General features: G+C 60.3%; 58 protein-coding genes, 1 tRNA gene and 2 pseudogenes (2 of these 61 cut by a window edge). 17 read left to right on the forward strand and 44 right to left on the reverse strand.

Annotation, left to right across the window (positions count from 1 at the left end; genetic code table 11):
* A protein-coding gene (locus tag ACFOFO_RS21920) for a PQQ-dependent sugar dehydrogenase (protein WP_390332856.1) crosses the window boundary here: on the reverse strand, positions 1-755 show its 5' portion. 322 nt of this gene lie to the left of the window's left edge; only the first 755 of its 1,077 coding nucleotides appear in the window; the start codon lies at positions 753-755; its stop codon lies off the left edge, out of view.
* 549 nt (positions 756-1,304) lie between these two features.
* Here ACFOFO_RS21920 and ACFOFO_RS21925 point away from each other — a divergent pair.
* From ACFOFO_RS21925 to ACFOFO_RS21950, 6 genes and pseudogenes are all read left to right on the forward strand, one after another.
* Positions 1,305-1,415 (forward strand): annotated as a pseudogene (locus ACFOFO_RS21925) (peptide chain release factor N(5)-glutamine methyltransferase); the annotation flags it as partial.
* A 350-nt stretch (positions 1,416-1,765) separates the two neighbouring features.
* Positions 1,766-2,401 (forward strand): class I SAM-dependent methyltransferase, encoded by a 636-nt coding sequence (locus tag ACFOFO_RS21930; RefSeq protein ID WP_390327261.1) that lies wholly within the window; start codon positions 1,766-1,768, stop codon positions 2,399-2,401.
* Between the two features lie 343 nt (positions 2,402-2,744).
* Positions 2,745-4,367 carry a glutamate--cysteine ligase gene (gene gshA / locus ACFOFO_RS21935; RefSeq protein WP_390327263.1) on the forward strand — a complete coding sequence of 541 codons (1,623 nt, stop codon included), beginning with the start codon at positions 2,745-2,747 and terminating at the stop codon, positions 4,365-4,367.
* A 729-nt stretch (positions 4,368-5,096) separates the two neighbouring features.
* Entirely contained in the window at positions 5,097-5,444 is a 348-nt protein-coding gene (locus ACFOFO_RS21940; RefSeq protein WP_390327264.1) for a four-helix bundle copper-binding protein, read from the forward strand.
* 39 nt (positions 5,445-5,483) lie between these two features.
* Positions 5,484-7,601, forward strand: coding sequence for a catalase (locus ACFOFO_RS21945; protein WP_390327266.1), 2,118 nt, complete (start codon positions 5,484-5,486; stop codon positions 7,599-7,601).
* 61 nt (positions 7,602-7,662) lie between these two features.
* Positions 7,663-7,974 carry a hypothetical protein gene (locus ACFOFO_RS21950; protein ID WP_390327268.1) on the forward strand — a complete coding sequence of 104 codons (312 nt, stop codon included), beginning with the start codon at positions 7,663-7,665 and terminating at the stop codon, positions 7,972-7,974.
* 603 nt (positions 7,975-8,577) lie between these two features.
* On the opposite strand, the gene phaP is transcribed toward ACFOFO_RS21950, so the two are convergent.
* The 3 genes from phaP to ACFOFO_RS21965 form a co-directional block, all read right to left on the reverse strand.
* Positions 8,578-9,150, reverse strand: a complete 573-nt coding sequence (phaP, locus tag ACFOFO_RS21955; RefSeq protein WP_390332883.1) for a TIGR01841 family phasin — start codon at positions 9,148-9,150, stop codon at positions 8,578-8,580.
* A gap of 177 nt (positions 9,151-9,327) precedes the next feature.
* Positions 9,328-10,068, reverse strand: a complete 741-nt coding sequence (phbB, locus tag ACFOFO_RS21960; protein WP_390332857.1) for an acetoacetyl-CoA reductase — start codon at positions 10,066-10,068, stop codon at positions 9,328-9,330.
* A 108-nt stretch (positions 10,069-10,176) separates the two neighbouring features.
* The gene (locus tag ACFOFO_RS21965) at positions 10,177-10,764 is read right to left on the reverse strand and encodes a hypothetical protein (RefSeq protein WP_390332859.1); all 588 of its coding nucleotides are present in this window, start codon (positions 10,762-10,764) and stop codon (positions 10,177-10,179) included.
* A 667-nt stretch (positions 10,765-11,431) separates the two neighbouring features.
* Between ACFOFO_RS21965 and ACFOFO_RS21970 the strand changes: the two genes are divergently transcribed.
* The 3 genes from ACFOFO_RS21970 to ACFOFO_RS21980 all read left to right on the forward strand — a co-directional run bounded on the left by ACFOFO_RS21970 (position 11,432) and on the right by ACFOFO_RS21980 (position 14,983).
* Entirely contained in the window at positions 11,432-13,777 is a 2,346-nt protein-coding gene (locus ACFOFO_RS21970) for a Tex family protein (RefSeq protein WP_390327271.1), read from the forward strand.
* Between the two features lie 252 nt (positions 13,778-14,029).
* Positions 14,030-14,341: a Grx4 family monothiol glutaredoxin gene (grxD, locus tag ACFOFO_RS21975; protein ID WP_390327272.1), complete on the forward strand. Its 312-nt coding sequence runs from the start codon at positions 14,030-14,032 to the stop codon at positions 14,339-14,341.
* A 42-nt stretch (positions 14,342-14,383) separates the two neighbouring features.
* A complete protein-coding gene (locus tag ACFOFO_RS21980; protein ID WP_390327274.1) occupies positions 14,384-14,983 on the forward strand; it encodes a UbiX family flavin prenyltransferase in 600 nt (199 codons plus the stop codon).
* Between the two features lie 295 nt (positions 14,984-15,278).
* Here the strand turns inward: ACFOFO_RS21980 and ACFOFO_RS21985 are convergent, their stop codons facing one another.
* The 7 genes from ACFOFO_RS21985 to petA all read right to left on the reverse strand — a co-directional run bounded on the left by ACFOFO_RS21985 (position 15,279) and on the right by petA (position 19,950).
* Positions 15,279-15,434, reverse strand: a complete 156-nt coding sequence (locus tag ACFOFO_RS21985; RefSeq protein WP_390328258.1) for a DUF3096 domain-containing protein — start codon at positions 15,432-15,434, stop codon at positions 15,279-15,281.
* A 143-nt stretch (positions 15,435-15,577) separates the two neighbouring features.
* Positions 15,578-15,653: transfer RNA gene (locus ACFOFO_RS21990), tRNA-Thr, on the reverse strand.
* 26 nt (positions 15,654-15,679) lie between these two features.
* The gene (locus ACFOFO_RS21995; protein WP_390327275.1) at positions 15,680-16,225 is read right to left on the reverse strand and encodes a ClpXP protease specificity-enhancing factor; all 546 of its coding nucleotides are present in this window, start codon (positions 16,223-16,225) and stop codon (positions 15,680-15,682) included.
* 148 nt (positions 16,226-16,373) lie between these two features.
* Positions 16,374-16,985, reverse strand: a complete 612-nt coding sequence (locus ACFOFO_RS22000) for a glutathione S-transferase N-terminal domain-containing protein (RefSeq protein WP_390327276.1) — start codon at positions 16,983-16,985, stop codon at positions 16,374-16,376.
* A gap of 152 nt (positions 16,986-17,137) precedes the next feature.
* The gene (locus ACFOFO_RS22005) at positions 17,138-17,902 is read right to left on the reverse strand and encodes a cytochrome c1 (RefSeq protein WP_390327278.1); all 765 of its coding nucleotides are present in this window, start codon (positions 17,900-17,902) and stop codon (positions 17,138-17,140) included.
* Positions 17,903-17,923: 21 nt separating this feature from the next.
* On the reverse strand, positions 17,924-19,330 hold the full coding sequence (locus ACFOFO_RS22010; protein WP_390328260.1) for a cytochrome b: 1,407 nt from the start codon (positions 19,328-19,330) through the stop codon (positions 17,924-17,926).
* The gene (petA, locus tag ACFOFO_RS22015; protein ID WP_390332862.1) at positions 19,330-19,950 is read right to left on the reverse strand and encodes a ubiquinol-cytochrome c reductase iron-sulfur subunit; all 621 of its coding nucleotides are present in this window, start codon (positions 19,948-19,950) and stop codon (positions 19,330-19,332) included. Before petA ends, ACFOFO_RS22010 begins: the two co-directional genes overlap by 1 nt.
* Positions 19,951-20,239: 289 nt before the next feature.
* On the opposite strand from petA, the gene mscL reads away from it, so the two are divergent.
* Positions 20,240-20,656 (forward strand): large conductance mechanosensitive channel protein MscL, encoded by a 417-nt coding sequence (mscL, locus tag ACFOFO_RS22020; protein WP_390332865.1) that lies wholly within the window; start codon positions 20,240-20,242, stop codon positions 20,654-20,656.
* Between the two features lie 102 nt (positions 20,657-20,758).
* Here mscL and ACFOFO_RS22025 read toward each other — a convergent pair whose 3' ends face one another.
* Positions 20,759-20,965, reverse strand: coding sequence for a hypothetical protein (locus ACFOFO_RS22025; protein WP_390327281.1), 207 nt, complete (start codon positions 20,963-20,965; stop codon positions 20,759-20,761).
* 22 nt (positions 20,966-20,987) lie between these two features.
* On the opposite strand from ACFOFO_RS22025, the gene ACFOFO_RS22030 reads away from it, so the two are divergent.
* Together ACFOFO_RS22030 and ACFOFO_RS22035 are read left to right on the forward strand one after the other, a co-directional pair.
* A complete protein-coding gene (locus ACFOFO_RS22030) occupies positions 20,988-22,163 on the forward strand; it encodes a Do family serine endopeptidase (RefSeq protein ID WP_390327282.1) in 1,176 nt (391 codons plus the stop codon).
* 25 nt (positions 22,164-22,188) lie between these two features.
* A complete protein-coding gene (locus tag ACFOFO_RS22035) occupies positions 22,189-22,860 on the forward strand; it encodes a DUF2461 domain-containing protein (protein WP_390327283.1) in 672 nt (223 codons plus the stop codon).
* Positions 22,861-22,868: 8 nt separating this feature from the next.
* Here ACFOFO_RS22035 and tatC read toward each other — a convergent pair whose 3' ends face one another.
* The 28 genes and pseudogenes from tatC to ACFOFO_RS22175 form a co-directional block, all read right to left on the reverse strand.
* Positions 22,869-23,630: a twin-arginine translocase subunit TatC gene (gene tatC / locus ACFOFO_RS22040; protein ID WP_390327284.1), complete on the reverse strand. Its 762-nt coding sequence runs from the start codon at positions 23,628-23,630 to the stop codon at positions 22,869-22,871.
* Positions 23,631-23,757: 127 nt separating this feature from the next.
* Positions 23,758-24,234: a Sec-independent protein translocase protein TatB gene (gene tatB / locus ACFOFO_RS22045; protein ID WP_390327286.1), complete on the reverse strand. Its 477-nt coding sequence runs from the start codon at positions 24,232-24,234 to the stop codon at positions 23,758-23,760.
* A 99-nt stretch (positions 24,235-24,333) separates the two neighbouring features.
* Positions 24,334-24,543: a Sec-independent protein translocase subunit TatA gene (gene tatA, locus ACFOFO_RS22050; protein ID WP_390327288.1), complete on the reverse strand. Its 210-nt coding sequence runs from the start codon at positions 24,541-24,543 to the stop codon at positions 24,334-24,336.
* Between the two features lie 69 nt (positions 24,544-24,612).
* Positions 24,613-24,990: a histidine triad nucleotide-binding protein gene (locus ACFOFO_RS22055; protein ID WP_390332867.1), complete on the reverse strand. Its 378-nt coding sequence runs from the start codon at positions 24,988-24,990 to the stop codon at positions 24,613-24,615.
* Positions 24,991-25,065: 75 nt separating this feature from the next.
* Positions 25,066-25,440, reverse strand: a complete 375-nt coding sequence (locus ACFOFO_RS22060) for a phosphoribosyl-ATP diphosphatase (RefSeq protein ID WP_390327290.1) — start codon at positions 25,438-25,440, stop codon at positions 25,066-25,068.
* Positions 25,441-25,462: 22 nt separating this feature from the next.
* Entirely contained in the window at positions 25,463-25,861 is a 399-nt protein-coding gene (hisI, locus tag ACFOFO_RS22065) for a phosphoribosyl-AMP cyclohydrolase (protein WP_390327292.1), read from the reverse strand.
* A gap of 1 nt (position 25,862) precedes the next feature.
* Positions 25,863-26,624, reverse strand: coding sequence for an imidazole glycerol phosphate synthase subunit HisF (gene hisF / locus ACFOFO_RS22070; protein ID WP_390327293.1), 762 nt, complete (start codon positions 26,622-26,624; stop codon positions 25,863-25,865).
* 59 nt (positions 26,625-26,683) lie between these two features.
* Positions 26,684-27,463 carry a 1-(5-phosphoribosyl)-5-[(5-phosphoribosylamino)methylideneamino]imidazole-4-carboxamide isomerase gene (gene hisA / locus ACFOFO_RS22075; RefSeq protein ID WP_390332868.1) on the reverse strand — a complete coding sequence of 260 codons (780 nt, stop codon included), beginning with the start codon at positions 27,461-27,463 and terminating at the stop codon, positions 26,684-26,686.
* Positions 27,464-27,584: 121 nt separating this feature from the next.
* On the reverse strand, positions 27,585-28,235 hold the full coding sequence (gene hisH, locus ACFOFO_RS22080) for an imidazole glycerol phosphate synthase subunit HisH (protein ID WP_390327295.1): 651 nt from the start codon (positions 28,233-28,235) through the stop codon (positions 27,585-27,587).
* A 3-nt stretch (positions 28,236-28,238) separates the two neighbouring features.
* The gene (locus ACFOFO_RS22085; protein ID WP_390327296.1) at positions 28,239-28,862 is read right to left on the reverse strand and encodes a MarC family protein; all 624 of its coding nucleotides are present in this window, start codon (positions 28,860-28,862) and stop codon (positions 28,239-28,241) included.
* Entirely contained in the window at positions 28,862-29,458 is a 597-nt protein-coding gene (gene hisB / locus ACFOFO_RS22090) for an imidazoleglycerol-phosphate dehydratase HisB (protein ID WP_390328263.1), read from the reverse strand. Before hisB ends, ACFOFO_RS22085 begins: the two co-directional genes overlap by 1 nt.
* 54 nt (positions 29,459-29,512) lie before the next feature.
* Entirely contained in the window at positions 29,513-30,586 is a 1,074-nt protein-coding gene (gene hisC / locus ACFOFO_RS22095; protein WP_390327298.1) for a histidinol-phosphate transaminase, read from the reverse strand.
* 177 nt (positions 30,587-30,763) lie between these two features.
* Positions 30,764-31,585 carry a DNA-methyltransferase gene (locus tag ACFOFO_RS22100; RefSeq protein ID WP_390327300.1) on the reverse strand — a complete coding sequence of 274 codons (822 nt, stop codon included), beginning with the start codon at positions 31,583-31,585 and terminating at the stop codon, positions 30,764-30,766.
* 5 nt (positions 31,586-31,590) lie between these two features.
* Positions 31,591-32,922, reverse strand: a complete 1,332-nt coding sequence (gene hisD / locus ACFOFO_RS22105; RefSeq protein ID WP_390327301.1) for a histidinol dehydrogenase — start codon at positions 32,920-32,922, stop codon at positions 31,591-31,593.
* Between the two features lie 150 nt (positions 32,923-33,072).
* A complete protein-coding gene (hisG, locus tag ACFOFO_RS22110; RefSeq protein WP_390332870.1) occupies positions 33,073-33,753 on the reverse strand; it encodes an ATP phosphoribosyltransferase in 681 nt (226 codons plus the stop codon).
* The gene (gene murA / locus ACFOFO_RS22115) at positions 33,750-35,000 is read right to left on the reverse strand and encodes a UDP-N-acetylglucosamine 1-carboxyvinyltransferase (protein ID WP_390327305.1); all 1,251 of its coding nucleotides are present in this window, start codon (positions 34,998-35,000) and stop codon (positions 33,750-33,752) included. The genes hisG and murA overlap by 4 nt, the downstream gene beginning before the upstream one ends.
* On the reverse strand, positions 35,000-35,239 hold the full coding sequence (locus ACFOFO_RS22120; protein ID WP_390327307.1) for a BolA family protein: 240 nt from the start codon (positions 35,237-35,239) through the stop codon (positions 35,000-35,002). Before ACFOFO_RS22120 ends, murA begins: the two co-directional genes overlap by 1 nt.
* 75 nt (positions 35,240-35,314) lie before the next feature.
* Positions 35,315-36,037 carry an ABC transporter permease gene (locus tag ACFOFO_RS22125; RefSeq protein ID WP_390328266.1) on the reverse strand — a complete coding sequence of 241 codons (723 nt, stop codon included), beginning with the start codon at positions 36,035-36,037 and terminating at the stop codon, positions 35,315-35,317.
* 89 nt (positions 36,038-36,126) lie between these two features.
* Positions 36,127-37,041, reverse strand: a complete 915-nt coding sequence (locus tag ACFOFO_RS22130; protein ID WP_390327308.1) for an ABC transporter ATP-binding protein — start codon at positions 37,039-37,041, stop codon at positions 36,127-36,129.
* A gap of 198 nt (positions 37,042-37,239) precedes the next feature.
* The gene (locus ACFOFO_RS22135) at positions 37,240-37,533 is read right to left on the reverse strand and encodes an STAS domain-containing protein (RefSeq protein ID WP_390332871.1); all 294 of its coding nucleotides are present in this window, start codon (positions 37,531-37,533) and stop codon (positions 37,240-37,242) included.
* Between the two features lie 43 nt (positions 37,534-37,576).
* Positions 37,577-38,242, reverse strand: a complete 666-nt coding sequence (locus ACFOFO_RS22140; RefSeq protein WP_390327310.1) for an MlaC/ttg2D family ABC transporter substrate-binding protein — start codon at positions 38,240-38,242, stop codon at positions 37,577-37,579.
* 26 nt (positions 38,243-38,268) lie between these two features.
* Positions 38,269-39,291, reverse strand: coding sequence for an MlaA family lipoprotein (locus ACFOFO_RS22145; RefSeq protein ID WP_390327312.1), 1,023 nt, complete (start codon positions 39,289-39,291; stop codon positions 38,269-38,271).
* Positions 39,288-39,758: an outer membrane lipid asymmetry maintenance protein MlaD gene (gene mlaD, locus ACFOFO_RS22150; protein ID WP_390327314.1), complete on the reverse strand. Its 471-nt coding sequence runs from the start codon at positions 39,756-39,758 to the stop codon at positions 39,288-39,290. The genes ACFOFO_RS22145 and mlaD overlap by 4 nt, the downstream gene beginning before the upstream one ends.
* Before the next feature lie 318 nt (positions 39,759-40,076).
* Positions 40,077-40,859 (reverse strand): lipid asymmetry maintenance ABC transporter permease subunit MlaE, encoded by a 783-nt coding sequence (gene mlaE / locus ACFOFO_RS22155; protein WP_390332873.1) that lies wholly within the window; start codon positions 40,857-40,859, stop codon positions 40,077-40,079.
* On the reverse strand, positions 40,856-41,659 hold the full coding sequence (locus ACFOFO_RS22160) for an ABC transporter ATP-binding protein (protein WP_390327315.1): 804 nt from the start codon (positions 41,657-41,659) through the stop codon (positions 40,856-40,858). The genes mlaE and ACFOFO_RS22160 overlap by 4 nt, the downstream gene beginning before the upstream one ends.
* Positions 41,660-42,164: 505 nt before the next feature.
* A pseudogene (locus ACFOFO_RS22165) lies at positions 42,165-42,236 on the reverse strand (glutamate synthase); the annotation flags it as partial.
* An 84-nt stretch (positions 42,237-42,320) separates the two neighbouring features.
* A complete protein-coding gene (locus tag ACFOFO_RS22170; RefSeq protein ID WP_390327317.1) occupies positions 42,321-43,784 on the reverse strand; it encodes a glutamate synthase subunit beta in 1,464 nt (487 codons plus the stop codon).
* A gap of 344 nt (positions 43,785-44,128) precedes the next feature.
* Entirely contained in the window at positions 44,129-48,814 is a 4,686-nt protein-coding gene (locus tag ACFOFO_RS22175) for a glutamate synthase-related protein (RefSeq protein ID WP_390327318.1), read from the reverse strand.
* A 591-nt stretch (positions 48,815-49,405) separates the two neighbouring features.
* Between ACFOFO_RS22175 and ACFOFO_RS22180 the strand changes: the two genes are divergently transcribed.
* Genes ACFOFO_RS22180 through ACFOFO_RS22190 form a run of 3 tightly spaced genes read left to right on the forward strand, consistent with a single transcriptional unit; the run spans position 49,406 to position 51,801 of the window.
* Positions 49,406-50,344: a hypothetical protein gene (locus ACFOFO_RS22180; RefSeq protein ID WP_390327320.1), complete on the forward strand. Its 939-nt coding sequence runs from the start codon at positions 49,406-49,408 to the stop codon at positions 50,342-50,344.
* A gap of 5 nt (positions 50,345-50,349) precedes the next feature.
* Positions 50,350-50,724 (forward strand): copper resistance CopC family protein, encoded by a 375-nt coding sequence (locus ACFOFO_RS22185; protein WP_390327322.1) that lies wholly within the window; start codon positions 50,350-50,352, stop codon positions 50,722-50,724.
* Between the two features lie 6 nt (positions 50,725-50,730).
* A complete protein-coding gene (locus ACFOFO_RS22190) occupies positions 50,731-51,801 on the forward strand; it encodes a copper resistance D family protein (RefSeq protein WP_390327323.1) in 1,071 nt (356 codons plus the stop codon).
* A 49-nt stretch (positions 51,802-51,850) separates the two neighbouring features.
* Here ACFOFO_RS22190 and ACFOFO_RS22195 read toward each other — a convergent pair whose 3' ends face one another.
* Positions 51,851-52,657: an anti-sigma factor family protein gene (locus ACFOFO_RS22195; protein WP_390327325.1), complete on the reverse strand. Its 807-nt coding sequence runs from the start codon at positions 52,655-52,657 to the stop codon at positions 51,851-51,853.
* Positions 52,647-53,204 carry a sigma-70 family RNA polymerase sigma factor gene (locus ACFOFO_RS22200; protein ID WP_390327326.1) on the reverse strand — a complete coding sequence of 186 codons (558 nt, stop codon included), beginning with the start codon at positions 53,202-53,204 and terminating at the stop codon, positions 52,647-52,649. The genes ACFOFO_RS22195 and ACFOFO_RS22200 overlap by 11 nt, the downstream gene beginning before the upstream one ends.
* Before the next feature lie 164 nt (positions 53,205-53,368).
* Between ACFOFO_RS22200 and ACFOFO_RS22205 the strand changes: the two genes are divergently transcribed.
* Complete coding sequence (locus ACFOFO_RS22205; RefSeq protein WP_390327327.1) at positions 53,369-54,289, forward strand: metallophosphoesterase family protein; 921 nt, start codon at positions 53,369-53,371, stop codon at positions 54,287-54,289.
* A 2-nt stretch (positions 54,290-54,291) separates the two neighbouring features.
* Positions 54,292-54,660: a cupredoxin domain-containing protein gene (locus ACFOFO_RS22210; RefSeq protein WP_390332874.1), complete on the forward strand. Its 369-nt coding sequence runs from the start codon at positions 54,292-54,294 to the stop codon at positions 54,658-54,660.
* Between the two features lie 126 nt (positions 54,661-54,786).
* Here the strand turns inward: ACFOFO_RS22210 and ACFOFO_RS22215 are convergent, their stop codons facing one another.
* Positions 54,787-55,494 (reverse strand): transposase, encoded by a 708-nt coding sequence (locus ACFOFO_RS22215; protein WP_390327329.1) that lies wholly within the window; start codon positions 55,492-55,494, stop codon positions 54,787-54,789.
* A gap of 115 nt (positions 55,495-55,609) precedes the next feature.
* Positions 55,610-55,721: the 3' portion of a DUF1345 domain-containing protein gene (locus tag ACFOFO_RS22220; RefSeq protein WP_390327331.1), read on the reverse strand. It continues 539 nt past the right edge of the window; only the last 112 of its 651 coding nucleotides appear in the window; its start codon lies off the right edge, out of view; the stop codon is at positions 55,610-55,612.

A 55,721-nucleotide genomic window follows, 5' to 3' on the forward strand; every position in this document is an offset into this window, starting at 1 on the left:
CTGGGATAGCACAGCGTGCCTTCCATGATGTTCCAGCCGTAGTTCAAGCCACCTGCATTGGCGCTGGCGACGTCGACCTCCTCGCGCCGCTCCTGCCCGACGTCAGCGATATACAGCAAGTTGGTGGCCGCATCAAACGCGTAGCGCCAGGGGTTGCGCAAGCCATACGCCCAAATCTCCGGGCGTTTGCCGTTCTGATTGATAAATGGATTGGAGGCCGGGACAGCGTAAGGCTGCACCGCGGTAGAGGCGGATACGTCGATGCGCAGCAGCTTGCCAAGCAGGGAGTTGGTGTTCTGGGCATTGCCATGGGGGTCGCCGGCGCTGCCGCCATCGCCGGTGCCGATATACAGGTCACCATCGGGACCGAAGGCGAGCAAACCACCATTGTGATTCGAGAAATCGGGATGGGGAATCGACATTATCCGCAGGCTGGAAAGCGGGTCGGCCACATTGGGATTGAGGACCGACGTGCTGAAACGCTCGATGGCGATATTGCCGTCGAGGTCGGTGAAATAGACATAGAAAAAGCCATTTGACGCGTATTGCGGATCGAACGCCAAGGACAACACGCCGCGTTCGCCGTCCACGGTGGTGCGATTGCGAATGTCAAGGAACGCAATCGGCAACAGCGCACCATCTTGCACAATACGGATACGCCCCGGGCGTTCTACGATAAACAGCCGGGCATCCGCGCTCGGCGCCGTCAGAAAAAGCGGGCTCGATAATCCCGTCGCCACCGTTTGCAGCGCCAACGCGGGCATCGTATTGCTGCCTACCGCAGGCGGGCTACCGGTTTGATCGATTGGACTGCTGCCGCCACCGCCTGATCCGCCGCCGCATCCGACCAACATGGCTAGAAACACAACCGTTCGCAACGTACGCAAAGAATTGATTGGCATGGCATCTCCAAATCAAAAAGACCAACATGAACACAGGACTATGGAGAAAACTGGCCGAATGTGAATGTCTGAAGCGTGCCCGTTCTTGAAACGGTGCATCGCTGGCTCTAGCCCGCCAAGCTTTGCGGAGGCATTTCGAAGGAATAAAAATGCGAAATGTCAGCCATTGGCCAACAGTCATTCAGCGCATTTGCCCTCCATTGCCAAAGTTTTGCCGATGGCTACATCTCAGCCTAAACTCGCCATGAGTTGGTGCTTGGAATGGAGCTTCAGTCTAGCGCTTACAGGTAGTGCTGGATCACGATCGGCGGCGTTAATAGCGGAAGAGATTGATGGTGGTCAAATTGATTGGGTGTCGGTACCCAGTGTGGCCCTTTTAGGGTATCCACCAAACGTGGGTAAGATCAGGCAGCGGCGGTGCGCGACCTGCTGACGGCACCGGGTTTTGACGCGCTGCAAAGCTGGCGCGACCTGGCCGACATCGAACGCGTCAGCGCTGCGCTGTGCGCATAATTACTCGTGCATGGGTCCTGATCGGGGCCCGCTCTGGCCCTCATTGCACGAGGTTTGATAATAAATACTCCCTCTGTTTTTAAATAAAATCACCCGCTTACGCCCGCCTTTATTGCGAGGTTGAAATATACATAGGTAGAGTATATTATCTTAACGACAAGTAGGATGGGTGTAACCCATCATTGCGGAGGTGGATGATGGGCTACCCCCATCCTGCGGTGCGCATCGCACGATCTTCAAGAACAAATACTGTCACCTGTATTTTTTAAGCCCGTTTGAATTCAAGCGGGAGTGGCGCTAATTTCACCTATACTCCCCAAAAATAACGAATGCCGGATGAACCCAGCGCCATGAAACTCACTCCGCAAGAACTCAGCGACATCGCCGCGCGCACGCTGGCGCATTACGACCAGCGCGCGCAAGCCTTCAGCGCCGGCACGCTCGATCATGACGTCAGCCAGAACATCGCCGCGTTGCTGCAATTTATCGAGGTGCCGGCGCCGTTCACAATCCTCGATTTCGGCTGCGGGCCGGGGCGCGACTTGAAGCAGTTCGCGGCGCTCGGCCATCGCGCGATCGGACTGGACGGCGCGCCGCACTTCGTGACCATGGCGCGTGCGTATAGTGGCTGCGAGGTCTGGCAGCAGAGTTTTCTGGCGCTCGATCTGCCGGACGCATACTTCGACGGCGTGTTCGCCAACGCGTCGCTGTTCCATGTGCCGCAGCAGGAATTGCCGCGCGTGCTGCGCCAGCTGCAGGCAACCCTGAAGCCGGGCGGCGTGCTGTTCAGCTCGAACCCGCGCGGCCACAATGAAGAAGGCTGGCACCAGGGCCGTTACGGCGCCTTTCATGACCTGGACAGCTGGCGCAGTTACATGACCGCGGCCGGCTTCGTCGAACTGCAGCACTACTACCGCCCGCCTGGCCTGCCGCGCGCACAGCAGCCGTGGCTGGCCAGCGTCTGGCGCAGCACGCACGGCGCCTGAAGCCGCTCCGGCGGGCCGCGCTTTGGCCCCGATCTTGCCGCACCGCGCCAACGCGCGCACCCGACCTAGCGCAAAACACAATCTTGCAATTTCGGTTACTCTCGCGTAAATCCAGCCGGTCAAGGAGTCTGTCGGGCTTACGGAATCGAAGCGAAAAATTAGCTGAACGAGGACAGATTTTGCCGGGTTTGCAGCGTCAATAGCGAGCTATTGACCAAGAAGCCGGTGAAATATGGACCGTTCAGGTAATTTTGCAGCCGATTCTCCGGGGGCGCCGAGCCGTAAGTCCGGCAGGCTCCTAACGCTGATCTGCACCAGAAAACGAGAGTAAAAGGACACCCCCATGAGCCATCTTCTGACCCGCCGCCTGGCACTGTTTGGCAGCCCGGAACATCGCGCCCTGCTCGGCCAGGGGCTGCGCGGCATCGAGCGCGAAACGCTGCGCGTGACGGCGGCGGTCGACCGGGCCGGCCACGGCTATGGCGCGCTGGCACGCTCGCCGCATCCGCACGCGCTCGGCGCGGCGCTGACGCATCCGCAGATCACCACCGACTATGCCGAAGCCTTGCTCGAATTCATCACGCCGGCGGAACCCGATATCGCGACCGCGCTGACCGAGCTGGAGGCGGTGCACCGCTTCGTGTATCGCGAGATGCCGGACGAAATGCTGTGGAGCCAGTCGATGCCGTGCGAATTGCCGTCGGAGCACGAGATCGAGATCGGCTGGTACGGCCGCTCGCATATCGGCATGCTCAAGCATGTGTACCGTCGCGGACTGGCGCTGCGTTACGGCAAGACCATGCAATGCATCGCCGGCATTCATTACAATTTTTCGCTGTCCGAAGACTGGTGGCGCGCGCTGCAGGCGGCCGAACAGGCCCCGGGACAAACACCCGTTTCCGCGACGGATTTCCAGTCGGAAAGCTATATCGCGCTGATCCGCAACTTCCGTCGCTACAGCTGGCTGCTGATGTATCTGTTCGGCGCATCACCGGCGCTGTCGACCAACTTCCTGCGCGGCCGTCCGCACCAGCTCGACACGCTGTCGGGCGATACCTTGTACCTGCCGTATGCGACCAGCCTGCGCATGAGCGACCTCGGCTACACCAGCAAGGCGCAGGCCGGGCTGGCGCCAGCCTACAACAACCTCGACAGTTATCTCAGGAGCCTGAAGCGCGCAGTCAGCCAGCCGTATCCGCCGTATGTCGAACTGGGCACCCACCGCGACGGCGAATGGATCCAGCTCAATACCAACATTTTGCAGATCGAAAACGAGTATTACTCGTCGATCCGGCCCAAGCGTGTGATCCGCAGCGGCGAACGACCGATCCAGGCGCTGGCGGCGCGCGGCGTGCAATACGTCGAGGTGCGCTGCATGGACATCGACCCGTTCGAGCCGATGGGCATCAATCTGGAAACCTCCCGCTTCCTCGACGCTTTCCTGCATTTCTGCGCGCTGGAAGAAAGCCCGCTGACCGAGGGTGACGAGGCGTGCGAAAACACCGGCAATTTCGCCCGCACCGTGAAAGACGGTCGGCGCCCCGGCCTGCTGCTGCAACGCGACGGCGGCACCATTGAGTTGCGTAGCTGGGGGCTAGAACTGCTGGAGCGGATCGGCGCGGCGGCGGCAGTACTGGATGCGCAACGCGACGACCAGGCGCACGCCAAGGCGCTGGCGGCGCAACGCGCCAAGCTGATCGACCCGGCGCTGACGCCATCGGCGCGGGTGCTAAGCGCGCTGCGCGAACACGGCAACTCATTTGCGCAGTTTGGCTTGCATCAGAGCAAGGTGCACGCCGCCCATTTCCGCGCGCACCCGCCAACGGCCGACGAGGCTGCACACTTCAACCGGCTGGCCCAGGCGTCGCTGGATGAACAACAGGCGATCGAACAAAACCAGAGCGGAACGTTCGAGGAGTTTGTCGCGGCCTACCAGTGCAGCCAGTTGTGCGCGGAGCGTGCCTGAGCACACCAGGTATTCGCCGCGCTCGATCGGTCGCGTCCTCGCCGCGACTGAAACGGCATGCCTGCCTGACCTGTCTCCGCCACAAGCTGGTCGCGGCAGGTGTCGATGCTTTCCTGCAATCTTGCCGTCGCTGCCGCCCGCCGCCTATTTGATCGTAACTTTGATCGCAACTTTGATCTAAAGGCCGGATCCGGCGCCGCGGACTTACCGCAACCTGAAGCCCAGTGAACAGGTAATTCTTGCCGGTCGCCGTTACCGTCTTACCGGTGCGCCGCTGGCCAGACTGCCGACGCGCCAGCAATGCCCCGGCCAAGCGGATGGCACATGTCTTGCAGGCAGATTGTAGCCAGTCCGCTGCGCGCGATCAGGCGTGGCCTCTGCCGCCACGGTCATTGCTACCCCGTCGATGCGTCGATGTATTGATGCATTGATGCGACCGCGGCGGCATGCGTGCCGATCCCGCAGGCCGGGCTGGTTCATTGTGAGGCCGATATCCCGCACACGGCTGTGGCGGAGATCAATGCCCGGGAGAAACAAATGGCAGATGCCGAAAGACCGGCGCTGGTCGCCGCCCGCGTGTACCAGCTTTACCCCCGCCAGCGTGTTGCCGGTACTGGGCCGCGCCACGCCCTGAGCGCAATACCATGCGCCATCAAACCGCAAATTCCGGCAGATATGCAGCCGCTACCTTGCGCAACTGACCAACAATTCAGAGCCAACAGGAGCGCCATGATTTCGTCACAGTTGAGCGCCGGAATGCATTCCTGCCTGACTCACAGCCTGGCCTGCCACCGGCGCTGTACCGAAACCGCCGCCCACGTGTTGCATGGCGCCAATGTGCATAGCGAAGCCAAGCATCTGGTGGCGCTGCTCGATTGCGCGCAGATGTGCATGGTCCACGCCGACTTCATGATGCGCCGCTCGCCGCATCATGTGCATCTGGCCAAAGAATCCGCTGAAATCTGCGATGCCTGCGCCGCCTTGTGCGAGCAGCATCCCGAGCCGGACGGTGAAATGGCACGTTGCGCCGAAGCCTGTCGCAGCTGTGCCCAAAGCTGCCGCGAGATGCGCACCTGAACCCCGTCAACCCTGAGCCATCATCAAAGGAGACCACCAATGAGCAAGGCTAAAACCAACGGCGCTGCCAGCTCGCCCAAGCGCCAGGCGGGTAGCGCCAATTCGTACGGCGAAGGTCAGCTCGGCGCCGGCGGAGAGTTGCACCAGGCCGCCGGCGCCAGCCATCCCGAGATGACCACCAACCAGGGTCTGCCGCTGTCCGACAACCAGAATTCGCTGCGGGCCAATGCGCGCGGCCCGAGCCTGCTGGAAGACTTCGTGCTGCGCGAAAAGATCACCCATTTCGACCATGAGCGCATCCCGGAGCGCGTGGTGCACGCGCGCGGCACCGGCGTACACGGCTACTTCGAACTGACCAAGTCGCTCAAAAAATATACGCGCGCCAGGATATTGAGCGAGGTCGGTGAAAAAACCCCGGTGTTTGTGCGCATCTCGACGGTCGCCGGCGGTGCCGGCTCGGTCGACACGCCGCGCGACGTGCGCGGCTTCGCGGTCAAGTTCTACACGCGCGAGGGCAACTGGGATCTGGTCGGCAACAACATCCCGGTGTTCTTTATCCAGGATGCGATCAAGTTCCCGGATCTGATCCACGCCGTCAAGATGGAACCGGACCGCGGCTTTCCCCAGTCCGCCACGGGGCACGACACGTTTTGGGACTACATGTCGCAGACGCCGGAGGCGATGCACATGGTGATGTGGATCATGTCGGACCGCACGCTGCCGCGCTCGCTGCGCATGATCGAAGCGTTCGGCATCCATAGTTTCCGGCTGGTCACTGAAGGCGGCGATTCGGTGTTCGTCAAGTTCCACTGGCGGCCGAAGTTGGGACTACAATCAACGCTATGGGACGAGGCTGTCAAGATCGCCGGCGCCGACCAGGACTTCCATCGGCGCGACATGTTTGACGCGATCGCGGCAGGCAACTTCCCGGAATGGGAGTTGGCAGTGCAGATCTTCACGGCGCAGGAAGCTGAACAATTTCCGTTTGACCATCTCGACGCCACCAAGCTGATTCCTGAAGAGCTGGTGCCGCTGCAGGTGATCGGCCGCATGGTGCTGGACCGTTGGCCCGACAATTTCTTTGCCGAAACTGAACAGGTCGCGTTTTGTCCTTCGCATATCGTGCCGGGCATTGATTTTTCCAACGATCCCTTGCTGCAGGGCCGGCTGTTTTCCTATCTCGATACCCAGCTGTCGCGCCTCGGATCGGCCAACTTCCATCAGATTCCGGTGAATGCGCCGAAGTGCCCGTTCGCCAACCAGCAACGCGACGGCCACATGCAGATGGCGCAGCCCGCCGGCCGCGTCGCCTACGATCCCAATACGCTGTCCGACGCCGCGCCACGCGAAACGCCGACCACGGGTTTTCGCAGCGCGACAGCGACCGAAACCGGCGACAAGGGCCGCATCCGGGCGGCAAGCTTTGCCGACCATTACAGTCAGGCTCGCCAGTTCTACCGCAGTCAGACCGGGCATGAACAGGCCCACATCGCGTCGGCACTGGTGTTCGAGCTATCCAAGGTCGAACAGCCGCACGTGCGCCAGGCGATGGTCGGCCATCTGCGCCATATCGACGAGGACTTGGCCCAACGCGTCGCCGCCGGACTGGCCATGACGCCGATGCCGGCAGCGCCGCCGGCCGCCGCGACTGTGAAGGACATGGAACCGTCGCCGGCGCTGCAGATCATCGGCAAGATGCAGGCCACTTTGAGCGGGCGCTGTATCGGCATCCTAATCGCGGATGGCTCCGACGGCGCCGTGATCGCCTCGTTCAAGGCCGCCGCCACCGCTGCCGGTGCCGGCGTCAAGCTCGTCGCGCCAAAAGTGGGCGGTGCCAAGCTGGCCGACGGGTCGATGCTGGCGGCCGACGGTCAGCTGGCCGGCACGCCGTCGGTACTGTTCGACGCCGTCGCGATCGTGCTGTCCGAGGACGCCGCCAAGCTGCTGTCTGAGGACGCGGCGGCGGTCGACTTCGTGCGCGATGCCTACGCGCACCTGAAGGCGATCGCGGCCACCAGCGCGAGCAAAACCTTGCTGCAAAAAGCCGGCATCGCCAAGGACGACGGCGTGCTCGGCAGCAGCGATACCGGCGGATTTATCGCCGCCGCCAAGACGCGGCAATGGGTCCGCGAAAAATCGGTGCGGACGCTGGCGTAGACCGATCTGCACCCACACAGGAAACCGGTGTAATCAATTTTCAACACAGGAGGACAACACGATGAGACACCGCACAGAGCATGGCCAGAAACACGAGCCGGTCCGGCGCTTGTTGGACGAGGCCGACATCGGTAGTGGCGAAGAGAGTGATGCAGACCGCGAGACGCAACGGCAAATCGAGCAACGGTCCGAATCCGATCAAGCCAACCCGGATCAGGCACTGGACGAGGCACGGGCGCGCCAGCAGATGATCGAGGGCAATGCCGATGTATCGGGCACACTGGAACGGCTGGAAAAAAAGCGTTCCCTTGGAAAGGATGACCCCGACAGCCTGATTAACGATACCGACCCGGTACCGCCGAAGGGCAATTGAACGATTCAATTCGGCTTTGGCACTGCGGCGTGCCGGAGGGCGCTGCAGTGTCAGGTGGCCTGAGGCGCGGCCGTAACGGTTCGCAGGTGCCTGATGTATAGCCTACCCGCTAGCCGCGTTGGCCACCGCTAAAGGCGCACGTGTTCATATACTCCTTCACAATAAATCTCTGTGCGCTTATTTTTATTGCACATATTTTATATACTCCATCTATTTTTCCGCTCTGTCGACGATTTTTCTATACGCGCTGCGTGCTTGATTACTGTCAGAGTCATGCGCAAGTCGTCGCGCTGTCCGACATCCCGCGCTTCCAACAGCTCGGTGTATTGCCGTCGATGCAGCCGACTCATGCGACAACCGGATCGGCCACGAGCGCATCAAGGGCGCGTATGGGTGGCACAGCTTGCTGCAGCAGGGCTCGATCATCCCCCTGCGGCTCCGATGATCCCGATATCTGGGATATGCTGTATTCGCGATCCCCATTTTAAAAAATGCCGTTCGATGGCTTAACCGAACGGCATTGCCCGTTGACCTGTGTCTGCCGCAAGCAGCTGATACCGTACTGTTTAGTACCCCGGCCGTGAGAGACGCCCCATCCAACGATTACTTGTTGGTAGCGCGGCGGGTCGTCTTTTCAACGGCTTGCGAAAACTGGTTCGCTGCCGTCGTCAAGTGATTGTCCAGCGCGTCAACCACTTGGTGCGTTGTCTTGGCCAACTGCTCATACCCCGCGTTCGCATTGCCGATTGCGGATTTCACTAGCGCAATGGCGTTTTCCGAACCAGCCGGTGCGTTTTTGGTCATTTCGTCGATCAGCACCGTTAATTTTCGATTGCTTTCAGCGATTTGCGCTTCCGCTGCTTTGGTAAAGTCGGCTTGCGCGCTGGACGCGATACTGGCCACATGGCGACCATAAGCGAGCGTGAGCGTCTTTTCAATATTCGGCTGGACATGGCCGGCTGTCAGCAAGAACCATTCTTGCAGATCTTTGGCAGACAGGAGTTCTTTGGCTGCAACGGTCGATTCTGCGAAGGAGGCTTTGGCCGCGCTCATGTTCAGATCGACCATTTTTTGTACGCTTTCGAATGCTTTATTGGTCAACGCGGTGGTGCTCGCGAGGTGCGCATCGACATTGGCTTTGATAAGTGCTGAAAACTGTTCGGGGATAAAAAACATGGATTCCTCCTTAGGGGTACTTCGGTAATGTGCGAGCATTTTTCGCTAGTTCGATTAAGCATTTTCTCTTTTTCGAGAGTCTGTTGCCGCCGAGCATCGTGTCACAAGGGCGAGTTTCTCGTCCGCCCTGCCTGACACGGTACCCGCTTCCCACAACGACAATAACTATGTTGCCCGCTAGTACATGTGTTGGCCGCCGTTGATGGCGATATTCGCCCCGGTCAAGAATGCCGCCTCATCCGACGCAAGATAGGCGACCAAGCCAGCGACTTCTTCCGGTTTGCCCAAACGCGCCATCGGAATCTGCGAAATGATCTTACTGTCGAGCACTTCCTGCGGAATCGCCATCACCATCTTGGTGCCAATGTAGCCCGGCGAGATCGTGTTGACCGTCACCGCTTTGCGCGCCACCTCCAGCGCCAGCGCTTTCGTGAATCCATGCATGCCGGCTTTGGCGGCTGAATAATTGGTTTGGCCGAATGCCCCTTTTTGCCCATTGATCGACGAGATATTGATAATCCGTCCCCAGCCGCGCTCGACCATGCCGTCGCATACCGGCTTGGTCATATTGAAGACCGAATCGAGATTGGTATGCATCACCGCATCCCAGTTGAGCTTGTCCATTTTCTTGAAGCTCATGTCACGGGTGATGCCGGCATTGTTGACGAGCACATCGATCGGGCCAATGTCTTTTTGAACTTGGGCCACGCATTGTTGTGCGGAATCATAATTGGCGACATCGCAGGGAAAGGCGCTGAAGTCATGATCCAATTTGCCCATCGCAGCTAACCATTCCTGGGCTTTGGTATTGCCGGGGGAATACGTGGTAACCACTCGGTAACCCAGGGTCGCGAGCTTGATGCACACCGCTTCCCCTAAACCACCCATGCCGCCGGTAACCAATGCGATTCTCGTCATTTACTTGTCTCCATATATTGAATGAACTGCGACTAAAAAAATGATCGGGCCAGCCAGCACAAAGCGGATGTGCCATTACTGTATTACTGGATTACTGGATTACGGATGTCAGGTTGGCCGGCTGAGGGTGTTGAATGGCCTTACTGGAATGGGCCCCATTGGATACCACACTGCATGCGCGGATCGTTTGCGCGCATCATTTTCTGCGTCAAGCGACAGAAATTGGGCGCATATGGCAAACCACTCTTCGTTCGGTATTACGCGTCGCGCGATCAGGAATAGCTCCTCTTCTTCTTTCGCCAGTCTTTGCAGCAGACTCTGGCAATAGAGTTCCATGGAGCAATACAACTCTCTTATTTGAACCATCCCTTGGACGCAGACCTGCCGCGATTGCGCCACAACGGACCTGAGAATACTCGCCCCCAGCGTACTTAAAGATTCAAGCTCGGCAAGCAGAGAATCCGCTTCGCGCGTGGCCTTTCGGATGGCTGGAATCACGTACACCTCGACTTTACGCTGATGACAGGAGTCATCAATCTGAACGAGTTGATTCACGACAGATTCAAGACCAAGCGGATCAATGGCCTGTCGGGCCTTCGAACTGCTTTGCAAGTATTGTTGGAGCGTGGAAGAGGTGGCCCACGTTTTTTTGTGTTCGACTGCAATAGCGACAAGCGCATAAGTGGCGGTTAGCATTTCGTCTCCTGGAATGCATCTCTTTGGATGCTAGTCTACGATTGAGAATTTGATTGAATCAGTTTGATTTAAAGCAACAGTAGATGGGAACCGGTTGACGATAAAAACGAATTGAATAATCAAGAGGAGGCTAGGCCACAAGCCGTGAGTTAGGCCCCACGGTCGGTCCAATTGTCGTCGCAATGACATTTCATTGTCAAGTATTGACAATTCATGTCGCGTACTGACAATTAATTGTCGTGTGTTGACAATTCATTGTCAACACATTGATCTAGCCAAACGTCCAAGATGGACCGCTATCATCGCTTTTTGCAATGCTGCTTCAAAGCGATTGCGAATGATCTTGATGAAATGAGGCCATAAGTAACAATTGGATACGATGCAAGTTGCTGCGTTAGATTGCGTATGGAGATGGCGTCGATAAGCGTAAGGATGAGGATAATACCGGTGCGGCTATGGTGACGATGCCATTAGTCGCCCCCCCCTTTTGCGTTGCCAGGGAAAATGCTCAAACGGAATTACGGCACAACTCATTGATTTGTAGTGAAAGCAGCTTGCAGTAATTTCGATTGTGCTCAGCATGCCGGGTTTTCGGCATTGTCAAGACTGGCGGATTCGCCTCAAGTGCGTATCATCGTGCGCTTGTCTTCATTTTTACTGAATCCTCATGTTGCCATCGATTGAACAACGTCTCGCCGCTGAACTTGCGGCCAAAGCGGCGCAAGTCGTCGCCGCCATCGCCCTGCTCGATGAAGGTGCCACCGTGCCCTTCATCGCGCGTTACCGCAAGGAGGCGACTGGCGGACTCGACGATATCCAGCTGCGCTTGCTGGAAGAGCGCTTGCGCTACCTGCGCGAGCTGGAAGAACGGCGCGGCGCGATCATCGCGTCGATCGAGGAACAGAACAAGATGACGCCGGCATTGCTCGACGCCATCAGCCACGCCGAGGACAAGACCCGGCTGGAAGACCTGTACCTGCCATACAAACTGAAGCGCCGCACCAAGGCCCAGATCGCGCTGGAGGCGGGACTGCTACCGCTGGCAGATGCGTTGCTGGCCGACCCGAGCTTGAATCCGGAACAGGAAGCGAGCAACTATCTGAAACCGGCGTTCGCCACCGACCACGGCGACAATCCCGGCGTGGCGGACACCAAGGCGGCGCTGGACGGCGCCCGGCAGATCCTGATGGAGCGCTTCGCCGAGGACGCAACACTGCTGCAAGGCCTGCGCGATTACCTGCTGGAGCACGGCGTGGTCGAATCGAAGGTGGCCGACGGCAAGCAGGACGCTGGCGAAAAATTTGCCGATTATTTCGACTACTCGGAGACGCTGTCGACCATCCCGTCGCACCGTGCACTGGCCTTGTTCCGCGGCCGGCGGGAAGAGATGCTGAACGTGGTGCTGCGGCTCGACACCGAAGAGGAAAAGCCGAAATGGGACGCGCCGCACAACCCGTGCGAAGGACGCATCGCGGCCCGCTTCGGCATCAAGCACCAGGGCCGTGCGGCCGATAAATGGCTGGCCGACACGGTGCGCTGGACCTGGCGCGTCAAGAGCTTCATGCACCTGGAAACCGAGCTGATGGGCGCACTGCGCGAGCGCGCCGAGGTCGAGGCGATCAATGTGTTCGCCCGCAACCTGAAAGCCTTGCTGCTGGCGGCGCCGGCCGGTCCGCGCGCGACCATGGGGCTCGATCCCGGCCTGCGCACCGGCGTCAAGGTCGCGGTCGTCGACGCGACCGGCAAGGTAGTCGATACTCATACCATCTACCCCCATCAACCGCGCAACGATTGGGACGGATCGCTGCATACTCTGGCAGGACTGGCGGAAAAGCATAGGGTAGCCTTGATCTCGATCGGCAACGGCACCGCGTCGCGCGAAACCGACAAGCTGGCACAGGACCTGATCAAGCTGCGGCCGGAGCTGAAGCTGACCAAGATCGTGGTGTCGGAAGCCGGCGCGTCGGTATATTCGGCGTCCGAATTCGCGTCAAAGGAATTGCCCGACATGGACGTGTCGCTGCGCGGTGCGGTCTCGATCGCGCGCCGCCTGCAAGACCCATTGGCGGAGCTGGTGAAGATCGATCCGAAGTCGATCGGCGTCGGCCAATACCAGCACGATGTCGGCCAGACCCAACTGGCACGCTCGCTCGATGCGGTGGTCGAGGATTGCGTGAATGCGGTCGGGGTCGACGTCAATACCGCGTCGGCGCCGCTGCTGGCGCGCGTTTCGGGCCTGTCATCGAGCGTGGCGCAAAGCATCGTCAGCTATCGCGATGCCAAGGGCATGTTCGGCTCGCGCGCCGAACTGAAAGCGGTACCGCGCCTGGGCGACAAGACCTACGAGCAGGCCGCCGGCTTCTTGCGCGTGATGGGCGGCGCCAATCCGCTCGACGCCTCTTCGGTGCATCCGGAATCGTATCCGCTGGTCGAAAAAATCCTGGCCGATATCAACAAGGACATGAAGGCTGTGATTGGCGACGAGCGGCTGCTGAAGTCGCTCAATCCGGCCAAGTATGCCGATCAGCGGTTCGGCGTGCCGACCGTGACCGACATCCTGAAGGAGCTGGAAAAGCCCGGCCGCGATCCGCGACCGGAATTTACCACCGCCACCTTCAAGGACGGCGTCGAGCAGATCAGGGACTTGCGTCCCGACATGATCCTGGAAGGGGTGGTCACCAACGTCGCGGCGTTCGGCGCATTCGTCGACATCGGCGTGCATCAGGACGGCCTAGTGCATATTTCGGCGCTGTCGAACAGCTTCGTCAAGGACCCGCACACGGTGGTCAAGGCCGGCCAGGTAGTCAAGGTCAAGGTGCTGGAAATCGATGAGAAGCGCAAGCGGATCGCACTGACGATGCGGCTGACCGACAGCGCGCCCCAGCCCGGTGCACGGCCGGAACAACGCGGCGACCGCAACGACGGCAAGCGACTGGCCCAGCACCAGCAACAGGCGAGCCAGCCGGTCGCGAACGGCGCGATGGCATCGGCGTTTGCCAAGCTGAAGGGCTGAGACCGCAGGCGGGGCGGCCCAAGTCTTGGGTGCGTCCCGTCTTATTTCATATACTGTCAGTAATGACAGTGCAATACGAAATACTCATTTGCGGAGTTGACACATACTCCAAAACAATTGAAATTTTACCGGCGTTGCCGACGCCGGCGCTGCCTGCCACGCGACGGGACCCCGGAGCGACCGCAAGCATTGCAGCGCCATTCTTCTTATAATGGCGGTATTCATCCCTACACCAATCGAAGGACAGCATCAATGAGCGACGTACAAGCCTGGATCAAGGAAACCGTGACGAACAACCCGGTCGTGTTGTTCATGAAGGGCACCGCGCAGTTTCCACAATGCGGCTTCTCCGGTCGCGCAGTGCAGATCCTGAAGGCCTGCGGCGTGCAGGATCTGGTCACGGTCAACGTGCTCGATGACGCCGACGTGCGCCAGGGCATCAAGGAATTTTCGAACTGGCCGACCATCCCGCAACTGTATATCAAGGGCGAATTCATCGGCGGCTCCGACATCGTCGGCGAGATGTATGAAAATGGCGAGTTGAAGGCGATGCTTGAAGCCTAAGTCTTCTTCGGATACGCATCACGTGGTCGCTGGGCAGCGCCGATGAGCGTTGCGGCACAGGATCGCCCCCAGCGTCTGATCGTTGCGATCACCGGCGCCAGCGGCGCGATCTATGGCGTGCGCCTGCTGCAAGTCTTGCATGAGTTGCCCGGCATCGAAACCCATTTGATGATTTCGGAAGCCGGCGCGTTGAACCTGCATCACGAGCTCGGCATGAAGCGCAAGGATGCCGAGGCATTGGCACACCAGGTGCACAATGTGCGCGATGTGGGCGCCGCGATTGCCAGCGGCTCGTTCCAGTCGGACGGCATGATCGTTGCACCGTGTTCGATGAAGACCCTGGCCGGCGTCGCCCACGGCCTGTCCGACAATCTGATCACGCGCGCCGCCGACGTGGTGCTGAAAGAGCGCCGCCGCCTGCTGCTGATGGTGCGCGAAACACCGTTCAACCTGGCGCACCTGCGCAACATGACGGCGGTGACCGAGATGGGCGGCATCATCTTCCCGCCGGTACCGGGCTTCTATCAACGACCGCAGAGCATAGAACAAATGGTCGACCACAGCATCGGTCGCGTGCTCGACCTGTTCGAAGTGCCGCACGCGTTGGCGCCGCGCTGGCAGGGTCTCAAGCAACGCGACTGAATTGTCGCCCCGGCAATACGTTCCTACTGGCTGGCCCGCAATTGAGGTCAGCGAAATAAAAAAGCCCGCGATCAGCGCTGACCGCGGGCTTTATTTGTCTGGTGCCGATCATTCATCAAACAACACCAGAACTTACACAATCCAGAGAATGTAGGGTGCGCCATGCGCACCATTCCCGATACCGACGCTACAGTGGTGCGCAAGGCGCACCCTACTTCTGCCCGTTTTGCGCAAATCCTGAATACCTAAAGTGCTGGCACCCAATGAAGAATGGTCCCCACATGGCACCGATTGGTCAGTGCAGCCGCAAACTCCCCAGCCCGAACAAACCGATCAGCCCGACCGCGATCAGGTAGATGGCGATGATAAAACTCAGCAGGCGCGGCATGACCAAAATGAGAATGCCGGCCAGCAGCGAGACCAATGGAACAATGGTGATATGAATATTCAAGATGATGATCTTCCATGAGGTGAGATTAATCAACGCCGGCAATCACCGAAATGACTTGTCGGAATTCCGCAATATTGCCACTCCGATGCTACCAAAAAAACAAAAAGGATTAGCAACCGCTAGGTGCTAACCCTTTTCTTTACTGGTGCCGACTGCCGGTTTCGAACTGGCCACCTGATGATTACAAATCAACTGCTCTACCAAATGAGCTAAGTCGGCGAAACTTTTGAGAACGAGATTGTACTCTATTTTATTCGCGTCAGGGTAGGCCGGCCGCCGGATTTTGGCGCGTCCGGCGAATCGTCCGGTGGCTTCGGCGCCTCGGTCGGTTTGCTGTCTGGCGCCTTCGATGGAATCGAGGTCAGGCGCGGTCCGCTGGTGCTGGCGGTGGCACTGTCGTTCGGCGCGCTGTCCGCCGGTGCTTCATGCTGCGCTGGGTCGGATGACGCGTCGTCGTCGACCGCGCCGGCGACCGGCATCTCGAATGCCATGCCCTGCCCATTTTCGTTGGCATAGATCGCCAGCACATTGTCGATCGGGACATAAATTTCACGCGAGACACCACCGAAACGGGCGTTGAAAAGCACCGCATCGTTGTCCATTTTCAAGCCGCTGGTGGCGCCAAAGCTGATGTTGAGCACGATCTGCCCATTCTTGACGAACTGCATCGGCACCCGCGTGCCGGCGTCGACGGCGACTGCGATATGCGGCGTGAAGCCGCTGTCGGTGCACCATTCATAGATGGCGCGCAGCAAATAGGGCTTGGTCGAGGGAGTGGACGGTGCTGACATGATGTGACCTGCTTGGGACAAACGACGATTCAATTCGGGGATCCGGCGCACGCCCCGTTGCCCCGATCCGGGATCAGTATACATCCCGGTACCGGATCAACGGGGCGCGGCCTTGCTGCAATCTACGATAAATTGCGGGCAGGCGCAATTAACGGCGCATGACCTTTTCGGACGGGGTCAGCGCCTCGATATAGGCCGGACGCGAAAAGATGCGTTCGGCGTATTTCATCAGCGGCGCTGCGGTTTTCGACAACTCGATACCGTAATGATCCAGACGCCACAATAGCGGTGCGACTGCGACGTCGAGCATCGAAAATTCGTCACCCAGCATGTACTTGTTCTTCAGGAACAGTGGTGCCAGCGTGGTCAAGCGGTCGCGGATCTCGGCGCGCGCCTTGTCGTGGATCTTTTCCGAACCTTTCGATTTGTCGTTCTCCAGCGTGTTGACATGGATGAACAATTCCTTCTCGAAATTGAACAGCATCAAACGGGCGCGTGCGCGCATCAGCGGATCGGCCGGCATCAGCTGCGGATGCGGGAAACGCTCATCGATGTATTCGTTGATGATGTTCGATTCATACAGCACCAGATCGCGTTCGACCAGGATCGGTACCTGGCCGTAGGGATTCATGGTCGAGATGTCTTCCGGCTTGTTGAACAAGTCGACATCGCGCACTTCAAAGTCCATGCCTTTCTCGAATAGCACGAGACGGCAACGCTGGGAAAATGGGCAGGTCGTGCCCGAGTAGAGAACCATCATTTTTATAGTTCCTTAGAAACGAAAGGGTGAGGCGCAGCGTTCATCATTGCGGCCCACCCCAAAACACACATTCACATCCGTGAACGAAATAATTGAAGCCAGGAAACCGGTCGGCCGATCACTCCTCGATCATGCAAACCGGGTGCCAGACATCACTTGATGTCTTTCCAATAAGCTGCGTTCAAACGCCATGCCAGTACCGAGAACAGGCCGAGAAACAGCAGCACCCAGACGCCGAGGCGTTTGCGGGTATTTTGTGCCGGTTCACCCATCCATTGCAGGTAGGCAACCAGATCGGCCACCGCGATGTCGTAGTCGGTGCCCGACAGCTTGCCAGGCTTGACCTGCTCGAAGCCGACGAATTTGTGCACGATCTTGCCTTCTTCGTGCTCACCCTTTTCTTCGACGTACTTGACGTTGCGCACGCCTTGCAATTCCCATAATGCATGCGGCATGCCGACGTTCGGGAACAGCATGTTGTTCCAGCCGGTTGGGCGGCTGTTGTCCTTGTAGTAGGTTCGCAGATAGGTGTAGATCCAGTCCGCGCCGGAACCCGCCTCCGAGGCCTTGGCGCGCGCGATCACGGACAGGTCCGGCGGTACCGCACCGAACCATTCCTTGGCGTCCTTGGCAGTCAGCGTGTTCTTCATCAGATCACCGACCTTGTCGCCGGTAAACAGCAGATTGTTCCTGATCTGGTCTTCCGACAGGCCGATGTCGCGCAGGCGGTTGTAACGCATCGCCGACGCCGCATGGCAGTTCAGGCAATAATTGACGAACAGCCTGGCGCCGTTTTGCAAGGCCGCCATGTCCGTGCCGCGCTCAGGCGCGCGATCGAGCGGGAAGCCGCCCTCGTTAGCGAACGCCAGCGCCGGTAGCAGCACCAGGGTTGCGATCAGTTTTTTCATAAAAGTCATGTCTTATATCCCTTTGAGCGCTTAGTGCGGATGGAAGGTCACACGCTGCGGCACGGGCTTGAACCGGCCCATCGCACTCCACCACGGCATCAGCAGGAAGAAGCCGAAGTAGATGAAGGTGCCGATCTGCGCCGTCAGGGTACGACCGACGGTCGGCGGCAAGGTACCGATATAACCGAGCACCACGAAGGCGATGCCGAACAGGATGTAGACATACTTGTGCCAGTCAGGACGATAGCGAATCGATTTGACCGGCGATTGGTCGAGCCATGGCAGCGCGAACATGATCATCACCGAGACGCCCATCAGCACCACGCCGAAGAACTTGGCGTCAAACACGAACATGCTGGCGATGATCAGCAGACCGACCACCGCAATCGCCATCTTGATGCTGGCAGCCAACCTGGTCCTCAGGAAGATCAGGCCGACATAGGCGGCGATACCGGCAATCAGCGCATAAATGAATTGCGAAGTGGTGGCACGCAGGATCGAGTAGAACGGCGTGAAATACCAGACCGGGGCGATATGCGGCGGCGTCTTCAGCGAATCGGCCGGGATGAAGTTGTTGTACTCCAGGAAGTAACCGCCCATTTCCGGCGCGAAGAACACGACCGCGCTGAAAATCGTCAGGAATACGATTACGCCGAAGATGTCATGCACCGAATAGTAAGGATGCGATGGAATCGAGTCGAGCGGATGACCGTCCGGGCCGAGGTTTTCCTTGACTTCGATGCCGTCAGGATTGTTGGAGCCGACTTCGTGCAACGCGATCAAATGCGCCACCACCAGGCCCAGCAGCACCAGTGGGATGGCGATCACGTGGAACGCGAAGAAGCGGTTCAGGGTCGCATCGGACACCACGTAGTCACCCCGAATCCACAGCGACAGATCAGGACCGATGAACGGGATTGCGCCGAACAGGTTGACGATCACCTGCGCGCCCCAGTACGACATCTGGCCCCATGGCAGCAGGTAGCCGAAGAAGGCTTCGCCCATCAGGCACAGGAAAATGGCGACGCCGAAGATCCAGATCAATTCGCGCGGCTTGCGGTACGAGCCGTACAGCAGGCCGCGTGTCATGTGCAGGTAGACGATGATGAAGAATGCCGAGGCACCGGTCGAGTGCATGTAACGCACCAGCCAACCCCAGGGCACGTCGCGCATGATGTATTCGACCGAGGCGAACGCGAGGTTGGCATCCGGCTTGTAATGCATCACCAGGAAAATGCCGGTAACGATCTGTATCACCAGCACCAGCATCGCCAGCGAACCGAAGATGTACCAGAAATTGAAGTTTTTCGGCGCGTAGTACTGGCCCCATTGATCGTTCCAGAGCTTGGTCAGCGGAAAGCGCGAGTCGACCCAGTTCAGTGCCTTGTCGGCCATCGGCGCATTGGCCGGGAGTTTCTTTTCAGTGAACGCCATGATTACGCCTCACCTTTCTCATCTTTGCCGATCAGGATCTTGTTCTCCGACAGATACATATGACGCGGCACGTCGAGGTTGTTCGGTGCCGGCTTGTTCTTGAATACGCGACCGGCCAGGTCGAAAGTCGAACCGTGGCAAGGACACAGGAAGCCGCCTTCCCAATTATCCGGCAGCGAAGTCTGCGGACCGGGGGTAAACCGCGACGATGGCGAGCAGCCGAGGTGCGGACAGATCCCGACCACGACCAGGTTTTCTTCGTGACCGGCGTGCGAACGGGTGTTGTTCTTGTTCTTGCAATAGTCCGGCAGGTCCATCGTATAAGGCTTGGTGGACTCCGGATCGGCCACTTCGGCCGTCGTGTCCGCCAGCGTCTTCAATTGTTCCGGTGTGCGCTTCATGATCCAGACCGGCTTGCCGCGCCACTCGAACACCTTCATTTCGCCCGGCTTCAGGTCGGAAATATCGGCCTCAACCGGCGCACCGGCGGCTTTCGCGCGCTCGGATGGCTGGAAAGTACTCACAAAGGCCCCTGCAGTGGCCAGTCCAGCCACACCGCCCGCCGCGCACGTAGCGACGAGCAAGCCGCGTCGGCCGGAATCGACCTGCTTTTCGTTACTCATACCACCCCAATCAATCAAAATGCGAAATTTTTTCGAAGCCAATCGTGACTTCTAGCAACCTTAAATTATAGCGGAGCCGGCCCCCGTTTTAAAGTGAAAGATGCGTAGCGGCCGATATTTGGCCGTATTTTCGGGATTTTTAGCTGAATGCGGCGAGATTCTGCACCGCCCGACGCGGATTGCCGATGCCATGCCCGACTGCATTTGCTGGTAATCCGCTTGTCATTTGCCATTCTGCAGGGCAAGGGGTTAGAATCAATTTGCTTTTTTTACAATACAGAGGGATGCCATGTCGATGATGGGAGAATTCAAGAGCTTTGCGATCAAAGGCAATGTGATGGACTTGGCGGTCGCTGTAATTATCGGTGCCGCGTTTGGCAAGATTGTCGAGTCGTTGGTCCAGGATCTGATCATGCCGGTGGTCGGTACGATTTTCGGGGGCCTCGATTTCTCGAATTACTACCTGCCATTGCACGGTCAGGGCACCCAACTGGCACTGGTCGAGGCGAAGAAGGCCGGCGCCGTATTGGCCTATGGCAATTTCCTGACGATCCTGATCAACTTCGTCATCCTCGCCTTCATCATTTTCCAGATGGTGCGTATCGCCAACAAGACACAAAAGCCGAAGGTCGAAGCGGCGCCGGTGACACCGGAAGACGTCATATTGCTGCGCGAAATTCGCGATGCGCTGAAAAACAGGCCGTAAGCCGGAATCTGCACACCGACCAGCCAGTCCGTCGGGCTGGCTTTTTTTTTGTCGACAGCTCACGACTGAGCTTGCGCGAACTTATATACTCCATGACATGCATCAATCTGCCGTGCATAATAAAATCAAAATCTGCATATACTCGTCTATCATGCCGACGATCGTAGCGCCGGTGCGGATCCCGGCCGCAGCAAGAAGGTCGGCACGCCCTTCCACCGGCTGGCTGTTTAGGCAATAATCGTTTGGATGCAACGGGGTCGGCACTGGATATTTCGCCGTTTCGCCCTTATTTACCAATAACTCATTCAAAACTCATTCAATTCCAATCCCTATGCGACGTCTCTGGCTGTTATTTGCACAAACCATCACGGTCGCCCTTGCGCTGTGGTTTATCGTGGCCACCCTGAGGCCTGAATGGGCGCCACGGTTGCTGGGCGGCGCGCACAGTGTCCAAGTCGCGAGTTCAACCGTCATGCTGAAGGAAGCGCCGGCCAACGCGACCGGCCAGGCCTCGTACCGCAACGCGGCCATGCTCGCGATGCCGACCGTGGTCAACGTATTCACCACCCAGGAAGCGAAGCGGGCCACCAATCCGCTGCTAGAAGATCCGTTGTTCCGCAAGTTTTTTGGCGATCAGCTGGGGCCGCAAGAAGAAAAGCAATCGAGCCTCGGCTCCGGGGTGCTGGTCAGCACGCAAGGCTATATCCTGACCAATAACCATGTGGTCGAGGCCGCCGACCAGATCGAGGTGGCGCTGGCCGACGGTCGCAAGGCGTCCGCCAAGGTAGTCGGCACCGATCCTGAAACCGATCTGGCCGTGATCAAGATCGACTTGCCGAATCTGCCCGCAATTACCTTGGGCCATGCGGAACAGGCGCGGGTCGGCGACGTGGTGCTGGCCATCGGCAATCCGTTTGGCGTCGGCCAGACCGTCACGATGGGCATCATTTCTGCACTTGGGCGCAACCATCTGGGCATCAATACCTTTGAAAACTTCATCCAGACCGATGCCGCGATCAATTTCGGCAATTCCGGCGGCGCGCTGATCGATACCAACGGCAACCTGCTCGGTATCAACAGCGCCATTTATTCACGCACCGGCGGCTCGGTCGGCATCGGCTTCGCGATTCCGACCACCACCGTGAAGACCGTGATGGATTCAATCATCAGTACCGGTCAGGTGGTGCGCGGCTGGATCGGTGTCGAGCCGCAGGACATCACCCCGGAACTGGCGGAAAGCTTCGGTCTGTCGAAAAAATCCGGCGCCATCATTGCCGGCGTCATGAAGAATGGCCCGGCCGACAAGGCCGGCATGCGCCCGGGCGACATTCTGGTCGCGGTCGAAGGCAAGCCGGTGGCCGACACCACCGACATGCTGAACCTGATCGCTCAATTGCAACCGGGCAAGGCGGTCAAGATGACGGTGCTGCGCAAGAGCCAGCAAACCACGCTCGAGGTGAATGTCGGCAAGCGGCCGAACATCAAACGGCTTGAACCTCACGAATAGAACGAGAACGCGACCAGAATCCCAGATGCACATCCGCGACCTGACCCGCTTTCTCGCCGAATTGGCGGAGAACAATAACCGACCGTGGTTTGTGATGAACCAGCCGCGCTATGATATTTTGCGCGCCGAATTCCTGACGCTGGTCACGCGCCTGATCGACGACCTCGGCCGGTTCGACCCGGCGGTGGTTGACTGCAATCCGAAGAAGGCGCTGTTCCGGATCAATCGCGACATGCGGTTTGCGCATGACAAGCGCCCGTACAAGACCACGTTCTCGGCGTCCATCGTGCCGCTCGGCCGCAAGAAGCCGAGCGAAGGCGGCGGGCCGGCTTATTACTTCCATATCGATGCCGCCGGCAAGCTGCTGTTAGCGGCCGGCGAATATATGCCGCCGGCCGATCGCTTGCGCGCGATCCGCAACCATATCGTGGCCGACGCGGCCGGATTTACCAAGCTGATGAACACCAGGAAACTGCGCGCCGGATTCGACGGCCTGCTGCAGGAAGGCAAGCTGAGTCGCCCGCCGAAAGGCTTCGACCCGGATGCGCCGCACATCGATTATCTGAAGTTGAAGAGCTTTATCGTGGTCCGCGAGCATTCCCTGACCGAGCAGATTCCAGACGATCTGGGTGCTGAGTTGGCGCTCGGCTTCAAGGCCGCCTACCCGTTCGTCAGCTGGTTGCGGGGCGCGACCTAAGCTACAGATCAGGTTGACTCTTCCGGCGCCCGTGTCGCACGCGCGAAGATCGGTGCCAGCAACAGGCCGATCTCATACAGCAGACACATTGGCACCGCCAATGAAAACTGGCTGACCACATCGGGCGGCGTGACGACCGCCGCAATCACGAATGCGCCGACGATCACATACGGCCGGATCGCCTTCAGCTTGTCGACCGTCACCAACCCCATCCTGACCAGTACCACCACCACCACCGGCACCTCGAAGGTCATGCCGAATGCGAGGCACATCGTCATCACGAAATCGAGGTAATTTTCAATGTCCGGCGCCACCGTGATCGAGGTCGGCGCGAATTCGTTGATGAATTTGAAGACACGGCCGAACACCAGAAAATAGCTGAATGCGACGCCGGCCACAAACAGCAGCGACGACGAAATCACCAACGGCATTACCAGCTTCTTTTCATGTGCATACAGGCCGGGCGCGATGAAGGCCCAGACCTGGTACAACACCCACGGCAAGGCCAGGATGAAGGCCAGCAGCAACGTGACTTTCATCGGCACCAGGAACGGCGAAATCACGCCGGTCGCGATCATCTTGGCGCCGTTCGGCAGCGACGCCATCATCGGCCGCGCCAGGAAATCGTAGATGCGGGCCGGCCCCGGCCACAGCAGCAGCGCAGCGCACATCAGCGCGACCCCGATCGACGCGCGTACCAGCCGGTCGCGCAGTTCAATCAGATGCGAAACGAAGGTGTCTTCGACCGAAGTCTGGTTCGGATCTGTCATTTAACCTGGAACCGGCAGTTGACCGCTTGTTAGTTTCGATAAATTCATGAATTGATTGAAGTTTTTCATGGTTAAGCAGTTCACCCTTTGGGTGAGAAAACTAGCGGCGCGATTGCCGTTGCCAGGTTTAAAAGAACGAGTGGGCAGATTTGCGGCCGGGCCGGTGCTTGGCGACGCGCGCCGCGCCAGACGTTACCCGCATCTTGGTGCCATGTTGCTGCTTATACCAGGCCGGGATGGCCGAGCTGCGCGCCAGCTTCTTGCGACGAAAATTCTTGGCTTTTTGCGCCAGCCGGGAAGGCTCGGGGACCGCGACCTCGTCACCATGCCAGGCCGACTGCAATTCCCGTTGCGTCTGCGCCAGGTCTTGCGCGATCGACTGCCCGATGTCCTGCGCCGCGCTCTGGACTTCTTGCTGCATCTTGCGCAACTCATCCAGTTCGATTTCTCGGCTGACTTCCGATTTGACCTGATTGATGTAGCGCTGTGCGCGGCCATATAGTGAACCGGCCATGCGTGCCACTTTCGGCAGTTTTTCAGGGCCGATCACCACCAGCGCAACCACGCCGATCAGTGCCAGTTTTGCGAGTCCAAGGTCAATCATGCTGTGCGGGCGCGGGGCGCTTCGGTGCCGCAGCGGGCTGCATCAGCTGCGGCATGGATGACGGCGGGATCACGGCGCGACCGCGGTGGGAAGCGGCGCTCAATGCCCGTTCTTCTCTTTCGCGTCGACGTCGATGGTGGTCTTGTCGGCGGGCTGGGCGGTCTTTTCATCCTCGCCCTTGACCCCGTCCTTGAAGCCCTTGACTGCCTTGCCGAGGTCGGAGCCGATATTGCCGATTTTCTTGGTGCCGAATACCAGCATCACGATCACCAGCACGATCAGCCAGTGCCAAATACTGAATGAACCCATGTCTTCTCCTTGCGGACGCTTACGTCCTGATGTTAATTTATTGCCGCGCTCCGCTCTGCGGCTCCGCGCTCAAGCCAGCTGCTTGCCGTGCCAGGGCCGTGGGCCACCGATCACGTGTATATGCAGATGGTACACCTCCTGCCCGCCGTCGGGTCCGGTGTTGATCAGCGTCTTGTAGCCGCCCGTTTCCCTGCCATTGGTATCAGTGGTCACGCCGCAACCCTGCTCTGCCGCGAGTTGCGGCACCAGGGCCAGCAGCTTACCAAGCATTTCTGTATGGGAATTGTTGCATGCCGACAGGGTCGGCACATGCTGCTTCGGGATGATCATGAAATGTACCGGCGCCGCCGGATTGATGTCCTTGAAGGCGAGGAAGCTATCGTCTTCGTAGACGACGCTGGCCGGAATCTGCTTCGCGGCGATCTTGCAAAAAATACAGTGGTCCAAGTGCGCTCCGTTGTCTGATTGATGTTGTCTGGTTCTATCGTCGCGCGCGGCTCGCGTTGACGCCACCGAGCGGAATCAAAAAGTTGATTTTCCTTCGTCGGCGTCGCGCAACATATCCTTACGCGCCGCTTTTTCTTCGATGCCGGAAATGCCTTCGCGCCGCGCCAGTTCCGCCAGCACATCCTGCGGCGTGAGCCCGAACTGCGCCAGCATGATCATCGAATGGAACCACAGGTCGGCGCACTCGTACAAGACCTTCGACGTGTCGCCGTCGACGCGGGCATCTTTCGCCGCCATCACGGTTTCGGTCGCTTCTTCGCCGATTTTTTTCAGGATGGCATCGTCGCCCTTGGCAAACAGTCGCGCCACATACGAGGTGGCCGGGTCGCCGCCATTGGCCGGCTTGCGCGTTTCGATCCGCTCGGCCAGACGCTTTAAGGTGTCGCTCACTTCTTGGTCTCGCTTCTTGGTTTCATTTGTAAAAAGTTTCAGGATCCTTCAGCACCGGTTCGACGGTCAGCCATTCGCCGTCCTTGGCATCGCCCGCGAATTGCTGGAAAAAGCAGGAATGACGGCCGGTATGGCAGGCGATGCTGTCGACTTGCTCGACTTTCAGCAACACCACATCCTCGTCGCAATCGAGCCGGATTTCATGCACTTTCTGGATATGGCCGGATTCTTCGCCCTTGTGCCACAGCTTCTTGCGCGAGCGGCTCCAGTACACCGCCTCGCCCAGTTCGACCGTGCGCGCCAGTGCGTCGCGGTTCATCCAGGCGAACATCAGCACGTCGTTGCTGCCGACTTCCTGCGCGATCACCGGCACCAGGCCAGACTCGTCCCACTTGATTTTATTCAGCCATTTGCCGTTCATCTCAGCTTAGCCTCATCGGTATACCCTGGGCGGCCATGAAGCGCTTGGCCTCCTGCACGGTATGTTGCCCGTAATGAAAAATACTCGCCGCCAGCACCGCATCGGCCTTGCCAAGCTTGATGCCGTCGGCCAAGTCCTGCAGGTTGCCGACGCCACCCGACGCAATCACCGGAATCCCGACCGCATCCGACACCGCGCGCGTCAGCCCGAGGTCGAAGCCGACCTTGGTGCCGTCGCGGTCCATGCTGGTCAGCAGGATTTCGCCGGCGCCCAGGCTTTCCATCTTCTGCGCCCATGCGATCGCGTCCAGTCCGGTCGCGTTGCGGCCACCGTGGGTAAACACTTCCCATTTGCCGGGCGCGGTCTGCTTGGCATCGATCGCGACCACGATGCATTGCGAACCGTGTTTCTGCGATGCATCGAATACCAGTTGCGGGTTAGTCACCGCCGAGGTATTCATGCTGACCTTGTCGGCGCCGGCATTGAGCAAACGCCGGACGTCCTCGACCACGCGCACGCCGCCGCCGACGGTGAGCGGAATGAAGACCTGCGACGCCACCGCCTCGATGATCGGCAGGATCAGGTCGCGTCCGTCACTGGAGGCGGTGATGTCGAGGAAGGTGAGCTCGTCGGCGCCCTGTTCATCGTAGCGGCGCGCGATCTCGACCGGGTCGCCGGCGTCGCGCAACTCGGTGAAATTGATGCCCTTGACGACTCGACCGGCGGTCACGTCGAGGCAGGGAATGATACGTTTTGCAAGCATGTTTTACCTTGGTCCGGCAACGCGCCAGCCCGCAAACTGCGGCGCGGGCTGCATGGCTGTCATTGCTGATTTTCCTGATTCGTCAACTCATCGGCGCGCAACTGCGCCGATTGCAAATCAATCGTGCCTTCGTAAATCGAGCGACCGCAGATCACCGCCTCGATGCCTTCGTCCTGCACCGCGCAGAGCGCCTCGACGTCGGCCAGATTGTGCAGACCGCCGGATGCGATCACCGGGATCTTGACCGCTTGCGCCAGCTTGACGGTGGCCTCGATATTGACGCCGCCCATCATGCCGTCGCGGCCGATGTCGGTGTAGACGATCGATTCGACGCCATAGGCTTCGAATTTCTGCGCCAGATCGATCACCTCGTGGCCGGACAGCTTGCTCCAGCCATCGGTCGCGACCTTGCCTTCCTTGGCATCCAGACCGACGATGATGTGGCCCGGGAACGCGCCGCAGGCGTCGTGCAGGAAACCGGGACTCTTGACCGCCGCGGTACCGATGATGATGTAGGTGATGCCGTCGTCCAGATAGCGCTCGATCGTGTCCAGATCGCGGACACCGCCACCCAGTTGCACCGGGATCTCGTCGATCTCGTTGGCCACGGCGAATTCCTGTACCACCTTGATGATCGATTTGACCGCCGCCTCGTTCTTCGGCTTGCCGGCAAATGCGCCATTCAGGTCGACCAGATGCAGCCGGCGCGCGCCGCGCTGCAGCCAATGAAGGGCCATCTGGGCCGGGTCTTCGGAAAACACGGTGGCTTGATCCATGTCGCCCTGTTTCAGGCGAACGCAGTGACCGTCTTTCAGGTCGATGGCAGGAATGAGCAGCATGGCGGGCTTGGCTTGGTTGAGTTAAGAGAGTATCGACAGTATGACGTCAATGTGGCTATGGGTGTGGCTATGGGTAGGAGCAAATTGATGACCGATCTGGTGTCCGGCTATTCTGCCGGAATCACGGACTCCAGTGCACGAAATTTTTGTACAGTTGCAAACCCGCGCCGGCGCTCTTTTCCGGATGAAACTGGGTCGCGAAAATATTGTCGCGCGCCACTGCACAGGAGAATGGTGCGCCATACAGCGTCTGGCCTACCGTGTGCGCCGGGTTTTCCGGCACCGCGTAATAGCTGTGCACGAAATAGAAATAACTGTCGTCGGCGATGCCGTTCCACAACGGATGCGACACGCTTTGCTGCACCTGGTTCCAGCCCATTTGCGGCACTTTGAAGCGCGAACCGTCCTGCTGCAGCTGACCGTCGAGACGGAAACGGACCACCTTGCCTGGCAGCAAACCCAGCCCGGCAGTGCCCTGGCCGCTATCGCCTTCTTCGCTCCAGTCGAACAGCATTTGCTCGCCGACGCAGACGCCAAACAGCGGCTTGCTGCGCGCCGCCTCCAGCACCGCATCCTGCAGGCCCGACTCGCGCAGGCTGCGCATGCAGTCGCGCATCGCGCCCTGGCCCGGCAACACGATGCGTTCGGCGGCGCGGATTTCGGCGACGTCGCTCGAAATCCGCACCTCGATCTCGGGCGCGACATGGCGCAAGGCCTGCGCCACCGAGCGCAGATTCCCCATGCCGTAATCAACAATTGCAATCATTTTCATCTTTTATCTCGCTAATACGGGTAACAGCCGTTGCAAGCCGTCGGCGATGATTTCCACCGCCAGCGCCGCCAGCATCAGGCCCATCAGGCGGGTCGCGATATTGATGCCGGTACGGCCCAGCAAGCGCGCGATGCGACCGGCCATCGACAGCGCCATCACCACCAGCACCGCCATCGCGACGCCGGCCACCAGCAGACCGACATACTGGGTCCAGCCCTTGATGTTATGCGAATACACGATCACGGTACTGATTGACCCTGGCCCGGTCAGGAACGGGATGGCGAGCGGCACCACGCCGATATTGGGCTTGGTTTCGGCCTCCGTTTCTTCTTCCGGCGTACTGCGCGAGCCGCTCGCCTTGGCGTTCAGCATGTTCAGCGCAGTCAACAGGATCACCAGGCCGCCGCCGACCTGCAGTGAGCCGACCGAGATCCCGAAAAAATCGATGATCTGCTGGCCCAGCAATCCCGACACCACGATCACCACCGCGACGCTGATCGCCGCCGTGATGATGGTCTTGCGGCGCTCTTCGTGCGTCATCTGTTCCGTCAGCGAAATGAAAATTGGCACCGCACCCAGCGGGTTGACCAGCGCCAGTAACGCGACGAACAGCTTGGTACTGTCCACTACAGGCTGCCCTTGGTCGACGGAATCGTGCCGGCGGCGCGCGCATCGAATTCGGCCGCCATCCGCAGCGCCCGGCCGAAAGCCTTGAATACGGTTTCACACTGATGATGAGCGTTGTCACCACGCAGGTTATCGATATGCATCGACACCAGCGCGTGATTGACGAAGCCCTGGAAGAATTCGTGCGTCAGGTCGACATCGAACGAACCAATCATCGAGCGCTTGAACGGCACATGGAATTCCAGCCCCGGGCGCCCGGAGAAGTCGATCACCACCCGCGACAGTGCCTCGTCCAGCGGCACGTATGCATGGCCGTAGCGGCGGATGCCCTTCTTGTCGCCGATCGCCTTGGCAAATGCCTGGCCGAGCGTGATGCCGACGTCTTCCACTGTGTGGTGGGCGTCGATATGCAGGTCGCCGTGGGCCTCGATATCGAGGTCGAACAAGCCGTGGCGCGCGATCTGGTCCAGCATGTGGTCCAGAAACGGCACGCCGGTATTGAGCCTCTGCTGTCCGGTGCCGTCGATGTTGATCGCCACGCGGATCTGGGTTTCATTGGTGTTGCGGGTGATTTCGGCGGTGCGGGGAGCGAGCATGGTCGGCATGGGTTTGGGTAGGGCTAAGGATTACAAGATTACAAAAACACAAAATTACAAAACGAGCGAAGCTTGCAGCGCATCGAGCAGCACGCGATTCTCTTCCGGGGTGCTGACGGTGATGCGCAGGCAATTCGCCAGCAGAGCATGCATTTTACCCACATTTTTGATCAGGACTTTGCGTTCCAGCAGGCGCGCGAACAGCTGGTCGGCATCGGGCTCCCGAATCAGCAGGAAATTGGCGGCCGACGGGAACACCTCGATCCCCATGCCGGCCAGTGCCGCCGCCACGCGGCCGCGCTCGCTGCGCAACTGCGCGGCTTGGGCGTCGAGCACGGTGATGTGCTCCAGCACGAATTCGGCCGTGGCCTGGGTCAGCACATTGATATTGTATGGCGGCCTGACTTTGTCGAATTCCGCCAGCAGCGCCTTGCTGGCCGCCATGTAGCCGAGCCGGATGCCGGCCAGGCCGAGCTTGGACACGGTGCGCATTACGACCAGGTTGGCAAATTCCGGCAGCCGCGGCATGAAACTGGCCTGCGCGAACGGCTGGTAAGCCTCGTCGGCGATCACGATGCCGGTCTCGCCGACCGCACGGATGATCTCGACCATCGCATCGGCATCGAACAGGTTGGCGGTCGGGTTGTTTGGATAGGCCAGATACACGATCGCCGGCCGGTGTTGCGCAATCGCGGCCAGCATCGCGGCCAGGTCCAGCGTGAAATCGGGTTGCAGCGGTACACCGACAAATTCGAGCCCGGCAAACTGGGCCGCCATCGCATACATTACGAAACCCGGCACCGGCGCCAGCACCTTGGCGCCGGGCCTGGCACAGGCCACCGAGATCAGCGAAATCAGTTCGTCCGAGCCATTGCCCAGCATCACGTCGAAACCGGCCGGCACTCCGAGCGTGGTGCAAATCATCGCCTTCAGCGCGGCGTAGGTCGGCACCGGATAGCGATTCAGCGCGACGTCGCCCAAGCGCAGCGCCAGCGCAATGCGCAGCTCGTCCGGCAAGGTGTACGGATTTTCCATCGCGTCCAGCTTCACCAGCCCGCTCGGGTCGGGCACGTGGTAAGCCGACAGCGCGCGAATGTCGGGACGGATGACGGTTTCGATTAAGGACATGAGGATGGTGGTTTCAGGTGATGCGCGCCGGCTGGCGCAAAAATATACTCTTGCAGTGTCGGCTTGTTTCCGCAAATAAATAAAGGGGCACAGTCACATACTCCTCATTTCTTAAAAATCTCGGGCGTTATCCAGTGCCCGCAACAGTCCCGCAAAATGCTGCCTTCGGGCGGCGCGTTACAGCGCCAGCGCGGTCTGGCCGTAGCCACAAGCGTCGCCACCCAGCGCGGCCAGCCGCTGCTCTATGATTTCACAATATTCGGTATTCAGCTCGAAGCCGACATAATCCCGGCCGCAGCGGCGCGCGGCCACCGCCGTGGTACCGCTGCCCATGAACGGGTCGAGCACCACGCCCCCCGGCGGGCAGGAGGCCTTGACCATGCGCTCGACGATTTCGAGCGGCTTCTGGGTCGGGTGGTCGGCCCGCTCCCGATGCTCGCGATGCAGCCGCGACACGCTCCACACGTCCTTCGGGTTGTAGCCGAGTTCCAGCCATTTGGAGCCGACAAAGATCGAGCGCGAACGGGCTTTCTTGGTTTCGGCATCGTACGGAATCCGGATCGCATCGAGGTCGAAATAATAGCCCTTCTGACGCACGAAAAAGCCGATGGTGTCGTGCACTGAGCTGAAGCTGCGCGTGCTGCCGCCCATCGACGGCACCCGCCGGTCCCAGATGATTTCGTTCATCATCGTCATGCGCTGCTTGAGCATCACGAAGATTTCCGGCGCATAGCGCCAGGTCAGGAAAATGTACAGGCTGCCGCTCGGCTTCAGCTTCGGCAGCGCCGCGTCGACCCAGTGCTGCATCCAGCGCAGATAGGCGTCGGCATCGAGCTTGTCGGAATCATTGCCGTAATCCTTGCCCAAGCCATACGGCGGGTCGGCCACGATCAGGTCGATCGCGCCGTCCGGGATGCGCGCCAGTCCATGCAGCGCGTCTTCGCAATAAATCCGGTTGCGCCAGTCGGTCCGTCCGTTCTGCATGCTGTGCTGATCCATGCGCTCTACTTCAGCCGCAATTCGGCGCTGCGCGCGTGCGCCTGCAAGCCTTCGCCATAGGCCAGTTCGGCGGCGACACGGCCCAGCGTTTGCGCGCCGGCCTGGCTGACATGAATCATGCTGGAGCGCTTCTGGAAGTCATACACCCCAAGCGGCGACGAGAAGCGCGCGGTGCGCGAAGTCGGCAGCACGTGGTTCGGGCCGGCGCAATAGTCGCCCAGTGCTTCCGACGAAAAACGGCCAAGGAACATGGCGCCGGCGTGACGAATCTTGTCGGCCCATTGCTGCGGGTTGTCGGTGGAAATTTCCAGATGCTCGGGCGCGATCAGGTTGGCGATCTCGCAGGCCTGGTCCATGTCGCGCACCAGGACCAGCGCGCCGCGATTGGTCAGCGAGGTACGGATCACGTCGCGCCGCGGCATCTGCTCGATCAAGCGGTTGATGCTGGCTTCGACCCGCGCCAGATACGCGGCGTCCGGACACAGCAGGATCGATTGTGCCAGCTCGTCGTGCTCGGCCTGCGAAAACAGGTCCATCGCGATCCAGTCCGGATCGGTGCTGCCGTCGCAGATCACCAGGATCTCCGACGGGCCGGCGATCATGTCGATGCCGACCGTGCCGAACACGCGGCGCTTGGCGCATGCGACATAGGCATTGCCGGGACCGACAATCTTGTCGACCGGTGGCACCGTGGCGGTGCCATAGGCCAGCGCGCCGACTGCCTGCGCGCCGCCGATGGTAAACACGCGGTCGACGCCGGCAATCGCGGCCGCCGCCAGCACCAGTTCGTTGCGCACGCCATCCGGGGTCGGCACCACCATGATGATTTCCTGCACTCCGGCCACCTTGGCCGGGATCGCGTTCATCAGCACCGACGACGGATAGGCCGCCTTGCCGCCCGGCACATAGATGCCGACCCGGTCGAGCGGCGTGACTTTTTGCCCGAGCACGGTGCCATCCGGCTCGGTGTAGCTGAACCCGGCCGAGCCGCATTCCAGCTTTTGCCGCTCGTGATACAGGCGCACGCGGTCGGCGGCGGTCTGCAGTGCCAGCCGGCGCTCAGGCGCCAGGCCGGCCAGCGCGGCCTGCAATTCGGGCTGGCCGATTTCGAGCTGTGCCACGCTGGTGGCGCCGCCTTGCGGACGCTGCTGCAGGCGGTCGAACTGGTTGGTGTAATCGAGCACCGCGGCGTCGCCGCGGGCCTTGACGTCCGCCAGGATCTGCGCCGCGGCCTGCTCGATGGCGGCATCCTCGCTCGCCTCGAACGCCAGCAGCGCGCTCAGTTGCGCGCGAAAATCGGCATCGGCCGAATCGAGTTTGCGGATGGTGATCGCCATGCGGCTGCCTTTTCAGAGCGTCAATATCGATCCATGGGAGCAATATCGACCAGTATATTCAAATAACGCTTATTTAAGCGCGGCATTAAGCCTGGTAACCGAGGAGTATCATGATAAGCATGGCCTCTTGCGCAAACGTGCCAAGCCGGCTCAGGCCAGCCCGGCCTGGGTGCCTTTGGACGCGTTTTCAAACGCTTCCAGTATCGGCTGCAGCCGTTCGCGCTTCAGCTTCAGCGCCGCCTGATTGACCACCAGGCGCGATGATATGTCCATAATATGCTCGCATTCCACCAGGTTGTTGGCGCGCAAGGTATTGCCGGTGCTGACCAGATCAACGATCGCGTCTGCCAGACCGACCAGCGGCGCCAGCTCCATCGACCCGTACAGCTTGATCAGGTCGACGTGCACGCCCTTGGCGGCAAAGTGTTCGCGCGCGATCTGGAAATACTTGGTGGCGACGCGCAGCCGCGCACCCTGACGCACCGCGCTGGCGTAGTCGAACCCGGCCTGCACCGCGACCGACATCCGGCATTTGGCGATCTCCAGATCGATCGGCTGGTATAGGCCTTCGCCGCCGTGTTCCTGCAAGACGTCCTTGCCGGCCACGCCGAAATCGGCGGCGCCGTACTGGACGTAGGTCGGCACGTCGGACGCACGCACGATGATCACGCGCACGTTCGGGTCATTGGTCGGCAGGATCAGCTTGCGCGAGGTTTCCGGATTCTCGGTGACGGTGATGCCGGCCGCTTCCAGCAAGGGCAGCGTTTCGTCGAAAATCCGGCCTTTCGACAGCGCCAGGATCAGTTGTGAGTTCGACTGTGTGTCCATCATTTGATCCGCTCGATGTTGGCGCCGACCTTTGATAACTTCACTTCCATCTGGTCGTAACCGCGATCCAGATGGTAGATGCGGTCGACCACCGTCTGGCCCTGTGCCGCCAGGCCGGCGATCACCAGCGACGCCGAGGCGCGCAGATCGGTCGCCATAACCGGCGCGCCGACCAGCTGCTCGGCGCCGGTGACGAAGGCGGTATTGCCTTCGATCTCGATGCCGGCGCCGAGCCGGTTCATTTCCTGCACATGCATGAAGCGGTTTTCAAAGATCGTTTCGGTGACGTGGCTGGTGCCGCTGGCGACGCAGTTGACCGCCATGAACTGGGCCTGCATGTCGGTCGGAAAGCCCGGATATTCGGTGGTGCGAAAACTGATCGCCTTCGGCCGCGACGCCATCTGGACCCGGATCCAGTCGGCGCCCGAGGTCAGGATCACGCCGGCTTCGCGCAGCTTGTCCATCGCCGAATCGAGGATGTCGCTGCGGGTATTTCTCAGCGTGACGTCACCGCCGGTGGCCGCCACCGCGCACAGGAAAGTGCCGGTCTCGATCCGGTCGGCGATCACTGCGTGCGACGCCCCGTGCAATTTTTCGACGCCCTGGATCACCAGCCGATCGGTGCCGATGCCGGCGATCTTGGCGCCCATGGCGACCAGCAGATTGGCCAGGTCGGTCACTTCCGGCTCGCGCGCGGCGTTTTCCAGGATCGTCTCGCCTTCGGCCAAGGTCGCCGCCATCAGCAGGTTTTCGGTGCCGGTCACCGTGATCATGTCGGTCACGATGCGGGTGCCCTTCAACTTCTTGGCCTTGGCGTGGATATAACCGGCCTCGATCGTGATCTCGGCGCCGAGCGCCTGCAGGCCTTTGATGTGCTGATCGACTGGACGCGAGCCGATCGCGCAACCGCCCGGCAGCGATACTTTCGCCTCGCCGAAACGCGCCAGCATCGGGCCGAGCACCAGGATCGCGGCGCGCATGGTTTTCACCAGTTCGTACGGCGCTTCCAGCTTGTCGATCGCGTTGCCCTGCAGGCGCACGCGATCGCCATCCTGCTCCGCGTGCAAACCCATCTGGCGCAGCAGCTTGAGCATGGTCGCGACGTCGTGCAGGCGCGGCACGTTGGAGAGGTCGACCGTGTCGGCGGTCAACAGGCCGGCGCACAGAATCGGCAGCGCCGCATTCTTGGCGCCGGAGATGGTGATTTCGCCGGCCAGACGATTGCCGCCGGTGATGAGCAGTTTATCCATTATTGTTGGGCAAATTCTTCAGGGGTGAGCGTCTTCATCGACAGGGCATGGATTTCTTCGCGCATGCGATCGCCGAGCGCGGCATACACCAGCTGATGGCGCTGGATCGGGCGCTTGCCGGCGAAGGCGGTCGAGACGATGACGGCGGTGAAATGCTGGCCGTCACCGTCGACTTCGAGATGGCTGCAGTCGAGTCCGGCCGCGATATAGGTTTTGACGAGTTCTGGAGTGGGCAACACGATAGTTCTTCCTGATACCGGGGGTATGTTGATTGAATTTACAAATAATTGACAGATAGTGCAACAGTGCGCGGATCAATGACGCAGCTTGTAACCGCTCTGCAACAAGCGCAGCGCCGCCGTCGCCATCACCACGAAGGCCAGCAGCACGACCGCAAAGCTGTGCCACGGACTGACATCGGACTGGCCGAAGAAACCGTAACGGAAGCCGTCGATCATGTAAAAGAATGGATTGAAATGCGACACCGCCTGCCAGAATGGCGGCAGCGAATGGATTGAATAAAACACGCCGGACAGGAAGGTGGCCGGCATGATCAGAAAATTCTGGAACGCGGCCAGCTGGTCGAACTTTTCGGCCCAGATCCCGGCGATCAAGCCCATGGTGCCCATCATCGCCGCGCCCAGCAAGGCGAAGATCACGATCCACCACGGCGCCACGAACGACAGGCTGGCGAACCAGGCGGTGACCACGAACACGCCGAGCCCGACCACCACACCGCGCACTACCGCGGCCAACGCATAGGCGGAAAACAGTTCCCAGGGCGACAGCGGCGGCAGCAGTACGAACACCAGGTTGCCGGTGATCTTGGACTGGATCAGCGATGACGATGCATTGGCGAACGCGTTCTGCAGCACACTCATCATCACCAGGCCGGGAATCAGGAAGGCAGTGTAGCGTACCCCGGGATAGACTTGCACGTGCGCTTCTAGCACATGGCCGAAGATCAGCAGGTACAGCATCGCGGTCAGGATCGGCGCCGCCACGGTCTGCGTGGCCACCTTCCAGAAACGCAGCATCTCCTTGTAGAACAGGGTCTGAAAGCCCTTCGAGATCAGGCGCGCACGCACGCTCGGCGTGACTGCAGCGTTTGCCACTGGGTGTGTCATTATTTCATTCTCCCGTCCATGATTTGCAGGAACACGTCTTCCAGATCGGCTTGCTGCAGCTGCATCTCTTCGATCGTCGCGCCGCTCTCACGCACCCGCGCCAGGATCGGTTCGACCTCGGCATAGTCGTTGATGCGCAAGGTGTATTTATTGCCCGACTGCAGCTCCTGCGGATGCGACACCAGCGGCTTCAGTTGCTCCGGCAGCGTGGCGCCGGCCAGTTGCAGCACCAGCTGCGAGCCCGAAATGCGCTTGATCAGCGCCGCCATCGTGTCGAGCGCTACCACCTGGCCATTTTTCAGCATCGCGACGCGATTGCACAGCGCCTGCGCCTCTTCCAGATAGTGTGTGGTCAGCACAATGGTGTGCCCTTCGCGATTGAGCCGCGCGATGAACTTCCACAGCGTCTGCCGCAGTTCGACGTCGACGCCAGCAGTCGGCTCATCGAGCACGATCACCGGCGGCTTGTGTACCAGCGCCTGCGCCACCAGCACGCGCCGCTTCATGCCGCCCGACAGCGCGCGCATATTGGTATCGGCCTTGTTGGTCAGGTCGAGGTTGTGCATCACCTCGTCGATCCAGCCGTCGTTGCCGGACAGGCCGAAGTAACCGGACTGCAGGCGCAAGGTCTCGCGCACCGTGAAGAACGGATCGAACACCAGCTCTTGCGGCACCACGCCCAGCATCTGGCGCGCCTGACGGAAGTCGCGGACCACGTCATGGCCATGGACGCTGACGCTGCCGGCATCGGCGCGGTTCAGGCCGGCGATGATCGAGATCAAGGTGGTCTTGCCGGCGCCGTTCGGGCCCAGCAAGCCGAAAAACTCGCCCTGCTCGATCGACAGCGATACGCCGCCTAGCGCCTTGAGCGACTTGTAGCTTTTTTCGACATTGCTGATCTGAATGGCTGTCATGCTGTTGATCTAGGTTGTAGAGCCGGGTACGCGGTTCGGGGCTCGCTGCTGGCAGCGTGCCGATTCGGGGCACCGATGCCGCACTGCGTCGCGTTGAGCGCCCGCCGGCCGGCGAAAACCTTTGATTATATGGGAATTCCGGTCGATTGACCGGCACGGCCCGGGATTGAAACTACGACGGAATCGTGGGAGGCAGGGTCAATGGTGCCGGTGGTCGACGTGGTCGACACGGGTTGCTGGGTGCAGCAACTCGGTCACACCGTACAGCTGCGCCAGGCTTTGCAGATTGACGGGCAGGTTGCTGAAGACCAGCGCGGTGCCACGCGCCAGCGCGGCCCGCTGCCATGCCAGGAGTGTGGCGACGGCAGCCGAATCGACCGCGCTCACGGCAGCCAGATCAAACTGCGTCTGGCCGCTTGCGATGGCGCCAAGGCCCTCTGCCAGCGCCGTTTTGGCATTCGCGAAGATCAGGGTTGTACTCGGTTTGAACATGTGGATCAACGATACCGGAGATTAATTTTAAGCGCCGTATGAATCAGGACGCCTTCTCAACTTTAGCAGCGGTGCCGGCAGCCAGCTTCTTGTTCTTTTCCGCCAGCACCTTGATCAGTCCATCGACGCCGGACTTGCCGATTTCCGCTGCAAAATTGCCTTTATAGGTCTCGACCAACCATGCGCCGAGCACGTTGATGTCATAGATTTTCCAGCCGGAAGGCAGTTTTTCGAGGCGATAACTGAGCTGGATCGGCTCGCCGCGCGGCTGCATCACTTGCGAACGCACTTCGACCTCGTTGTCCGCCGCAGTGCCGCGCATCGGTTTGAATTCCAGTTGCTGGTCCTTGACCTGCGCCAGCGCGCCGGAATACGTATAGACCAGCAGGGTGCGAAATTCATTGGCCAACTGGGTTTGTTGCTCCGGCGTGGCCTGACGCCAGAAACGGCCGGCCGCCAACGCCGTCATGCGCTTAAAATCAACATACGGCAATATTTTGGCTTCGACCAGATCGAGAATGCGGCGCTGGTTGCCGGCCTGGATATCCTTGTCGGCCTTGGCGGTGTTTAATACTTCGAGGCTGATACGCTTGACTAGCACATCCGGCGCTTCGACCGCGGCCTGGTCGGTCTGCGCCATCGCGGAACCGGCGAACGCCAGACTGGCGGCACTCAGCGCTATGGCAAACAGTTGTTTGAGTTTATTCATATTGTTCTTTCGGTAGTCGATCGAGGTTACAGGTCACTTGATGGCTTGGCTTCTACCATTAGCGTTTGATCGGTAGTAACGGATGACGCCGGCAACACAACCGGCGGTTGTCGTACCTGCCGTTCCCGCCCGGAAACTTGCTCCTGTCCATCTTTCTTGACGGCAGCATCGGCCGGTTTGGCTGGGGTGACGGATTCGACGCCTGATCGGCCGCGAGGTTCCGTCGCAGCCGCAGTTGCACGTGCAGTTGCCGCCGCGGCTTCCGATGCCGCTGCGGAAGTTTCTGCCGCTTCCGCTTCCTGCTGGGTATACGCCGAGTCATCGTCCTGGCTGTCGTGGTTCAGGCTCGATTTGTCCTTCGGTGCGGATTCGCCGTCATAGATCTGGTTGGCGCGGCGCTGCAAAAACGCATCACGCACAAATTCATATTTGTCCAGCGCAGCTTCTTCGATCAGGCTCGACGCATCCAGCACTGCGGCGCGCTTGTCGACCAGGCGCAGCACGGTGCCGACATTGCGCCAGCGCACCGGCGTCTTGTAGCCCCAGGGATCGCCCTTGAAATCGAGCGGGAATGCCAGGCTGTCGCGCAAGGTGAACGAGCCGAAAATGGGCAGCACCACGTAAGGACCGCCTTTGACGCCCCATTTGCCGAGCGTCTGGCCGAAGTCTTCCTTGTGCTTGGCCATGCCCGCTTCCGAGCCGATGTCGAGCACGCCGCCTAGACCGAGCGTGCTGTTGACAGCCACCCGCATCATGTCCGACAGGCCGTCCGCCATCTTGCCCTGCAGCATGTTGTTGACCATGGTCCAGACGTCAGCCAGATTACCGAAGAAATTGCCGACGCCAGTCTGCACGAAGCCCGGCACCACCTTGCTATAGATGGTCGCGGCCGGCTTGAACGCCACCTTGTCGACCGCGTCATTGAAGCCAAACATGGCGCGGTTGAAACCCTCGAACGGATCCTTGGGGTTGGTCGCGGTGGCGCATCCCGACAGTGTGGTTACTGCGAGTAAGGCCGCCAGTGCGCCGGAGCGCATGTGCGTTTTCATTTACTGTCCTTTCCGTCGGCCGCTTTGCTATAGAGGAACTGACTGATCAGGTTCTCCAGCACGATGGCCGATTGGGTCATGCTTATTTTGTCGCCGGTCACCAGATTCTTGGTGTCGCCGCCCGGCTCCAGTCCGATGTATTGCTCGCCCAACAAGCCTGCGGTCAGAATCTTGACCGAGCTGTCCTTGGGAAAATGATAGCGCTGATCGAGGCTGATCGTCACCAGCGCCTGAAAAGCCTTGTCGTCGAAGGTGATGTCGCCGACCCGCCCGACCACCACGCCGGCGCTCTTGACCGGCGCACGCGGCTTGAGGCCGCCGATGTTGTCGAATTTGGCGACCACCGAATAATTCTTTTGGAACGACAGCGAACTCATGTTGCCCGCCTTCAGCGCCAGGAACATCAGTGCCGCCGCTCCCAGCAGCACAAACAGGCCGACCCATAGATCCAGTGATTTTCTTTGCATAGTGACACCTAAAAATTGGGGTGAATCCGCTCTTTTCAAGCTCGGAGTCTGTCGAAGTTACGGAATCGAAGCGAAAAATTATCTGACCCAGGACAGATTTTGCCGGATTTGCCGCGTCAATAGCGCGCTAAATAGCGAGCCATTGCGCAAAAATCCGGTGACACTGTACCGATCAGAGACTTTAACAGCCGATTCTCCGTAAGTCCGGCAGACTCCTGGAGTCGAAATTGCAGGGAGTATTGCCATAAATACCCCGTTCTCCGCACAGATTTAAACGGGGTTTAAAAATACAAGCCCCAGTATCTGCGCAGTCAAATATTATTGATTAAACATTAACGCGGTCAGCAGGAAGTCCAGCCACAGCACCGCCAGCGATGCGATCACCACCGTGCGGGTAGTCGCGCGCGCCACGCCTTCCGGCGTCGGCTGTGCCTCATACCCTTGGAACAACGCAATGAAGGTGACGGCAATGCCGAACAGCACGCTCTTGATGACGCCGTTCGCAATGTCTTTCCAGATATCGACGCCGGCCTGCATCTGCGACCAGAATGCGCCTTCGTCGACGCCGATCAGCAACACCCCCACCACGTAACCGCCGAAGATACCGACCGCACTGAAAATCGCCGCCAACACCGGCATCGCGATCACGCCGGCCCAGAAACGCGGCGCAATCACGCGCTGCAGCGGGTTGACTGCCATCATCTCCATCGCCGCCAGTTGTTCGCCCGCCTTCATCAACCCGATCTCGGCGGTCAGCGAGGTACCGGCGCGCCCCGCGAACAGCAGCGCGGTGACCACCGGCCCCAGTTCCCGCGTCAATGACAGCGCGACCAGCAAACCCAGTGCTTGCTCCGAGCCGTACTTATTGAGTGTATAAAAACCCTGCAAGCCCAGCACGAAGCCAACGAACAGCCCCGATACCGCGATGATCACCAGCGAATAATTGCCAATGAAATGAATCTGGTCGGTGATCAGGCGCGGCCGCCGCCACAATCCGCCCGACGCGCGCAGCAGCGCGAAAAAGGCGTTGGCCGCGAAACCGACGCCGCTGATGAGTTCGCGCACCCAGCGCCCGAGCGCCTCGATCCAGTTCAGTATCATGTCGGCGCTCCCAGACCCAGATCCTGGGCCAGCGACTTGCCGGGATAATGGAATGGCACCGGGCCGTCGGCCTCCGCGTGCACGAACTGTTTTACATAAGGGTCGCTCGACGTCAGCATCTCGGCCGGCGTGCCCTCTGCGACGATCTTTCCCTGCGACAGGAAATATACATAGTCGGCGATCAAGAACGACTCATGCACGTCGTGCGACACCAGGATCGACGTCGAGCCCAGCGCCTGGTTCAGGTTGCGTATCAGGTTGGCGGTCACGCCCATCGAAATCGGATCCAGGCCGGCGAACGGTTCGTCATACATGATCAGAGCCGGATCGAGCGCAATCGCCCGTGCCAGCGCGACCCGCCGCGCCATGCCGCCGGAAATCTCCGACGGCTTCAATTGCGCCGCGTTGCGCAGTCCGACCGCCTGCAGCTTCATCAGTACTAAATCGTGCAGCAATTCTTCCGGCAAATCGGTATGTTCCCGCAACGGGAAAGCGACGTTCTCGAATACGGTCAGGTCGGTAAACAAGGCGCCATGCTGGAACAGCATGCCCATCTTGCGCCGTAGCAGATACAGCGCCTTGGTCTCTTGTGGATGGACGGTCTGGCCGTCCACCTGGATCTGCCCCGACTGCGACCGCAACTGACCGCCGATCAGGCGCAAGATCGTGGTCTTGCCGGAACCGGAGCCGCCCATCACGGCGACCACCTTGCCGCGCGGGAAATCCATCCGGAGTCCCGTCAGGATCGGGCGGTCTCCATAAGCAAAGTGTAGATCGCGGATTTCGACGAGATTAGGCACGGCGTTGGGTCATTGTTGCGATGCCGTATTGTAGTGCAGAAACGGGACTCCTCGCTCGTGACAGCCCGGATTCGCCCTGTGCCATGCGGCGCAAATGAGACATTACTGAACCGTGCGTCAGATATTGTCGACCGGTTTCCAGATCGTCTCAGTGCGCGGCCACAGCCAGAAATCGAGCGCGACCGTACTAAAAATAATGTAAGGATGAAACAAAGATGCGATGGTATTTCATTGCCCGCAATCATTGTTTCCCCTACTCAAATTTTTAAAAATCACGTTAGTTATTCAAACTGCAACTGGCGCTGAATTTTGCAATCCCGACAAACGGACTTTTGTGGGCCAATCACGCAACCCCGCATAGTGGGCTGAATAGTTACAGATCACGCTCGATTACCACTTGGAACGACCTTGTCCGCCGCGCCGCGGGATCACCGTCTGGATCGGTGTCCATAAAAAAACCGCCCGGTCTCGCGATCGGGCGGCGTTTTTTTAGCAGCACGCATGCTCAACGCGGCAGCGTCGACGCTCCCATCAGGAATTCATCGACTGCACGAGCGCACTGGCGGCCCTCGCGGACGTGAGCCGGATCAGCCGGACAGGCCTGCGCCTGTCCGGCCCGGCGAGCGCTGCGCCGGCTTGCAAGCCGGTGCCGGGCGATCCGCTATCGCGGCAGTGTCGACGCTCCCATCAGGAATTCATCGACCGCGCGTGCACACTGGCGGCCCTCGCGGATCGCCCACACCACCAGCGACTGGCCGCGCCGCATGTCGCCAGCGGCAAATACCTTCGCAGCGGACGTCAGATAGCTCGATTCACCCTCGGTGCTTGCCTTGGCGTTGCCGCGACTATCCTTGTCGACGCTGAACGCATCGAGCACCTGCGCCACCGGCGACACGAAACCCATCGCGAGCAGCACCAGGTCGGCCTTCATTTCGAATTCGGAGTTGGGCATTTCCTGCATCTTGCCGTCCTTCCATTCGACCCGGCAGGCGATCAGCTTTTCGACCTTGCCGCCCTTGCCTTCGAGACGCTTGGTGGCGACCGCCCAATCGCGCTCGCACCCCTCTTCATGCGACGACGAAGTGCGCAGCTTGGTCGGCCAGTAGGGCCAGACCAGCGGCTTGTTTTCCTGCTCCGGCGGTTGCGGCATCAGTTCGAACTGCGTGACGCTGGCCGCGCCGTGGCGGTTCGAGGTGCCGACGCAATCGGACCCGGTATCGCCGCCGCCGATCACAATGACATGCTTGCCGCCGGCCTTGATCTGGTCCTTGACCTTTTCGCCGGCATTGATCTTGTTCTGCTGCGGCAGGAAATCCATCGCAAAATGCACGCCCTTCAGCTCCCGACCCGGCACTGGCAAGTCGCGCGGCTGCTCGGCACCGCCGGCCAGGATCACGGCGTCGAATTCTTTATCCAGGTCTTCCGGGAAGATGGTTTCCTTGGCCCAGTTGTTGACGCTCGCCGGAAAATCCTTGCCGACCAGCACGCTGGTGCGAAATACCACGCCTTCGGCCTGCATCTGCTCGATGCGGCGGTCGATATGCGATTTTTCCATCTTGAAGTCGGGGATGCCGTAGCGCAGCAAGCCGCCAATGCGGTCGCTCTTCTCGAACACCGTGACGTCGTGACCAACCCGCGCCAGCTGCTGCGCCGCCGCCAGACCGGCGGGGCCGGAACCGACCACCGCGACCTTCTTGCCGGTCTTCACATCCGACGGTTGCGGCGCGACCCAGCCGTTTTCCCAGCCCTTGTCGATGATGAAATGCTCGATCGATTTGATGCCGACCGGATCTTCGTTGATGCCAAGCGTACATGCCGACTCGCACGGTGCCGGGCAGATGCGGCCGGTGAACTCGGGGAAGTTGTTGGTCGAATGCAGGGTATCGAGCGCGGCGCGGTAGTTGCCGTGATACACCAGGTCGTTCCAGTCCGGGATGATGTTGTTGACCGGGCAGCCGCTGTTGCAGAACGGGATGCCGCAATCCATGCAACGCGCGCCCTGCAGCTTGGCCGCGCCGTCTTCCAGCCGCAGTATGAATTCCTTGTGATTCTTGACGCGCTCGACCACTGGCAGATAGCTCTCCGGCTGCCGCTCGATTTCCATAAATCCGGTTACTTTACCCATGTTTTACTCACATTCCTGGCAAATTAAATATTCGTTGCTGCCGTTGCCTGCAACGGTCTTTTGTGCTGCATCGGCGTCAAGGCCTGCGACCGGCTCCTTCCCCCTATGAGGGGGAAGGTTGGGATGGGGGTGCGGCGCTCGATTGCGCAGTGCAGCCAGTTTGACCGCACTACCCCCACTTGCAGTGCGCGTATCCGCTTGCAAGTGGATACCGCTGCTCAGGCAGGAGGCATGCCTCCTGAATTCCCTGCTCCGCCCCTAACCCTCCCCCTGCAAGGGGGTGGGAACGAGTCCGCCGTTATTTGGACCGTCCGACGCCTATCGTCGGTGCCGACATACCGTCACTACGCCGCGATCTTTTCCAGCTCCTGCTCATCGACGCCCGCATTCATCTCGTCCAGCGCCCGCTTGTATTCGGTCGGGAACACCTTGACGAACTGCTTGCGCGACTCGCTCCAGTTATCGAGCAACTGGCGGGCGCGAGTCGAGCCGGTGTGCTTGAAATGGCGCTCGAGCAGGCCCTTCAGGATCGCCTCGTGCGTCTGCGGCTCGCCGCCGCGCACCGTGCTGTGCCAGATGGCGCGCTTGACCGTGGCTTCCTGCTCGGCCGACGACAGCACCGGATGCAGATCGACCATCGCCAGATTGCATTTGCTTTCAAACTCGCCGTCCGGATCGAATACATAGGCGATGCCGCCCGACATGCCGGCCGCGAAGTTGCGGCCGGTTTCACCCAGCACCACCACAGTGCCGCCGGTCATGTATTCGCAGCCATGGTCGCCGGTACCCTCGACCACTGCGATCGCGCCCGAATTACGTACCGCGAAGCGTTCCCCGGCGACGCCGTTGATATAGGCCTCACCGGCAATCGCGCCGTACAGCACGGTGTTGCCGACGATGATATTGTCGACCGCCCAGCCGCGGAATTCGGTATTCGGACGCACGATGATGCGGCCGCCCGACAAGCCCTTGCCGACATAGTCGTTGCCTTCACCGACCAGATCGAGCGTGATGCCATGTGCCAGGAAGGCGCCGGCCGACTGCCCTGCGGTGCCTTGCAGCTGGATATGGATGGTGTCGTCCGGCAAACCCTGGTGGCCGTATTTCTTGGCGACCTCGCCCGACAGCATGGTACCGACGGTGCGGTTGACGTTGCGCACTGGCGAGATGAACGAGACTTTCTCGCCTTTTTCCAGCGCTGCTCTGGCCTGCGCGATCAATTTATGGTCGAGCGCCTTTTCCAGACCGTGGTCCTGCTCTTCGACATGACGCACCTGCACGTCGGCAGCAACCGCCGGCCGGTAGAATATCTTGCTGAAGTCCAGACCCTGGGCCTTCCAGTGCGAGATCGCCTGCGATTTGTCGAGCAGGTCGGCGCGGCCGATCAGTTCGTCATAGGTGCGGATCCCGAGCTGGGCCATCAACTGGCGCGCCTCTTCGGCCACGAAGAAGAAGTAATTGACCACGTATTCCGGCTTGCCGGAGAACTTGGCGCGCAACACCGGGTCCTGGGTGGCAACGCCGACCGGGCAGGTATTGAGATGGCATTTGCGCATCATGATGCAGCCTTCCACCACCAGCGGTGCGGTGGCGAAGCCGATTTCGTCGGCGCCCAGCATCGCGGCGATCACCACGTCGCGGCCGGTCTTCATCTGGCCATCGGCCTGCACCCGCATGCGGCCGCGCAAGCCGTTCAGCACCAGCGTCTGCTGGGTCTCGGCCAGGCCGAGTTCCCACGGCGTGCCGGCATGCTTGACCGACGACAGCGGCGATGCGCCGGTGCCGCCGTCATGACCGGCGATCACGACGTGATCGGCCTTGGCCTTGGTGACGCCGGCAGCCACGGTACCGACCCCGACTTCCGACACCAGCTTGACCGAGATCGAGGCGCGCGGATTGGCGTTCTTCAAATCGTGGATCAGCTGCGCCAGGTCTTCGATCGAGTAAATATCATGATGCGGCGGCGGCGAGATCAGGCCCACGCCCGGTACCGAGAAACGCAGCCTGGCGATGTATTCGGATACCTTGTGGCCCGGCAGCTGGCCGCCCTCGCCCGGCTTGGCGCCTTGCGCCATCTTGATCTGGATCTGGTCGGCCGAGTTCAGGTAGGCCGCAGTCACGCCAAAACGGCCGGACGCGACCTGCTTGATGCGCGAGCGCATCGAATCGCCGTCCTGCAGCGGAATGTCGACTTCCACCTGCTCGGCGCCGATCACCGACGCCATCGTGTCGCCGTTCTTGATCGGAATGCCCTTCAATTCGTTGACGTAGCGGTTTTCATCTTCGCCGCCTTCACCAGTATTCGATTTGCCGCCGATCCGGTTCATCGCGACCGCCAGCGTCGAGTGCGCCTCGGTGCTGATCGAGCCGAGCGACATCGCGCCGGTGACGAAGCGCTTGACGATTTCCTTGGCGGGTTCGACTTCATCGAGTGGAATCGCTTTGGCCGGATCGAGCTTGAACTCGAACAGGCCACGCAGGGTCAGGTGGCGACGGCTCTGGTCGTTGATGATCTGCGCGTACTCCTTGTATGAGTTGAAGTTGTTGGCGCGGGTCGAATGCTGCAGCTTGGCGATCGCATCCGGGGTCCACATATGCTCCTCGCCACGAACGCGGAACGCGTATTCGCCGCCGGCGTCAAGCGCCTGGGCCAGCACCGGATCGTCGCCGAACGCCAGCTTGTGCAGGCGCAGCGCTTCCTCGGCGACTTCAAACACGCCGATCCCTTCGACATTCGATGCGGTGCCGCGGAAATACTTGTCGATCAGGGACTTGTTCAGGCCGATCGCCTCGAAGATCTGCGCGCCGCAATAGGACATATAGGTCGAGATGCCCATCTTCGACATCACCTTCAGCAAACCCTTGCCGATCGCCTTGGTGTAGTTGTAAATCGCCTTCTCGGCTGACATGTCGCCACGCATGCCGTGCGCCATCTCGGCCAGGGTCTGCATCGCCAGATACGGATGCACCGCTTCCGCGCCGTAGCCGGCCAGCAATGCAAAGTGGTGCGTCTCGCGCGCAGAGCCGGTTTCGACCACCAGGCCGGTCGATGCGCGCAGCCCCTTGCTGACCAGATGCTGGTGGATCGCGGAGGTCGCCAGCAACGCCGGGATCGCGACCTGCTCGGCATCGATCTTGCGGTCGGACACGATCAGGATGTTATGACCGGACTTGACTGCATCGACCGCTTCCGCACACAGCGATGCCAGGCGTGCCTCGATGCCTTCCTTGCCCCAGGCGACCGGATAACAGATGTTCAGCTCGTACGATTTGAACTTGCCGCCGGTATGCGCGCTGATGTTGCGCAGCCGCACGATGTCGGTGAAATTGAGCACCGGCTGCGACACTTCAAGCCGCATTGGCGGATTGATGTTGTTGGTGTCGAGCAGGTTTGGCTTCGGTCCGACAAAGGACACCAGCGACATCACCATCGCCTCGCGAATCGGGTCGATCGGCGGATTCGTGACCTGCGCGAACAGCTGCTTGAAATAGTGGTACAACGGCTTGAGCTTGTTCGACATCACCGCCAGCGGCGAGTCATTGCCCATGGAACCGATCGCCTCTTCGGCCGACTGCGCCATCGGTGACATCAGGAACTTGAGGTCTTCCTGGGTATAGCCGAACGCCTGCTGGCGGTCCAGCAGCGAAGTCGTCGCTTGTTCCGTGTTGGCCTCGGCCTTGATGCTGTCGAGCTTGATCCGCACCGACTTGATCCAGGCCTTGTACGGCTTGGCGTTGGCATAGGTATCCTTCAGCTCCTTGTCGCCGATGATGCGGCCGGCTTCGAGATCGATCAGGAACATCTTGCCCGGCTGCAGGCGCCATTTCTGGATGATCTTCGATTCCGGGATCGGCAGCACGCCCGATTCCGACGCCATCACCACCAGATCGTCGTCGGTGACGATGTAGCGCGCCGGGCGCAGGCCGTTGCGATCGAGCGTACCGCCGATGTGGCGACCGTCGGTGAAGGCCATCGCGGCCGGGCCGTCCCACGGTTCCATCATCGCCGCATGGTACTCATAAAATGCGCGGCGGTTGGGGTCCATCGTGGTGTGGTTTTCCCATGCCTCCGGGATCATCATCATCATCGCCTGCGCGATCGGGTAGCCGGCCATCAGCAACAGTTCCAGCGCGTTGTCGAAGCAGGCGGTGTCGGACTGGCCCTCATAGATCAGCGGGAACAACTTGTGCAGATCGTCGCCCAGCACGGCCGACTTCATCACACCTTCGCGCGCGCGCATCCAGTTGAAGTTGCCCTTGACGGTATTGATCTCGCCGTTGTGCGCGATCAGGCGGTACGGGTGGGCCAGCGGCCACTCGGGGAAGGTATTGGTCGAGAAGCGCTGATGGACCAGGGCCAGCGCGCTGATGCAGCGCGGATCCTGCAGGTCCTTGTAATAGACGCCGACCTGGTCGGCCAGCAGCAGGCCCTTGTAGACCACGGTGCGCGCGGACATCGACGGCACGAAGAATTCCTTGCCGTGGTTCAGCTTCAGCGCCTGGATCGCGTGGCCGGACGACTTGCGGATCACATACAATTTGCGCTCGAGCGCATCGGTCACCATCACGTCCGGGCCGCGGCCGATGAAGATCTGGCGGATCACCGGTTCCTTGGCGCGCACCGTCGGCGACATCGGCATCTCGGTATCGATCGGCACATCGCGCCAGCCGAGGATCACCTGGCCTTCGACGCGGACCGCGCGCTCGATCTCCTGCTCGCAGGCCAAGCGCGATGCGTGCTCCTTCGGCAGAAACACCATGCCGACCCCGAATTCGCCCGGCGGCGGCAGCTCCACGCCCTGCTTCGCCATCTCTTCGCGATAGTACTGGTCCGGCATCTGGATCAGGATGCCGGCGCCGTCGCCCATCAGTTGGTCGGCACCGACCGCGCCGCGGTGATCCAGATTTTTCAGGATCAGCAGCCCCTGTTCGATGATCGAATGGCTTTTCTGGCCCTTGATATGGGCGATGAAACCGACGCCGCAGGCATCGTGTTCATTGGACGGGTCGTACATACCTTGCGCGTGCATAGCCTTCTCCACTGCTTTGATGAGTTTGAAGTTGGAGAATAGTGCAGTGCAGCAGCAAGTTCAACAACAATAAATAGGGTCGGAGTCAATTTAAAATATTTTAAATTTAATTATTAGTTAATTGGGGACATAGTAAATAAAGAAGACTGCCCGTTGGCACGGCGCAGCCTACGCACATGATCATTGTGACGCCCCTCGACATTGTCGCTACCCTGCTTCGGTCGCCCGCAGATCCTGCGGTCGCCTCCGTTGGAGGGCTTCATTTTGTTCGGGCAACCACTCTCTTGCCGCCGACTCCGTGTTGAACACCTCGATGGTAAACGCGCACTTTTTGAGCCGGACCACTCATGACCTGATCACTCGCAAGCGTACCAATTACAAGCTTGTGAGAGCGACGAAATCGCGAGTTATTTGCCATTTGACGAGTTGCCCCAGATATAATCCGAGATGCTCGCCGGGGGCTTCCGATCTCATTTCCCTAACCGGATGCAAGGAGGTGCGGCATCGTGTCGCATTACTTTGGCACAGGAATTTCTCTGTCCTTCCAAGACAAAAAAAGAAATGAACGATGAACGCCAGATCAGGAAAACCATGAAGCACAAGCTCATCGGCAGTTGCATTGTTGCGGCGCTCATCCAGGCACTATGCGTGGCCCCCTCCCACGCCCACGGTTTCGTCGGCAAGCGCTTCTTCCCCGCCACCATCGCGATCGACGATCCGTTTGTGGCCGATGAACTGAGCTTCGTGGCCGGGCACCGCAAGCTCCCGCCGGAAGACAACGGCGGCGGCGATGAAGCGGGTCTGCCCGCTGGCAATCCGGGGATTCATGCCACGACGTTTTCCACCGAACTCAGCAAGCGGATCACGCCAGACTTTGGCATCTCGCTCAGCGCCACCTATCAGCGCGTCAGGCCGAGCGATGAAACTACCGCCCAGCACGGCTTCGACAACCTGGGGCTGGGGTTCAAGTACCAACTGATCAAGAATGCCGAGCATGAGGGGATCCTGTCGCTCGGGCTCGATGCCGACCTGGGCGGCACCGGCAGCAGCCGTGTCGGCGCCGAATCGTTTTCCACCATTTCTCCCGCGCTGTTCTATGGCAAGGGCTTCGGCGACCTGCCGGAAGGCGCGAAATATCTGCGGCCGCTGGCGATCACCGGGATTTTGTCGCCGGAACTGCCGACGCGGCGCTCGGAACCCGATAGACTGAACTGGGGGTTTACGGTGCAGTACAGCCTGCAATATCTTCAATCCACCGTAAAAGACGTGGGGCTGGGCGCGCCGTTCGACCGCATGATCGCGCTGATCGAAGTCCCGGTGAAGACCTGCCTCAACCAGGATTGTGCCGGTCAGACCACCGGCACCGTGAATCCGGGCTTCATGTGGGTTGGCAAGTACGCGCAGGTCGGCGTGGAAGCGGTGATCCCGCTGAACCAGCGCTCGGGTCGCGACATCGGCGGGTTGATTCAACTGCATCTATTCCTGGACGATATGTTTCCCAAGAGCTTCGGGCAACCGCTGTTCCATTGATCCGCATGAAGCACAGACCGATGCGCACCTGCCTGGCCGCTGCCGCTCTTGGGGGGTTGCTATGGGCCCAGCAGGTTTTGGCGCACACCTTTCCCGAGCGGGCGGAACCCCGGGTCGGGGCCGTCATCGACAGTTCCCCCAGCCAGGTTCGGATCTGGTTCGATGGGCAGATTGAACCCGCATTCAGCACCTTGCGCGTACTCGATGGCCAGGGGCGACAGGTCAATCAAGAAGCCGGACAAGTCGATCCCGCGCAGCCGCGCTTGCTTGAGGCGCGTCTGCCGCCGCTGAGTCCCGGCGCCTACCATGTTTTCTGGCGGGTGATCGCGCGCGACGGGCACGTCACCGAGGGCGACTACGTTTTTACGGTGAGGCGATAGCCCGCCATGGACCACACCTTGATGGCAGCAAACCTTGATGGCATCGTTGTCACTGCGGTCGACCTGCTGGCGCTCACCACTTGCATCGGGATTCTGGGCTTCCGCAGGTGGGTGGTCCGGTTCCAGGATCCGACGCCGCATCCTTCTACCGATTTGCTGGTGCCGTTATGGTGGACGCTGGGCATCTGCCTGGCGCTGCTCACGCTCAGCAGCAGCGGCGAACTGGTTCGGCGCGCGCTCGAGATGAGTGGCCGGCCGATCGGGGAACTCGCGCTGGTGTTGCCTGTGGTCTTGTCCAAGACCCATTTTGGGCGGGTCTGGCTGCTCCGCCCCGTTGCACTGGCAGTGTTATGGCTTGGCTGGGGACGAAGGCGTCGCCTCGACTCGCGCGGCGTGTCGGCCGCAATGCTGGCTGCGGCTTGCGCGATTGCAGCGAGCAGAAGTCTTTCCGGCCATGCGGCCGACTGGGGCGATATCACCCTCCACGAGTTGATGGACTGGGCGCATCTATTGGCCGCATCGGTCTGGGGCGGCAGCCTGATCGCGCTGACCGTGACCGGCTTTCGCGCCTTCACCGAGCGCGCCGACCAGCGGCGACAGGCCGTGCTAGACATGGCGGGCCGCTGGTCGGCGCTGGCCGGCGCGGCTTTGGCGGTGGTGATCCTGACCGGCATCTACAACGCATGGTTCGAGCTGGAGCGTCCCGAAGCCTTGTGGGAAACGGCCTATGGTCGACTGTTACTGGTCAAAGTGTCGCTGGTGCTGATCATCGTCACGCTGGGCGCTGCGAACCGTTACCTTGGCCTCCCTTCGTTGCAGGCTTGGTGCAACGGCCAGGCCCGCAAAGAACAAGCTTCAGGCGCATTGGCGATTATGCTGTCTTTCCTTACCCTGGAATGGATGCAACGGGGAACGCACCGCCCACTGATGCGGTTTGTGCGCAAAGCGGCGCTGGAAGGATGCCTGATCATCGCCGTCATACTCTGCGTGGCGGTGCTCGTCGGCCTGATGCCCGCCCGCCACCTAAGCCGGATGCCGGCCAGCCAACCTATGAATAGCAACGGTATGCTGCATTGATCCTCGGTTGGCATCGCTGGGTCGACTTACGCCCCCGGGTTTCAAGACCCTAACTCTTCGCCGCGACCTCGTCGTGCGTTCGCAACAACTGCGCAAAATTTTCCAGGTCACGCATCCCGGCGTCCGAGATCGCCCAGTAGCTCATGTTGCCGTTTTCCCAGTGAATCAGGTGGTAGCCTTGACGTGACCATTGCTGCGCAGCCTTGCGGTACGCCACGTTCGGCCAGTGTTCGGGCTTCGGCCACACATAGACGCTGATGCGATGCTGATTGCGGCCGTAGACCAGTGCGGCGACCGGACGGCCGTCGAGGTAATCCAGGCGCCCGCCCTGCAACGGGAAGCCTTGCGCCGCGAGATCGACCACCGCAGGCGAAAAATCGAGTTTCCCGCTGAGCCAAGGCTTGACCGTATGCTGGTCGGAAGACACGACATCCATCGGCCGGTTCGACATCAGGGCCCGAACGTGGCTGGAAAGCACTTGCTCTGCCAGCAGATCGTCCGCCGTCGGTCGAGACAGGAACAGGCCGGCGCTGAGCGCGATTGCGCACATTGCCGCCAGCGCCGATCCAAAGGTGAACCAGTGACCGTGCCAGATCGATCGGGTCGGACGCCGTTCCACATCTGGTCGGGTCGGCAATGGCGGAAGCGCGGTCGCGATGCGGCTTTGCAGATCGGGCGGCGCCTGGTGATAAATTGCGTACTGCCTGAGGCCCGCCCCCAGCGTGCGCAATGATGCATATTGACGCCGACAGGCTTCGCACCATTCGAGATGGCGCTCCAGTGCGATGGTCTGATCCAGAGGCAATTCGCGGTCCGCATGGGCGGCCAGCACGGCGCCGGCTTGCTTACAATCCATGGCACGCTTCCCTTTCCAGCAAATAGGCCGCCAGCAGCTTGCGCCCACGCGCCAGGCGCGACATCACGGTCCCGACCGGAATGCCGGCGATATCGGCGATTTCCCGATACGACAGATCCTCCAGTTCGCGCAGGATCAGCACTTCCCGAAACGCCGTCGGCACGCGTTCCAGTGCCCGATGCACGCGCCGCGATTCGTCGCCGCGCTGCAGGATCGCCGCCGGATCATTGTCGCCGCCAAAATGCGCGTGGATCTCGGCAATCTCGTCCGCACTCAGATGATCTTCGTCGAATTGCACTTCACGCAACTCGTGCTCATGTTGTTTCGCGCCGCTGTAATACGTGTTTCTGACGATCGCCAGCAGCCAGCTGCGGCCGTCGTGCCCGTGAAATGCATCGAAGTACCGGAAGGCCCGCAAATAGGCTTCCTGCACCACATCCTGCGCGTCGCCGTCGCTGCGAGTCAGCCAGCGTGCGAGATTGTAGGCCGCATGCAGGTGCGGCAGCATGGTGTCCTGAAAACGCTGGCTTCTTTCTTGATCGGTCACAGGTAATCCTGGCTGGCAATACCTCGGTATACCGAGAGTCGTCCCATTTTATTCCCGTCTTGCGCTGGTTGCCGGATTCGTTACGAGCACGGGAATAAACGGCGCCTGTTCATGGTACTGCTTGATACCGACATCAGGTTCGGGAATATTCCGAGGAGAAGGCGATGCGCAAGGACAGCAAGGACGTTAGCCGGCGAGATTTTCTCAAACTGGCGGGGCTGGGCGGCGGCGTGGTGTTCGCGTCCGGACTCAGCGGCTGGTCGCTCGCGGCCGGCACTTCCAGCACCGGCGGCAAACCGCTAGGCGACTTCTATTTTGTGCAGCTATCGGACAGTCACTGGGGTTTTCAGGGGCCGCCTAATCCCGATGCCAGGGGAACGCTGGCAAAGGCAGTCGCTGCGGTCAACGCGCTGCCGATCCAGCCCGACTTCATCGTGTTCACCGGGGACCTTACCCACACCACCGACGACCCCGCCGAGCGGCGCCGACGCATGGCGGAATTTCGCGACATCGTCTCGAAACTGACGGTACAGCAGCGTTATTTCATGCCCGGAGAACACGATGCATCGCTCGATCGCGGCGCAGCGTTTCAAGAGTACTTTGGCAAGACCCACTACAGCTTCGATCACAAAGGCGTGCATTTTCTGACGATCGACAATGTCTCCGATCCGCGCGCCACGATCGGCGACGAGCAATTGTCCTGGATCGAGGCCGATCTGAAACAGCAGCAGACAGACAGTCCGATCGTGGTGCTGACGCATCGGCCCTTGTTCGATCTGTATCCGCAATGGGACTGGGCGACGCGGGATGGCGACAAGGCGGTGGCGTTATTGATGCCATATCGCAATGTCACGGTGTTCTATGGTCACATCCACCAGGAGCACCACCACATGACCGGCCATATCGCGCATCATGCCGCCAAATCGCTGATGTTTCCGCTGCCGGCACCCGGCTCGCAGCCGAAGCGCGAGCCGATCGCATGGGATCCGGCGCAGCCATACCGTGGCTTGGGCGTGCGCACAATTGAAACAGGCGCAAGGCGGGGTGACCCGGTCATTACTGAACTACCGATTATGAAGAGCTGAACATGATGATCAGCCGAAAACGCCGCAGCATGCTGCTGGCGACCATCCTGCTCGGCATGGGATCGGTCGCCGCCTATTCCGCCGGCAATGCCAGCCCGCGGGTCATCAGGGTGCAGGCGAGGAGATTCAGCTTCACGCCGAACGAGCTGCACCTGCAACTAGGGCAGCCGGTCGTGCTGGAACTGACGACGGCCGACGTCGTGATGGGGTTCAACATCCCTGACCTGAAAAAACGCGCCGACATCATCCCTGACACGGTTGCGCGGCTCGAGTTGACGCCCGACCGGATCGGCACGTTCAGCCTTTTCTGTGACATTTTTTGCGGCGACGGGCACGAAACGATGACTGGCAAGGTCATCGTGACCGCGTAAAGCGAACCTGCCAGCGATGCCTTCAGCCGTAGCTTGGACTACGGCGGCAGGATGCCAGGACCTGCGCCGCGCAGCGATGAAGACGCAGCGGATGCCATACCGGCTGCCGATCTGCTGGTGCGCCGCTCACTCCGGCACTGCGCGGACCGCGGTCTTGGCAGGGCGCCCTCGTTTGGCCGGCCCGACTCGGCGGCTGGTGCGCTGCTCAAGCGCGCGCTTGAATTGCTCCGAACCGAGAGCCCACCCCTTCAGCAGGCTCCGATCGAGCTTGTCCAGTTCGGCTGCGCCCGGCATCTCTTCGAGAAATTGACGGTAGACCTGCTCGCGCTGGAACGGCGTGTTGCCGAGCGCCCAGTACATCGCATGGTCGGTGATTAGCGGATCGGATCGCACGCCGGCATGATGGGCATAGCTCGACCACGGGTAATCCGAGGCGGTCGCGACGATTCCGGCGCGCACAGGACCAAGCTCGAGGTAACGGCAGCATGGCATCAAATAACGCTCGGCCTCGATTACCGAGGCCTTGAAACGACCTTGCCACAGGGTGCCGGCGCGCTGGTATTTGCGGTTGTAGTAAGGCACATAATGACGGCCGATCCATTGCATCATGCGACCCAAGCCATCGGCGTCAAGCGGCGTCGCCAGCAGCTGCAAATGGTCGGGCAGCAGCACGTAGGCGTGCAGCGCCACCGCATAGAGTTTGGCCGCATCGCGCAACCACCCGAGAAAAGCCTGGAAATCCTCGGGGTCGCGGAAGATCGGCTGACGGTCGTGGCCGCGCTGCAGGATGTGATGCGCCTGCAGCGGGACAACCAGACGGGACAAACGGGCCATGATGGATGGGCGCGAAGGAATCGGCGCTGATAAAAACAGCGATTGTAGCCGACCAATCGACTCCGACCCTAATTATGGATGCGTAGTCGGTCACCGTTTGCCGATGCCGCTGAAATCAGACCAGCCCGGCCGCAATATTGATCGAGAAGCCAAGGATCGCGGCATTGAACAGAAAGCTCAGTACCGACTGCGCCAGTACCGCCTTGCGCATCGAACGCGACTGGATG

The sequence above is a fragment of the Pseudundibacterium arcticum genome, from assembly GCF_042646465.1.
Classification (GTDB): Bacteria; Pseudomonadota; Gammaproteobacteria; order Burkholderiales; family Burkholderiaceae_D; genus Undibacterium_A; species Undibacterium_A arcticum.

What these genes read in the sequence shown, in the direction of transcription:
- ACFOFO_RS21930 (WP_390327261.1), top strand. Translation starts at nt 1,766, where the DNA reads ATGAAACTCACTCCGCAAGAACTCAGCGACATCGCCGCGCGCACGCTG.
- gshA (WP_390327263.1), top strand. Translation starts at nt 2,745, where the DNA reads ATGAGCCATCTTCTGACCCGCCGCCTGGCACTGTTTGGCAGCCCGGAA.
- ACFOFO_RS21940 (WP_390327264.1), top strand. Translation starts at nt 5,097, where the DNA reads ATGATTTCGTCACAGTTGAGCGCCGGAATGCATTCCTGCCTGACTCAC.
- ACFOFO_RS21945 (WP_390327266.1), top strand. Translation starts at nt 5,484, where the DNA reads ATGAGCAAGGCTAAAACCAACGGCGCTGCCAGCTCGCCCAAGCGCCAG.
- ACFOFO_RS21950 (WP_390327268.1), top strand. Translation starts at nt 7,663, where the DNA reads ATGAGACACCGCACAGAGCATGGCCAGAAACACGAGCCGGTCCGGCGC.
- phaP (WP_390332883.1), bottom strand. Translation starts at nt 9,150, where the DNA reads ATGTTTTTTATCCCCGAACAGTTTTCAGCACTTATCAAAGCCAATGTC.
- phbB (WP_390332857.1), bottom strand. Translation starts at nt 10,068, where the DNA reads ATGACGAGAATCGCATTGGTTACCGGCGGCATGGGTGGTTTAGGGGAA.
- ACFOFO_RS21965 (WP_390332859.1), bottom strand. Translation starts at nt 10,764, where the DNA reads ATGCTAACCGCCACTTATGCGCTTGTCGCTATTGCAGTCGAACACAAA.
- ACFOFO_RS21970 (WP_390327271.1), top strand. Translation starts at nt 11,432, where the DNA reads ATGTTGCCATCGATTGAACAACGTCTCGCCGCTGAACTTGCGGCCAAA.
- grxD (WP_390327272.1), top strand. Translation starts at nt 14,030, where the DNA reads ATGAGCGACGTACAAGCCTGGATCAAGGAAACCGTGACGAACAACCCG.
- ACFOFO_RS21980 (WP_390327274.1), top strand. Translation starts at nt 14,384, where the DNA reads ATGAGCGTTGCGGCACAGGATCGCCCCCAGCGTCTGATCGTTGCGATC.
- ACFOFO_RS21995 (WP_390327275.1), bottom strand. Translation starts at nt 16,225, where the DNA reads ATGTCAGCACCGTCCACTCCCTCGACCAAGCCCTATTTGCTGCGCGCC.
- ACFOFO_RS22000 (WP_390327276.1), bottom strand. Translation starts at nt 16,985, where the DNA reads ATGATGGTTCTCTACTCGGGCACGACCTGCCCATTTTCCCAGCGTTGC.
- ACFOFO_RS22005 (WP_390327278.1), bottom strand. Translation starts at nt 17,902, where the DNA reads ATGACTTTTATGAAAAAACTGATCGCAACCCTGGTGCTGCTACCGGCG.
- petA (WP_390332862.1), bottom strand. Translation starts at nt 19,950, where the DNA reads ATGAGTAACGAAAAGCAGGTCGATTCCGGCCGACGCGGCTTGCTCGTC.
- mscL (WP_390332865.1), top strand. Translation starts at nt 20,240, where the DNA reads ATGTCGATGATGGGAGAATTCAAGAGCTTTGCGATCAAAGGCAATGTG.
- ACFOFO_RS22030 (WP_390327282.1), top strand. Translation starts at nt 20,988, where the DNA reads ATGCGACGTCTCTGGCTGTTATTTGCACAAACCATCACGGTCGCCCTT.
- ACFOFO_RS22035 (WP_390327283.1), top strand. Translation starts at nt 22,189, where the DNA reads ATGCACATCCGCGACCTGACCCGCTTTCTCGCCGAATTGGCGGAGAAC.
- tatC (WP_390327284.1), bottom strand. Translation starts at nt 23,630, where the DNA reads ATGACAGATCCGAACCAGACTTCGGTCGAAGACACCTTCGTTTCGCAT.
- tatB (WP_390327286.1), bottom strand. Translation starts at nt 24,234, where the DNA reads ATGATTGACCTTGGACTCGCAAAACTGGCACTGATCGGCGTGGTTGCG.
- tatA (WP_390327288.1), bottom strand. Translation starts at nt 24,543, where the DNA reads ATGGGTTCATTCAGTATTTGGCACTGGCTGATCGTGCTGGTGATCGTG.
- hisI (WP_390327292.1), bottom strand. Translation starts at nt 25,861, where the DNA reads ATGAACGGCAAATGGCTGAATAAAATCAAGTGGGACGAGTCTGGCCTG.
- hisF (WP_390327293.1), bottom strand. Translation starts at nt 26,624, where the DNA reads ATGCTTGCAAAACGTATCATTCCCTGCCTCGACGTGACCGCCGGTCGA.
- hisA (WP_390332868.1), bottom strand. Translation starts at nt 27,463, where the DNA reads ATGCTGCTCATTCCTGCCATCGACCTGAAAGACGGTCACTGCGTTCGC.
- hisH (WP_390327295.1), bottom strand. Translation starts at nt 28,235, where the DNA reads ATGAAAATGATTGCAATTGTTGATTACGGCATGGGGAATCTGCGCTCG.
- hisB (WP_390328263.1), bottom strand. Translation starts at nt 29,458, where the DNA reads ATGCTCGCTCCCCGCACCGCCGAAATCACCCGCAACACCAATGAAACC.
- hisC (WP_390327298.1), bottom strand. Translation starts at nt 30,586, where the DNA reads ATGTCCTTAATCGAAACCGTCATCCGTCCCGACATTCGCGCGCTGTCG.
- ACFOFO_RS22100 (WP_390327300.1), bottom strand. Translation starts at nt 31,585, where the DNA reads ATGGATCAGCACAGCATGCAGAACGGACGGACCGACTGGCGCAACCGG.
- hisD (WP_390327301.1), bottom strand. Translation starts at nt 32,922, where the DNA reads ATGGCGATCACCATCCGCAAACTCGATTCGGCCGATGCCGATTTTCGC.
- hisG (WP_390332870.1), bottom strand. Translation starts at nt 33,753, where the DNA reads ATGATGGACACACAGTCGAACTCACAACTGATCCTGGCGCTGTCGAAA.
- murA (WP_390327305.1), bottom strand. Translation starts at nt 35,000, where the DNA reads ATGGATAAACTGCTCATCACCGGCGGCAATCGTCTGGCCGGCGAAATC.
- ACFOFO_RS22125 (WP_390328266.1), bottom strand. Translation starts at nt 36,037, where the DNA reads ATGCTGCGTTTCTGGAAGGTGGCCACGCAGACCGTGGCGGCGCCGATC.
- ACFOFO_RS22130 (WP_390327308.1), bottom strand. Translation starts at nt 37,041, where the DNA reads ATGACAGCCATTCAGATCAGCAATGTCGAAAAAAGCTACAAGTCGCTC.
- ACFOFO_RS22135 (WP_390332871.1), bottom strand. Translation starts at nt 37,533, where the DNA reads ATGTTCAAACCGAGTACAACCCTGATCTTCGCGAATGCCAAAACGGCG.
- ACFOFO_RS22140 (WP_390327310.1), bottom strand. Translation starts at nt 38,242, where the DNA reads ATGAATAAACTCAAACAACTGTTTGCCATAGCGCTGAGTGCCGCCAGT.
- ACFOFO_RS22145 (WP_390327312.1), bottom strand. Translation starts at nt 39,291, where the DNA reads ATGAAAACGCACATGCGCTCCGGCGCACTGGCGGCCTTACTCGCAGTA.
- mlaD (WP_390327314.1), bottom strand. Translation starts at nt 39,758, where the DNA reads ATGCAAAGAAAATCACTGGATCTATGGGTCGGCCTGTTTGTGCTGCTG.
- mlaE (WP_390332873.1), bottom strand. Translation starts at nt 40,859, where the DNA reads ATGATACTGAACTGGATCGAGGCGCTCGGGCGCTGGGTGCGCGAACTC.
- ACFOFO_RS22170 (WP_390327317.1), bottom strand. Translation starts at nt 43,784, where the DNA reads ATGGGTAAAGTAACCGGATTTATGGAAATCGAGCGGCAGCCGGAGAGC.
- ACFOFO_RS22175 (WP_390327318.1), bottom strand. Translation starts at nt 48,814, where the DNA reads ATGCACGCGCAAGGTATGTACGACCCGTCCAATGAACACGATGCCTGC.
- ACFOFO_RS22180 (WP_390327320.1), top strand. Translation starts at nt 49,406, where the DNA reads ATGAAGCACAAGCTCATCGGCAGTTGCATTGTTGCGGCGCTCATCCAG.
- ACFOFO_RS22185 (WP_390327322.1), top strand. Translation starts at nt 50,350, where the DNA reads ATGAAGCACAGACCGATGCGCACCTGCCTGGCCGCTGCCGCTCTTGGG.
- ACFOFO_RS22190 (WP_390327323.1), top strand. Translation starts at nt 50,731, where the DNA reads ATGGACCACACCTTGATGGCAGCAAACCTTGATGGCATCGTTGTCACT.
- ACFOFO_RS22195 (WP_390327325.1), bottom strand. Translation starts at nt 52,657, where the DNA reads ATGGATTGTAAGCAAGCCGGCGCCGTGCTGGCCGCCCATGCGGACCGC.
- ACFOFO_RS22205 (WP_390327327.1), top strand. Translation starts at nt 53,369, where the DNA reads ATGCGCAAGGACAGCAAGGACGTTAGCCGGCGAGATTTTCTCAAACTG.
- ACFOFO_RS22210 (WP_390332874.1), top strand. Translation starts at nt 54,292, where the DNA reads ATGATGATCAGCCGAAAACGCCGCAGCATGCTGCTGGCGACCATCCTG.
- ACFOFO_RS22215 (WP_390327329.1), bottom strand. Translation starts at nt 55,494, where the DNA reads ATGGCCCGTTTGTCCCGTCTGGTTGTCCCGCTGCAGGCGCATCACATC.